The following is a 57,671-nucleotide window of genomic DNA, read 5'->3' on the forward strand; positions in this document are numbered from 1 at the left end:
CCAGGTCGGCCGGCAGCACCTCCACCCGCACCTGCGCGCCCAGTTCGGCGGCCAGCGCCTGCAGTCGATCTACCCGGCGCGCGGTCAGGATCAACGGCACCCCCCGCCTGGCGTACGCCCGCGCAATCTCGCGGCCGATGCCGCTGGAGGCGCCGGTGACCAGCGCGAAGACAGGCGAAACGGACATGGCAGGTTCCTGTTGGGGGAGGGGTGGGACATGTGGCGGACAGAAGTGTGCCGGTTGCCGACAGGCCATGGGCTATTCTGTCGCCTGTCTTCAACTCAGGAACCTGCGCCTGATGCGTCGAAAGATCGTTGCTGGAAACTGGAAGCTGCATGGTAGCCGCGCCTTCGCCACCGACCTGGTGGCCAAGCTCGCCGCGCACATGCCCCTGGAGGGTGTCGATGTCGTCATCCTGCCGCCACTGCCTTACCTCGGCGACCTGATCGAGGATTTCGAGGCGCATCACCTGTCCTTCGGAGCCCAGGACGTCAGCAGTAACGAGAAGGGTGCCTACACCGGCGAGGTCTCGGCCACGATGCTGGTGGATGTCGGCGCCGAATACGGGCTGGTCGGCCATTCCGAGCGTCGTCAGTACCACCAGGAGACCAGCGAGCTGGTGGCGCGCAAATTTGCCGCCGCCATCCACGCCGGGCTGATTCCGGTGCTGTGTGTGGGCGAATCGCTGGAGCAGCGTGAAGCCGGTCAGACCGAGGCAATCCTACGTGCCCAGCTCGAGCCGGTGCTGGCATTGGTCGGCAGCGGGGGCTTTGCCCGTGCGGTGCTGGCCTATGAGCCGATCTGGGCGATCGGGACCGGACGCACCGCCAGTCCGGCCCAGGCGCAAGCCGTGCACGCCTTCCTGCGTGGCGAAGTCGCGAAGGCGGATGCTAGAATCGCCGACTCTCTGCCCATCCTGTACGGGGGCAGTGTCAAGCCCGACAACGCCAGCGAGCTGTTCGCACAGCCCGATGTCGACGGCGGGCTTGTCGGAGGCGCCTCCTTGGTGGCCGAAGATTTCCTGGCCATTGCGCGTGCGGCGGCCGCTTGTTAACCCATTAAGTTTTGTCCGGGGACGGATTTCGAAATGCTGATGTTGATCCTCAATGTGGTCTACGTGCTGGTCGCGCTGGCGATGATTGCGCTGATCCTGATGCAGCGTGGCGCGGGTGCGGCGGCCGGTTCCGGCTTCGGTGCGGGCGCTTCGGGCACGGTGTTCGGTTCGCAGGGTGCGTCGAACTTCCTGTCCAAGTCGACCAAGTGGCTGGCCGTGGTGTTCTTTAGCATCAGCCTGTTCATGGCCTGGTACGCCACCCACGGCGCCCGTCCGACCGACCAGAACCTGGGTGTGATGTCGCAGTCCACCACTCCGGCCCCGGCTGCGGCCGGCGAGCTGACCCAGCCGTTGCCGCAGGCGCCTGCCGCCGGTGCGGTACCGGCCGCTCCGTCGCAGCCTGCTCCTGCAGTTGCGCCGGCTGCTGCACCGGTGCAGTCCGCGCCTGCGCCGTCGGCGCCCGCAGCCAGCGAAGAAAACGCTTCAGAACCAGCACAAAAACGCTGAAGCCGGTTACAATACGCTGCGCACTGGGATGCCCAGCGGCGCAACGTATGCCCAGGTGGCGGAATTGGTAGACGCACTACCTTGAGGTGGTAGCGACTTAGGTCGTAGGGGTTCGAGTCCCCTCTTGGGCACCATTGTTTGGCTGCAGTTCCTGCGCATCGCGACGTGTCGCGCGCAGGGTCTGCCTATACCCCATGCCGGCACGCGGCGCGTGCGGGCAGAGGCAAGAGAGAATCGCTGTGCTGGCCGAATATTTGCCGAGTCTGCTGTTTCTGATCGTCGCCACCGGCATCGGCATCGTGCTGATGTTGATTGGGCGGTTCCTCGCTCCGCGCAGCCCAGACGCGCGCAAGCTTTCTCCGTACGAGTGTGGCTTCGAGGCATTCGAAGACGCGCGCATGAAGTTCGATGTGCGCTACTACCTCATCGCGATCCAGTTCATCGTGTTCGACCTGGAAATCATCTTCATCGTGCCGTGGACGCAGGTGTTCATGGAGATCGGCGCACGTTCGCTGGTCACCATGGGCCTGTTCGTCGGCATGTTGTTCCTCGGCTTTATCTACGTGTGGAAGAAGGGAGCGCTGGAATGGGAGTGATTCAGACCCTGGATCGTCTGATGACCAACCCGATGCCGGAAGGCCGGGTGGAAGACATCCTGCGCCCGGACGGCGAAAACCCGCTGCTCGAAAAGGGCTACGTGACGACCAGCGTCGATGCGCTGCTGAACTGGGCACGTACCGGCTCGATGTGGCCGATGACCTTCGGTCTGGCCTGCTGCGCGGTCGAAATGATGCATGCCGGCGCGTCGCGCCTGGATCTGGACCGTTACGGCGTGGTGTTTCGCCCGTCGCCGCGCCAGTCCGACGTGATGATCGTGGCCGGCACCCTGGTCAACAAGATGGCACCGGCGCTGCGCAAGGTCTACGACCAGATGCCGGATCCGAAGTGGGTCATCTCGATGGGCAGCTGCGCCAACGGCGGCGGCTACTATCACTATTCGTATTCGGTGGTGCGCGGTTGCGATCGCATCGTGCCGGTGGACATCTATGTCCCGGGCTGCCCGCCGACCGCCGAGGCCCTGGTCTACGGCATCTTGCAGCTGCAGAAGAAGATCTGGCGTACCCAGACGATCGCGCGCTGACACCCGTCTTCTCCTAACGAGAGCAGCCAAGCCCCCATGGCAGAGCAAGCATCTTCCTTCACTGACCGACTTGCGGCACGTTTCGCCGGTGCGCAGATCGCCGTGGCCTTGCCGCGCGGCGAAGTGACGCTGGAAGTCGCTGCGTCAGAGTGGCACGCCACCTGTCTGGCGCTGCGCGATGAGCTCGGTTTCGAGCAGCTCAGCGATCTGTGCGGCGTCGATTACCTGGGCTATGGCAGCGACGAGTGGGATACCGCCGACGTGTCCTCGCAGGGCTTCAGCCGCGGCGTCGAAGGCAAGGCCGTCGGTCGCTTCGGCTGGGGAGAGTTTCCCAGCCAGGAAAGCTCCACCGGCGCCCATCCGCAGCACATGCCCAAGCAGCGCTTTGCGGTGGTCGCCCAGCTGATTTCCTACCAGCACAACCAGCGTCTGCGGGTGCGTTGCTACGCACCGGACGAGCAGGTGCCGGTGGTGGCGTCGGTGACCGATATCTGGCCGGGCGTGAACTGGTTCGAGCGCGAAGCATTCGACCTGTTCGGCATCGTGTTCGACGGCCATCCGGACCTGCGCCGCATCCTGACCGACTACGGATTCGTCGGCCACCCGTTCCGCAAGGATTTCCCGCTGATCGGCAACGTCGAAGTGCGTTACGACGAAGAGCGCAAGCGCGTTGTGTACGAGCCGGTGACGTCGGTCGAGCCGCGCGTCGGTGTGCCGCGCGTGATTCGCGACGATGCCCGTTATGAGACTGCCGCTGGTGAAGTGGGCAAGTCGGAGACTGCCAAGTGAGTGAGTTCCGCCAGGCAACCGATGCCTTCGCGAGCAATCCTGTCGAAAGCAAGCAGGAAATCCGCAATTACACGATGAACTTCGGCCCGCAGCATCCTGCGGCGCACGGCGTGCTGCGCCTGATCCTGGAAATGGATGGCGAGACCGTGGTACGTGCCGATCCGCATATCGGCCTGCTGCACCGTGGCACCGAGAAGCTGGCCGAGTCCAAGCCGTTCAATCAGTCGGTCCCGTACATGGATCGCCTGGATTACGTGTCGATGATGTGCAACGAGCACGCTTACGTGCGCGCGATCGAGTCCCTGATGGGCATCGAGGCGCCCGAGCGTGCGCAGTACATCCGCACCATGTTCGACGAGATCACCCGCATCAAGAACCACCTGATGTGGGTGGGTTCCAACGCGCTCGATCTGGGTGCGATGGCGGTGATGCTGTACGCGTTCCGCGAGCGCGAAGAATTGATGGACGTCTACGAGGCGGTCAGCGGCGCGCGTATGCACGCGGCCTACTACCGTCCCGGTGGCGTCTACCGCGATCTGCCCGATCGCATGCCGCAGTACAAGGAATCCCGCTGGCACAAGGGTGGGGCGCTGAAGAAGCGCAACGCCGGTCGCGAGGGCACGCTGCTGGACTTCCTGGAGGAGTTCACCAACACCTTCCCGGCGCGCGTGGACGAGTACGAAACGCTGCTGACCGATAACCGCATCTGGAAGCAGCGCACCGTCGACGTCGGCATCATCAGCCCGGATCTGGCGCGTGCCTGGGGCATGACCGGCCCGATGCTGCGTGGCTCGGGCATCGAATGGGATCTGCGCAAGAAGCAGCCGTATGCCAAGTACGACGCGGTGGAGTTCGACATCCCGGTCGGCACCAACGGCGACTGCTACGACCGCTACCTGGTCCGCGTTGCCGAGATGCGCGAATCCAACCGCATCATCAAGCAGTGCGTGAAGTGGCTGAAGGCCAATCCTGGCCCGGTCATGGTCACCAATTTCAAGGTCGCCCCGCCAAGCCGCGAAGGCATGAAGGACGACATGGAAGCGCTGATCCATCACTTCAAGCTGTTCAGCGAAGGCTATTGCGTGCCGGCCGGCGAAACCTACAGCGCGGTCGAAGCGCCCAAGGGCGAGTTCGGCTGCTACCTGATGTCCGATGGGGCCAACAAGCCGTTCCGCGTGCATCTGCGCGCGCCGGGCTTCGCGCATCTGTCGTCGATGGACGCGGTGGTGCGTGGCTATTTGCTGGCCGACGTCGTGGCGATGATCGGTACTTACGATTTGGTTTTCGGTGAGGTTGACCGATGAAGGCGACGGGTAATTTCGAAGCGGCGCGCGACGTCGATCCGCAGGTGGTGCTGAGCGACAAGACGCGCGCGCACATCGATCATTGGCTGGCCAAGTTTCCGCCCGATCGCAAGCGTTCGGCGGTGCTGCAGGGCCTGCATGCTGCGCAGGAGCAGAACCAGGGCTGGCTGACCGATGAGCTGATCGTCGGCGTGGCCAAGTATCTGGAACTGCCGCCGGTGTGGGCCTATGAGGTCGCCAGTTTCTACTCGATGTTCGAGACCGAGAAGGTCGGCCGCCACAACGTGGCGTTCTGTACCAACATCAGCTGCTGGCTCAACGGCGCCGAAGATCTGCTCGCGCACGCGGAAAAGAAACTGGGTTGCAAGCTGGGGCAGTCGACGGCCGATGGCCGCGTCTACCTCAAGCGCGAAGAAGAGTGCCTGGCGGCCTGCTCGGCAGCGCCGATGATGGTCATCAACGGCCACTACCACGAACACCTGACGAAAGAGAAGGTCGACGCGCTGCTGGACGGGCTGGAATAAGACATGGCACATCAACACGCACCTACAGGTCCGGTCGGTCCGGCGCCGTTGCCGCATCAGGTGGTCTACACGACCCTGCATTACGACACGCCCTGGTCCTACGAGAGCTACCTCAAGACCGGTGGCTACGCCGCGTTGCGGAAGATCCTCGAAGAGAAGATCGCGCCGGCCGACGTCATCGAGATGGTCAAGGCATCGAATCTGCGCGGCCGCGGTGGCGCAGGCTTCCCGACCGGTCTGAAGTGGTCGTTCATGCCCAAGGGCAACATGCAGAAGTACATCCTGTGCAATTCGGATGAATCCGAGCCGGGAACCTGCAAGGACCGCGACATCCTGCGTTACAACCCGCATTCGGTGGTGGAGGGCATGGCGATCGCCTGCTACGCCACCGGTTCGACCGTGGGCTACAACTACCTGCGCGGCGAGTTCCACCACGAGCCGTTCGAGAACTTCGAACTGGCGCTGGCCGATGCCTATGCCAACGGCTGGCTGGGCAAGAACATCCTCGGCAGCGGCGTGGATATCGATATCTACGGTGCGCTGGGTGCCGGCGCCTACATCTGCGGCGAAGAAACCGCGCTGATGGAATCGCTGGAAGGCAAGAAGGGCCAGCCGCGCTACAAGCCGCCGTTCCCGGCCAACTTCGGCCTGTACGGCAAGCCGACCACCATCAACAACACCGAGACCTATGCGTCGGTGCCGGCGATCATTCGCAACGGCCCGGAGTGGTTCTTGGGACTGAGCAAGACCAAGAACGGCGGCCCGAAAATCTTCTCGGTGTCCGGTTGCGTGCAGAAGGGCGGCAACTTCGAAGTGCCACTCGGCACCACCTTCGACGAGCTGCTGGAAATGGCCGGTGGCCTGCGTCCGGGCCGCAAGCTCAAGGGTGTTGTACCTGGCGGCGTGTCGATGCCGGTGCTCAAGGCCGACCAGGTAGCCGGTCTGCAGATGGATTACGACACCTTGCGTGCGCTGGGCACCGGTCTGGGATCGGGCGCCATCGTGGTGCTGGACGACAGCGTGTGTTGCGTGCGTTTTGCCTGCCGCATCTCACAGTTCTTCCACAAGGAATCCTGCGGCCAGTGCACCCCGTGCCGTGAAGGTACCGGCTGGATGCACCGCGTGCTGGAGCGCATCGTCGCCGGCAAGGCGACCATGGAAGACCTGCACCAGTTGCGTACCGTGGCCGGCCAGATCGAAGGGCACACCATCTGCGCGTTCGGTGAAGCGGCGGCGTGGCCGATTCAAGGCTTCCTGCGCCAGTTCTGGGACGAATTCGAGTACTACATCGTCAACGGTCGTTCGATCGTCGACACGCAAGTCGGAGTGGCCGCATGAGCGCCCAACCAGTGAACCCGAACGTGCCGCCGGATCATGTCACCGTCGAAATCGACGGGCAGAGCCTGGTCGTGCCGAAGGGCTCGATGATCATCCAGGCCGCCGACAAGGCCGGCATCCCGATCCCGCGTTTCTGCTATCACGAGAAGTTGCCGATCGCGGCCAACTGCCGCATGTGCCTGGTGGACGTCGAAAAGTCGCCCAAGCCGTCGCCGGCCTGCGCCACGCCGGTGATGGATGGCATGAAGGTCACCACGCGTAGCGAAAAGGCGCTGAAGTACCAGCGCAGCGTGATGGAATTTTTGCTGATCAATCACCCGCTGGACTGCCCGATCTGCGACCAGGGCGGCGAATGCGAGCTGCAGGATGTCTCGCTCGGCTACGGCCGTTCGGTCAGCCGGTTCAACGAACGCAAGCGCGTGGTGCCGGACGAGGATATCGGTCCGTTGGTCGCCACCGAAATGACCCGCTGCATCCAGTGCACCCGTTGCGTGCGCTTCACTGCAGACATCGCCGGTACCTACGAGTTGGGTGGCATGTATCGCGGTGAGAACCTGCAGATCGGCACCTACGACGGCAAGCCGCTGACCACCGAGATTTCCGGCAACGTCATCGACGTGTGCCCGGTGGGCGCGTTGACCAACAAGGTGTTCCAGTTCCGCGCGCGTCCGTGGGAGTTGATGGCGCGCGAGTCGTTGGGCTACCACGATGCGATGGGCTCGAACCTGTTCCTGCACGTGCGTCGCGGCGAAGTGCTGCGCACCGTGCCGCGCGAGAACGAGGCGGTCAACGAGTGCTGGCTGTCCGATCGCGACCGTTACTCGCATCAGGGTCTTTACTCCGAAGACCGTGCGGTCAAGCCGCTGAAGAAGATCAACGGCGAATGGACCGAAGTGAGCTGGACCGAAGGTCTGGCCGCTGCGACCCAGATCCTGCGCGACAACGCTGGCGATCAGCTTGGCGTCCTGGTGCATCCGTCCACTTCCAATGAGGAAGGTGCGCTGCTGGCACGTCTGGCCGAAGGTTTGGGTAGCGGCAATCTGGATCACCGTCTGCTCAATCGCGATTTCTCCGACGCTGCGGTGGCCGAGACGTTTGCAACGCCGCTGGCCGAGATCGAACAGGCCGATGTGGTGGTGCTGTTCGGCACCAACGTGCGTCACGAGCTGCCGTTGCTGCATGCGCGTCTGCGCAAGGCGCACATCCAGAACCGCACGCAAATCCATTCGGTCAACCCGGTCGATTTCGATTTCGCATTCACCCAGGCCAGCCGCATCGTCGTTGCGCCGTCGAAACTGGCGGCTGCGCTCGACGATGCCGCGCTGCGCGATGCGGTCAAGGGCGCGACGCGCGCGGTGATCGTGGTGGGTGCATTGGTTGAAAACCATCCGCAGGCGGCGGCACTGCGTGCTGCTGCACGTGACTTCGCTGCCGCAACGGGCGCCTCGCTGTGCCGTATCCCGCAGGGTGCGAACGCGGTGGGCCTGGTGTCGCAAGGCGTGCTGCCGACCGCACGCGATGTGGCCGGCATGCTGGCGCAGCCACGTCAGGCCTATGTGTTGTACGGCATCGAGCCGGGTCTGGATTTTGCCGATGCCGCCGCTGCACGCAGCGCGCTTGCCGGTGCCAAGGTTGTTGCATTCAGCCAGTTCGCCTGCGCGTCGACGCGCGATGTGGCCGATGTGATCCTGCCGATCGGCGCACTGCCGGAAATCGACGCCTCGCTGACCAATCTTGATGGTCGCGTGCAGACGGCGCGTGCCGCAGGCCGCCTGCCGGTCGAAGCGCGCGAAGGTTGGCGTGTGCTGCGTGCGCTGGGTGGCGAGCTGGGTCTGGCCGGTTTCGAGTTCATCGATCTGGTCGGCCTGCGTGCAGGCATGCAGAACCGCAACGTGCGCCCGGTGGCTTCGGCCCAGCCGCAGGCGAACAACGACGGGTTGGAGGTTGCCGCAACTGCCGCGATCTACCGCACCGATGCGGTGGTGCGTCGCGCCGCTGCGTTGCAGTCGCATCCGCTCAACGTCGCGCCATGCGTGGCGATGCATCCGGAGCAGGCTGCACAGCTGCAGGTTGGCGCAGGCCAGGTTGTCAAGGTCGGCACCGACGCCGGTAAGGCGACGTTGCCGGTGGTGCTGGACAAGCGCGTTGCACCGGGCACGGTGTGGATCGAATCCGGCCATGGCGCTACCGCGCCGCTTGGCGCCGGTCGCGTAACGGTGGTGGCTGCATGAACGAATTGCTGTTGAACGTGGTCGATCCCCTGCACCAGTGGTTCCTCGGACTGGGCGATGGCGGCATCGTGCTGTGGACCGTGTTGAAGATCCTGTTGATCGCCGTGCCGGTGATTATCTCGGTGGCCTTCTATGTGGTCTGGGAGCGCAAGCTGATCGGCTGGATGCACGTGCGTCACGGGCCCATGTACGTGGGCATGGGCATCTTTCAGGCCTTCGCCGACGTGTTCAAGCTCCTGTTCAAGGAGATCCTGCAGCCGAGCAGTTCGCACAAGGCGATGTTCATCATCGCGCCGCTGTTGACGCTGGCGCCGGCATTCGCGGCGTGGTCGGTGGTGCCGTTCGATGCGCAGCTGGTGCTGTCCAACGCCAACGTCGGTCTGCTGTATCTGCTGGCGATGACCTCGCTGGGCGTATACGGCATCATCCTCGCCGGCTGGGCATCCAACTCCAAGTATGCGTTCCTGGGTGCGATGCGCTCGGCCGCACAGGTGGTCAGCTACGAGATTGCGATGGGCTTTGCGCTGGTCGGCGTGATGATCGCTTCCGGCAGCGTCAACCTCAGCCAGATCGTGTTTGCGCAGGTGGGCAATTGGGGAGCAGGCGACTGGTTCCTGATCCCGCTGTTCCCGCTGTTCATCGTGTACTGGGTGTCCGGCGTTGCCGAAACCAACCGCGCGCCGTTCGACGTGGTGGAAGGCGAATCGGAAATCGTCGCCGGCCACATGGTGGAATACTCGGGCGGTGCATTCGCACTGTTCTTCCTGGCCGAATACGCCAACATGATCCTGGTCAGCTTCCTGATCTCGATCTTCTTCCTCGGCGGCTGGTTGAGCCCGTGGCCCCAGGTGTGGGGCAGCCCAGACATCTCGCCGTGGATTGACTGGGTGTGGACCGGCGGTTGGCCGTGGCTGCTGATGAAGGTGTTCTTCTTCGCCAGCGCCTACATCTGGTTCCGTGCCAGCTTCCCGCGCTACCGCTACGACCAGATCATGCGTCTGGGCTGGAAGGTGTTCATTCCGCTCACGATCGTGTGGATCGCAGTGACGGCATTGATGGTGTTTTACGGCGTGATCCAGAAGGGCGTGTAATTGATGAACAAGATCACCCATTACTTCAAGAGCTTGCTCCTGCTCGAACTGCTCGGAGGCTTGTGGCTGACGTTGAAATACACGTTCAAGCCAAAGTACACCGTGCTGTATCCGATGGAGAAGTTTCCGCAGTCGCCGCGTTTCCGTGGCCTGCATGCGCTGCGTCGTTATCCCAATGGCGAGGAGCGCTGCATCGCCTGCAAGCTGTGTGAAGCGGTCTGCCCGGCATTGGCGATCACCATCGACTCGGCCAAGCGCGAGGATGGTTCGCGCCGCACCACGCGCTACGACATCGACCTGTTCAAGTGCATCTTCTGCGGCTTTTGCGAAGAAAGCTGCCCGGTGGACTCGATCGTCGAAACGCACATCCTCGAGTACCACTTCGAGAAGCGTGGCGAGAACATTGTCAACAAGCCGCAGCTGCTGGCGATCGGAGACCGGCTAGAGGCCGAGATCGCCGAGCGTCGCGCTGCCGATGCCGCCTTCCGTTGAGGTCATGATGGACTGGGTCTCTATTGCGTTTTACGCCTTCTCCGCAATCGCGGTGGTGTCCGCCGGTGCGGTGATCAGCGTGCGTAACCCGGTGTATGCCGTGTTGTGCCTGATCCTCACCTTCTTCTCGATGGCCTGCATCTGGCTGCTGGTCGGTGCCGAGTTCCTCGGCGTCACCCTGGTGCTGGTCTACGTCGGCGCGGTGATGGTGCTGTTCCTGTTCGTGGTGATGATGCTGGACATCGACACCAGCCGGCTGCGCGAGGGCTGGGTCAAGTACATGCCGCTGGGCGTGATCGTTGCGGTGGCGATGCTGGCGCAGATGGTCACCTTGATCGGGGTCAAGTCGCGCACTGCCACGCCGTTCCCGGTCGACAATGCGGCAGCGCAGGCTGCCGACAGCTCGAACCTGACCTGGCTGGCCAAGAGCCTGTACACCGAGTTCCTGCTGCCGTTCGAATTTGCCGCGGTGATTCTGACCGTGGCCGTGGTGGCCGCAGTGATGCTGACCCTGCGCAAGCGCACCGGCATCAAGCTGCAGAACGCGGGCGAGCAGTCGCGGGTCAAGGCGGGTGATCGTCTGCGGATGGTCAAAATGGCGGTTGAAAAGCCGGTACAGGTTGCGCCGCGGGTCGACGCGGCTGGCGGACAGGAGGCGAAGTCTTGATTACCTTGGGCCACCTGCTTGGACTGGGCGCGGTGCTGTTCTGCATCTCCCTGGCTGGCATCTTTCTCAACCGCAAGAACGTCATCGTATTGCTGATGTCGATCGAGTTGATGCTGCTGTCGGTCAACGTCAACTTCATCGCGTTCTCGCGCGAGCTCGGCGATACCGCCGGTCAGTTGTTCGTGTTCTTCATCCTGACCGTTGCCGCCGCGGAGGCCGCCATCGGTCTTGCGATTCTGGTGACTCTGTTCCGTACGCGCCGCACGATCAATGTGGCCGAAGTCGACACATTGAAGGGCTGACCCGTAGATGGAAATCACTCTCTCCAAGAGTCTGCTGATCGCAGTGGTGCTTGCACCGCTGGTCGGCAGCATCATCGCCGGCCTGTTCGGTCGCCAGGTAGGGCGCAAGGGCGCGCAGTACGTCACCATCCTCGGCGTGGCGGTCAGCTGTGTGTTGTCGTGCCTGACCCTGTATCAATTGGTGGAGCAGGGCGCCAGCCCGTTCAACCAGAACCTGTACACCTTCTTCGACGTCGGCAATTACTCCGCGCATGTCGGCTTCATGGTCGATCGCCTGACCGCGATGATGATGGTGGTGGTGACCTTCGTGTCGCTGCTGGTGCACATCTACACCATCGGCTACATGGAGGAAGACCCGGGTTACCAGCGCTTCTTCAGCTACATCTCGTTGTTCACCTTCTCCATGCTGACGCTGGTGATGAGCAACAACTTCCTGCAGCTGTTCTTCGGCTGGGAAGCGGTGGGTCTGGTGTCGTACCTGCTGATCGGGTTCTGGTTCAAGCGCCCGACCGCCGTGTTCGCCAACATGAAGGCCTTCCTGGTCAACCGCGTCGGCGACTTCGGCTTCATCCTCGGCATTGCCGGCGTGTTGCTGTGGTTCGGTTCGCTGGATTATTCCACCGTGTTTGCCAACGCGACCACCATGGCCGGTGCCAAGGTGCAGCTGTTCGCGGGCCACGAGTGGAGCGTGATGACGCTGATCTGCATCTGCCTGTTCATCGGTGCGATGGGCAAGTCGGCGCAGGTGCCGCTGCATGTGTGGTTGCCGGACTCGATGGAAGGCCCGACCCCGATCTCGGCGCTGATCCACGCTGCCACGATGGTCACCGCCGGCATCTTCATGGTGGCGCGCATGTCGCCGCTGTTCGAGCTGTCGGAAACCGCGCTGAACTTCATCCTGTTCATCGGTGCGACCACGGCCTTCTTCACCGGCCTGATCGGCATCGTGCAGAACGACATCAAGCGCGTGGTCGCGTACTCGACGCTGTCCCAGCTCGGCTACATGACCGTGGCGCTGGGCGTGTCGGCCTATTCGGCCGCTGTGTTCCACCTGATGACGCATGCCTTCTTCAAGGCGCTGCTGTTCCTGGCGGCCGGCTCGGTCATCATCGGCATGCACCACGAGCAGGACATGCGCAAGATGGGCGGCCTGCGCAAGTACATGAAGGTGACTTACTGGACCAGCGTGATCGGTACCCTGGCACTGGTCGGTACGCCGTTCTTCTCGGGCTTCTACTCGAAGGACACCATCATCGAAGCGGCTGCACATCACGCACATGAGTCGCATAGCTGGGTCGCGACCTATGGCTACTGGGCCGTGCTCGGTGGTGTGCTGGTCACCAGCTTCTACAGCTTCCGCCTGCTGTTCCTGACTTTCCACGGCAAGGAGCGCTTCCGCGATGCCCATGCGCACGATGCGCATGCCCATCACGACAGCGCCCACACCGATGCCGAGGCGCAGGTCCACGCGCACGACAGTCATGCGCACGACGCACATGCACACGATACGCACGGCCACGACGATCACGGTCATGGGCATCACGGTGCGCATGAGCCGCACGAATCCAAGTGGGTGGTGACGTTGCCGTTGATCCTGCTGGCGATTCCGTCGGTGGCGATCGGCTTCTTCACCATCGGCCCGATGTTGTTCGGCACCGACTGGCAGGGCCATCACGCGGCGCACGCGCTCAAGGGTCAGGCCGTGTCGTTCTTCACCGGCATCGTGGATTTCTACGATCCTGCACGCGATACCGTCGGTGCGTTGGCCGAAGAATTCCACGGTCCGGTCGCGTTCGCGTTGCACGGCATGATGGCGGCGCCGTTCTTCCTGACGGTCGCCGGTCTGTTGCTCGCTGCGCTGTTCTATCTGTGGAAGCCCGACCTGGCCACCAAGTCGCGCAAGGCATTCGCGCCGATCGTGTGGCTGCTGGAAAACAAATACGGCTTCGACAAGCTGTGGATCAATGGCTTCGCCGGTGGCGGTGTTGTCCTTGGCAAGGCGTCACGCGCAATCGATACCCATGTGGTCGACGGCGTGGTCGTCAATGGTTCTGCCCGACTGATCGACCTGGCTGCAAATCTGCTGCGTCGCACGCAATCCGGTTTCCTCTATCACTACGCCTTCGCAATGATCATCGGTTTGATCGCCTTGTTGGCGGTACTGATGCATTTCTGGCGTTGACCTGTACGGAATAAGAAAACGTGTCGAACTGGCCTTTACTGTCTATCTTGATCTGGCTGCCGATTATCGGTGGCGCCCTGATCCTTGCGTTGCGCAACGCCGAGACTGCCCGCTGGGCATCCCTGGCGGTGGCGGTGGCGACCTTTGTGCTGAGTCTGCCGCTGCTGGGCTACGACACGGCCAATGACGCGATGCAGTTCATCGAACTGCATGCCTGGATCCCGGCCTACAACATCGGCTACAACCTGGGCGTGGATGGCATCGCGGTCGCGTTGATCGTGCTGACCACATTGGTGACCGTACTGGCCCTGATCGGTGCCTGGCGCTCGATCGACAAGCGCGTCAATCAGTACGTCGCCGCGTTCCTGATTCTGGAAGGCGTCACGGTCGGTATCTTCGCTGCCACCGACGCGATGCTGTTCTATGTCTTCTTCGAAGCCATGCTGATCCCGATGTTCCTGATCATCGGTGTCTGGGGCGGTCCGCGGCGCATCTACGCGGCGATGAAGTTCTTCCTCTATACCTTCCTCGGCTCGGTGCTGATGCTGGTGGGTCTGGTCTACCTGTACCTGAAGGGCGGCAGCTTCCAGCTCGCCGACCTGTATGCGCTGCAGTTGACCGCCAAGGAGCAGACCTGGATCTTCTTCGCGTTCCTGATCGCGTTCGCGGTCAAGGTGCCGATGTTCCCGGTGCATACCTGGTTGCCGGACGCACACGTCGAGGCGCCGACCGCCGGTTCGGTGATCCTGGCGGCGATCGCACTGAAGATCGGCGGCTACGGCTTCCTGCGCTTCAACCTGCCGATCGTTCCCGATGCCAGCCATGAGTTTGCGTGGCTGGTGATCACGCTGTCGCTGATCGCGGTGATCTATGTCGGCCTGGTGGCGTTGGTGCAGGACGACATGAAGAAGCTGGTGGCGTATTCGTCCATCGCGCACATGGGTTTCGTCACTCTCGGCACCTTCATCGCCTTCACCCTGGTGCGCGAGTACGGCAGCACCGACGCAGCACGCCTCGGCTTGCAGGGCGCGATGGTGCAGATGATTTCGCACGGCTTCGTGTCCGGTGCAATGTTCTCCTGCATCGGTGTGTTGTATGACCGCATGCATACGCGGCGCATCGCCGATTACGGCGGCGTGGTCAATGTGATGCCGTGGTTCGCGACCTTTGCCATGCTGTTCTTCATGGCCAATGCCGGTCTGCCGGGTACCAGCGGTTTCGTCGGTGAATTCATGGTGATCCTGGCCAGTTTCCAGAAGCACCCGCTGGTTGCATTCGCCGCCGCCACGACCCTGGTGATCACGGCGGCCTACACACTGTGGCTCTACAAGCGGGTGTTCTTCGGCGAAGTGGCCAATGCCCATGTGGCCGAGCTGAAGGACATCAATGGCCGCGAGGCTTTCGTGCTGGGGGTGTTCGCTGCTGGCGTGCTGGCCCTGGGCCTGTATCCGAAGCCGTTGACCGATCTGATGGAACCATCGATCGCCAAGCTGGCTACCCAGATCGCCGCGAGCAAGCTTTGACCGCTTGCCGTACGTTTTGATTTTCAGGATTTGATGATGACCACGCCAACGCTCGCGCCGTTGACCACCGCTGACCTGGCTCCGCTCGTTCCGGAGCTGGTGCTGATCGGCGGCGCCTTCGCATTGCTGATGCTCGACCTGTTCATGAGCCAGCGGAACAAGGTCTGGACCCACTTGTTCTCCATCGCTGTTCTCGCCGTGGTGTTTGCGTTGCTGGCCACCGGCACAGGCGGGCAGGGCGATATCTTCAATGGCATGTTCGTGCGCGATACCGCCGCCGACGTGATGAAGACGGTGATCGTGCTGGTCAGCGGGTTGAGCCTGGTCTATGGCTGGACCTACCTGCGCGAGCGCAATCTCTATCAAGGCGAAATCCCGGTACTGGTCTTGTTCGCGACCGCCGGCATGATGTTGCTGGCGTCGGCCGGCAGCCTGCTGATGGTCTATCTGGGTCTGGAACTGCTGGCGCTGTGCTCGTACGCGCTGGTCGCCTCCAACCGCGACAACGGCCTGGCCACCGAAGCGGCGATGAAGTATTTCGTGCTGGGTTCGTTGGCGTCGGGCCTGCTGCTGTACGGCATGTCGCTGGTCTATGGCGCTACCGGCACCTTGAGCCTGACTGGCATCCACGAAGCCATCGAAGGCTCGAGCGAGCGGACGCTGCTGTTGACCGGCACCATCTTCATGATCGCTGGCGTGGCATTCAAGCTGGGCGCTGCACCGTTCCATATGTGGCTGCCTGACGTCTATCAGGGCGCACCGGCACCGATTGCGTTGTTTATCAGCTCCGCACCGAAGCTGGCTGCGTTCGGCATGACCTACCGCCTGCTGGAAGTGGGCATGGGCCCGTTGTCGCCGCAGTGGCATCTGTTGATTGGCGGCCTGTCGGCACTGTCGCTGGTCGTCGGCAACCTGATGGCCATCGCGCAGAGCAATCTCAAGCGCATGCTTGCGTATTCGACGGTCTCGCACATCGGCTTCCTGCTGATGGGCGTCGCCGGCGGCGGCGAAGAAGGGTATGCGGCCGCGATGTTCTATGCAGTGAGCTACACCATCATGTCGACCGCTTCGTTCGGCGCCATCATCGCGTTGTCGCGCAATGGGTTCGAAGCCGAGAACATCGACGACTTCAAGGGTCTCAACGCACGCAATCCGTGGATGGCCGGCCTGGTGCTGTGCATCATGGCGTCGCTGGCGGGTATTCCGCCGTTCCTCGGCTTCTGGACCAAGCTGGCCGTGCTGGGCGCGGCAGTGAACGGCGACATGCTGTGGTTGGCGCTGGTCGGTGTGCTCTGCGCAGTGATCGGTGCGTACTACTACCTGCGTGTCATCAAGGTCATGTACTTCGACGAGCCGGTCGGTGAGCCGTTGCCAGCCAACAACGACCGCGTGCTGGGAACGGTGCTGGGCGTCAACGCACTTGCGTTGCTCGCGCTTGGCCTGGCCTGGAACCCGATCATGGTGTGGTGCCAGCGCGCGTTTTCCGGTCTCGCATAAGCGAGCATGGTCGGGTGTCGCGGTGCCCGGCGCCCGCTCATGGCATGGTTATGAAATAAAGTTGTGATTGGTGTTTCGTTTTTGTTGCATTGCGGTTATCATTCGCCGCGACGTTGGACGCTCGCCAAAGTGTCCAACAGATGAAAAACTTAGGGCTTGCAATTGCCGCTCAAGTTCTTCATAATTCCGCTTCTGCTGCGGGGTGGAGCAGTCTGGCAGCTCGTCGGGCTCATAACCCGAAGGTCGCAGGTTCAAATCCTGCCCCCGCTACCAAGTTTCGAATTGCCGCTTCATCGCAGTGATTCAACTTCTTGGATCGTAAGGACGCATGTTCCCGTCCTTGCGCCGACCCTGAGAGGTCGGGCTTTTTTCACGCAAGGGGCCCATCGGGCCCCTTGTTTTTTCCGGAACCGGAAAGTTTGCTGCCGGTTGCCGGGGTTCTACTGGCAATCATTTGATCAGGGCAGTCTGTGAGCGAAAAAGCGACCGAAATCGCGAATCTGCTGAGTCCAACGGTTGAGTCCCTGGGCTTGGAACTGCTGGGCGTGGAGTATCTTCCCGCGCCAGGTGGCGCCACGTTGCGCCTTTACATCGATGTATCGCTGGCCGAACAGCCCGAGCGTGTCATCAACGTCGACGATTGCGAGCGCGTGAGCCGTGAAGTCTCCGCCCAGCTCGACGTCGAAGACCCGATCAGTGGCAACTACACCCTGGAAGTGTCTTCGCCGGGTGTAGACCGTCCCTTGTTCACCCTGGAACAATTCGCGCGCCATGTCGGCGAGTCCGCAAAGATCGTGTTGAAGCTTGCGCAGGATGGTCGGCGCCGCTTTCAGGGTCAGATCCTGCGTACCGAGCCGGAAGCAGATGCCGTGGTGTTTTCGGTCGACGGCAAGGATGCGCAGATCGGCTTCGACAACATCGACAAGGCGCGCATCCTGCCGGATTGGGTCGCCTTGGGCCTTGCGCCGCAAAAACCGAATAAGCCCGGCCCGAAAAAACCCGGGCACGACAAGAAGAAACCATCCAACGAGTCGGCGGCTGGCAAGCCGCGCGCGGAGTGACTAAATGAGCAAGGAACTTTTGCTGGTAGTGGATGCGGTGGCCAACGAAAAGGGCGTGCCGCGCGAAGTGATCTTCGATGCGATCGAGGCCGCGCTGGCTTCCGCAGCGAAGAAGCGCTATCCCGACCAGGACGTGCTGACGCGCGTGACCATCGACCACAAGGACGGTAACTACGAAACCTTCCGCCGTTGGGAAGTGGTGGCCGACGACGTGGTGATGGAGTCGCCGGATCGCCAGGTGCGTCTGATGGATGCCATCGACGAAGCCGACGGCGTGGATGTGGGCGACTACATCGAAGAACAGATCGAAAACCCGGATTTCGGCCGTATCGCCGCCCAGGCCGCCAAGCAGGTGATCGTGCAGCGCGTGCGCGAAGCCGAGCGCCAGCAAGTGGTCGATGCCTGGAAGGATCGCGTGGGCGAGCTGATCACCGGTGTGGTCAAGCGTGCCGAGCGCGGCAACATCTTTGTCGATCTGGGTGGCAATGCCGAGGCCTTCATTCCGAAGGACAAGGGCATTCCGCGCGACGTGCTGCGCCCGGGCGACCGCGTGCGCGGGTATCTGGCCGAAGTGCGCTCCGAGCCGCGTGGCCCGCAGCTGTTCATCAGCCGCGCCGCCCCGGAATTCATGATCGAGCTGTTCAAGCTCGAAGTGCCGGAAGTGGGTCAGGGTCTGGTTGAGATCAAGGCCTGCGCACGCGACCCTGGCGATCGCGCCAAGATCGCCGTGATCGCGCACGACACCCGCACCGATCCAATCGGCGCCTGCATCGGTATGCGTGGTTCGCGCGTACAGGCGGTGTCCAACGAGCTCAATGGCGAGCGTGTGGACATCGTGTTGTGGAACGAGAACCCGGCCAACTTCGTCATCAACGCAATGGCGCCTGCCGAAGTGCAGTCGATCATCGTCGATGAAGACAAGCACTCGATGGACCTGGCCGTGGCGGAAGACCGCCTGGCGCAGGCGATCGGCAAGGGTGGCCAGAACGTGCGTCTGGCCAGCCGCCTGACCGGCTGGCAGCTCAACGTGATGACCGCCGACCAGGTCGCCGCCAAGTCCGAGGCTGAACAGGCATCGGCGCGCCAGCTGTTCATGGACCGCCTGGAAGTGGACGAGGAAATCTCCGCGATCCTGGTGTCCGAAGGCTTCAACACGGTCGAAGAAATCGCCTACGTCCCGGTCGGTGAGCTGCTGGCGGTGGAAGGCTTCGACGAAGACATCGTCGAAGAACTGCGTGCCCGTGCCCGCGATGCGTTGCTCAACGCCGCGCTGGCCGAGGAAGAAGGCCTGGAAGGAACTCAGCCCACCGAGGACCTGCTGGCGCTGGAGGGGATGGACGAGGAAACGGCCTTTGCTCTGGCCGAGCACGGCGTGCGTACCAGCGAGGACTTGTCCGACCTGGCAGCGGACGAGATCGTCGACTTCGGCATCGAGGGCATGACCCAGGAGCGCGCCGCGGCGCTGATCCTGGCGGCCCGCGCCGAGGAGATCGCCCGTTTGGAGCGCGGCGAATGAGCCGGCAATGAACCGCGCCCTGACCCCATCAGGGCTTAGAATCAGCGTTTCCCTTGCTCTGGGCGAGGGGGCGCCAACCAGATCATAGGATCCGAATGTCGCAGCAAACCACCATCCGCAAGCTTGCCGAACTGGTCAATACGCCGGTCGATAAACTGCTGGTTCAACTGGCCGAGGCCGGAATGAAGTTCAGCGGTCCCGACCAGGTCGTGACCAGCACCGAGAAGATGAAACTGCTTGGCTTCCTGCGTCGCACGCATGGCAAGGCCGACACGCCCGCCGAAGCGGCGAGCGAGGCAGCCAAGAAGATCACGCTCAATCGGCGCAAGCTGCAGGAAGTCACGGTCAACGCCGGCCGCACCAAGACCACGGTCAACGTGGAAGTGCGGCAGAAGCGCACCTACGTGAAGTCCGAGAACGAAGGCGGCGGCCGTGCCGCGCCGATGACGCCGGACGAGGAGCGCGCCGACATCCTGCGCAAGCTCGAGGAGTCGCGTAAGCGCAATCTCGATGAGCAGCAGCGCCTGGCCGAAAGCGATCGTGTGCGCGATGAAGCAATCCAGCGCAAGCGCGACGAAGAGCAGGCCGCAAAAGACCGCGCAGAAGCCGAGCGCAAGGCTGCCGAGGAAGCCGCTGCGGCTGCCAGTGCGCCGGCCCCGGTTGCTGCTGCGCCGTCGTCTGCGCCTGCCGCGCGCGCCCCGTCCTCGCCGTCTTCGGCACCGCGTCCGGCCCGTCCGGCTGGTGCGTCGCCCGCCTCGCGTCCGGCGACGCCGGCACGTCCGGACGACCGCAACAACGCCGCCAAGCACAAGACGCGCGGTTCGCACGTCATGGTGGCTGGCGTCGAAGACGACGATGCGACCAAGCGCTTTGCCGGTCAGCTGCATCTGTCGGCGGCCGATCGTGCGCGTCGTTCCAACGTGCGTGGCAAGCCGACCGGCCGTCCGGGTTCGTCGTCGTCGCGTCGCGGCAACGATGGCGGTCGCGGCAGCAACCAGAGCAATAGCGGCCCGCACGGGTTCGAGCGTCCCACCGCACCGGTGGTGCGTGAAGTGGCGATCGGCGAGACCATCACCGTGGCAGACCTGGCGCAGAAGCTCGCGCTCAAGGGCGGCGACGTGGTCAAGGCGCTGTTCAAGATGGGCGTCATGGCGACCATCACCCAGAGCATCGATCACGACACCGCTGCGCTGGTGACCGAAGAACTCGGCCACAAGGCCGTGCGTGCGGACAATGCCGACTTCGAGGATGCGCTGCTGGCGCATGCCGAAGACGCGCAGGGCGAGACCACCTCGCGTCCGCCGGTGGTCACCATCATGGGTCACGTCGATCACGGCAAGACCTCGCTGCTGGATTACATCCGTCGGACCAAGATCGCCTCTGGCGAAGCCGGCGGCATCACCCAGCACATCGGTGCGTACCACGTCGAAACCGGCCGTGGCGTCATCAGCTTCCTGGATACGCCCGGCCATGCGGCGTTTACCTCGATGCGTGCGCGCGGCGCCAAGATCACCGACATCGTGGTGCTGGTCGTTGCAGCCGACGATGGCGTGATGCCGCAGACCAAGGAAGCGGTGGCGCATGCCAAGGCGGCGGGCGTCCCGTTGATCGTGGCGGTCAACAAGATCGACAAGGCCGGCGCCGATCCGCTGCGGGTCAAGAACGAATTGCTGGCCGAAAACGTGGTGGCCGAAGAGTTCGGTGGCGATACCCAGTTCATCGAAGTGTCGGCCAAGGTCGGTACCGGCGTGGACACGCTGCTGGACGCGATTTCGCTGCAGGCCGAAGTGCTGGAACTCAAGGCAGTGGCCGACGGCCGCGCCAGCGGTACCGTGATCGAATCGTCGCTGGACAAGGGCCGCGGCCCGGTCGCGACGGTGCTGGTGCAGCAGGGCGCGCTGAAGCGTGGCGACTACCTGGTGTGTGGCATTCAGTACGGCCGCGTGCGTGCGCTGTTCGACGAAACCGGCCATCAGCCGGCCTCGGCGGGCCCGTCGATCCCGGTGCAGGTGCTCGGTCTGTCCGGCGTGCCGGAAGCCGGCGACGACTTCGTGGTCGTCGACGACGAGCGTCTGGCCAAGGACGTGGCGCAGCAGCGCGAAACCAAGCGCCGCGAATCGCGTCTGGTCGCTTCGGCCACCAACCGCATGGAAGACATCCTGGCCCAGATGGGCAAGGGCGAAGGTCAGCAGGTGTTGAACCTGGTGATCAAGGCCGACGTGCAGGGTTCGGTGGAAGCGCTCAAGCAGTCGCTGGTGGCCTTGTCCAACGACGATATCCGCATCAACGTGATCCACTCCGGCGTGGGCGGCATCACCGAGTCGGATGCGAATTCGGCAGCCGCTTCCAAGGCCACGATCATCGGTTTCAACGTGCGTGCGGATGCATCGGCGCGCAAGATCGTCGAGTCCAACGGTATCGATCTGCGTTACTTCTCGATCATCTATGACGTGATCGACCAGGTGAAGCAGGTGGCCTCCGGTCTGCTCGGCGTGGAAATCCGCGAAGAGATCATCGGTATCGCGCAGGTTCGCGACGTGTTCCGCAGCTCCAAGTTCGGCGCGGTCGCGGGCTGCATGATCATCGAAGGCGTGGTCAAGCGCAGCAAGCCGATCCGCGTGCTCCGCGACAGCGTCGTGGTGTTCGAGGGCGAACTGGAATCGCTGCGTCGCTTCAAGGAAAACGTCGATGAAGTGCGCAACGGTACCGAATGCGGTATCGGCGTGAAGGCGTACAACGACGTCAAGGCCGGCGACCAGATCGAGTGCTTCGAGCGTATCGAGGTTGCCCGCACGCTGTAAGGGTTGCCGGGGCCTGCGTTGCCGGTCCCGGTGTTCCGCACGGCAGACGCTGCAACGCAAGTTCTGCAAGGCGAGGGCGGCATGGCCGCCCACGTTCGTTTTTGGCTTCGGTGCCAACTGGCCCTCCGAATCAACCAGGTCCACGACCATGCCAACCAAATCATTCCATCGCACCGACCGCGTCTCTGCGCAGGTGCGTCGCGACCTCGGCACCATCGTGCACGCGGCCGCGCGCGACCACGGCCTGCCGTCGGTCAGCGTTTCCGATGTCGAAATCAGCCGCGATCTGGCGCACGCCAAGGTGTTCGTCACCGCGCTGCAGCAGGAGCGCTCGGCCGAAGCGGTCAAGGGACTCAAGGAAATCGCCGGGCAGCTGCGCACGCAATTGGCGCGCGCGATGAAGTTGCGTCATGTGCCCGAGCTGCACTTTCATTACGACGACTCGGTCGACCGTGGCGAACGCATCGACAACCTGCTGCGTGACCTGGACGACGTCGGTCCACAGGCAACGTCCAGCGATGAGGACGCCGAGCAGCGCTGAGCGCTGTGTCGGCTGGGCGAGATTGCCGCGCCCCTGGATTCCCGCGGACGCGCACAGCGCCCGATTCGAGCACCGATCTTTGAAACCCCGCATCGTCTATCGCCCGCTGCACGGCATCCTGTTGCTGGATAAACCGGCCGGGCTCAGTTCCAACGCTGCATTGCAGGCCGCACGCCGTCTGTTGCGTGCCGAAAAGGGCGGCCACACCGGCAGTCTGGACCCGCTGGCCACCGGCTTGCTGCCGTTATGCCTGGGCGAGGCGACCAAGATCGCCGGCTTGCTGCTTGGTTCGGCCAAGGCGTACGACGCCGAGGTGGTACTGGGCGTCACCACCGATACCGACGATGCCGACGGCGAGCCGCTGCGCGAGCGCGCCGTGCCGGCGCTGAGCGAGGATGCATTGCGCGCGGCCCTGGCCCCGTTCATCGGGCGCATCCAGCAGCAGGCCCCGATCTATTCCGCGCTCAAGCAGGGCGGTGAGCCGCTGTATGCCAAGGCACGTCGGGGCGAAGCGATCGAGGCGCCGGTGCGCGAGGTCGACGTGCATGCGATCGAGTTGATCGGCTACCACGCGCCGCGCCTGCAGTTGCGCGTGACCTGTGGCTCCGGCACCTACATCCGCAGCCTGGCCCGCGACCTGGGCGAGATGCTCGGCTGCGGTGCGCATATCGCCTCGTTGCGCCGGCTCTGGGTAGAGCCGTTCCGGTCGCCACAGATGATGACCCTGGACGCGTTGAGCGCAGCAGTGGAATCGGGCACGCGGGCAGAGGATCTGCTGCTGCCGATCCAGGCCGGGCTGGCCGATTTTGCGCAGATCACTCTCGACCAGGCCCATGCGACCCGTTTCCGGATGGGGCAACGGCTGCGCGATCCGGCATTTCCAGCCGGCCAGGTCGCCGTTTTCGGCCCGGACGGAAGCCCGTCAGGCCTTGGCCTTGTTGACGCTGACCGCCGGCTCTCGCCGCAGCGCTTGTTCAATGGACTGAACGAAACTGCAGGTTGTTAAGGTTTAGTCAACTTGTTCCCGGCGTCCTGCGACGGTACAATTTCGCGGCCCCGATCGGGGCACCTCAGCGCCAAGCGCGCTCATCCCTAGCAAACGGCGAGTCCGACGGTGCGTCATGCACGTTCCTGTCGACCACGCATCTATCGAGTAAACATCATGTCTGTCGACACCCAGAAAGTTATTGAAGACAACAAGCGCAGCGCCCAGGACACCGGTTCGCCGGAAGTGCAGGTCGCGCTGCTGACCGCACGTATCGAGCTGCTGACCGGCCACTTCAAGACCCACAAGAAGGATCACCACAGCCGTCGCGGTCTGCTGCAGATGGTCAACCGTCGCCGCAGCCTGCTCGACTACCTGAAGAAGAAGGACAACGAGCGTTACAAGTCGTTGATCGAGAAGCTCGGCCTGCGCCGCTAATCGAGTCCTACCGCCGCGGCGCAGCGATGCGCCGCGGTTTTGTTTTGGTCGTTCGCAAACGCGTCATCGCATCATCAAGTTCATGGGCCGGAGCCTCCCGGCCGCCCGTTCTCGGCATGGGTCGACGACGGTCCAACGAAGACAGTTACACCTAAGGAAAAAACCTCCGTGGCAAAAATCACCAAAACCTTCCAGTACGGCAAGCACACCGTCACCCTGGAGACGGGCGAAGTCGCTCGCCAGGCGAGCGGTGCCGTCATCGTCAAGATGGACGACACCGTACTGCTGGTCACCGCCGTCGCCGCAAAAACCGCGCGCGAAGGGCAGGACTTCTTCCCCCTGACGGTCGATTATCAGGAGAAGTTCTACGCCGGCGGCCGCATCCCGGGCGGCTTCTTCAAGCGCGAAGGACGTGCGACCGAGAAGGAAACGTTGATCTCGCGCCTGATCGACCGTCCGATCCGTCCGCTGTTCCCGGAGGACTACAAGAACGAAGTACAGATCATCGCGACCGTGATGTCGATGAACCCGGACATCGACGGCGACATCGCCGCGTTGATCGGTGCATCGGCTGCACTGTCGTTGGCCGGCACCCCCTTCAATGGCCCGATCGGCGCCGCCAAGGTGGGCTACAAGAACGGTGAGTACATCCTCAACCCGACCATCGCCGAGCTGAAGGATTCGCAGCTGGAGCTGGTGGTTGCCGGTACCGCCAATGCGGTGCTGATGGTGGAGTCGGAAGCGGCGCTGCTGTCCGAAGAAGTGATGCTGGGCGCAGTGACCTTCGGTCATCGCGAACTGCAGAAGGTCATCAATGCGATCAACGAGCTGACCGTCGAAGCCGGCACCAAGCCCAGCACCTGGGTTGCGCCTGCCAAGAACACCGCGCTGATCAACGCGCTGAAGGAAGCCGTCGGTACACAGCTGGCGAGCGCCTTCCAGGTGCGCGACAAGCTGCAGCGTCGCGACGCCATCTCGGCAATCAAGAAGGACGTGATGGAATCGCTGGCCGGCCGCGTCGCCTCCGAGGGCTGGAGCAGCGCCGAGCTGTCGAAGGAATTCGGTGAGCTGGAATACCACACCATGCGCGACTCGGTGCTCGACACCAAGGTGCGTATCGATGGTCGTGCGCTGGATACCGTGCGTCCTATCGCAGTGCAGGCCGGCGTGCTGCCGCGTACCCACGGCTCGGCGCTGTTCACCCGCGGCGAGACGCAGGCGATCGTGGTCACCACGCTGGGCACTGCCCGCGATGGCCAGGTGATCGATGCGGTCAGCGGCGAGTACAAGGAAAACTTCCTGTTCCATTACAACTTCCCTCCGTATTCGGTGGGCGAGTGCGGTCGTTTCGGTGCGCCGAAGCGTCGCGAAATCGGTCACGGCCGTCTGGCCAAGCGCGGCGTGCTCGCCGTGATGCCGAGCCTGGAAGAATTCCCGTACACCATCCGCGTGGTCTCGGAAATCACCGAGTCCAACGGTTCCTCGTCGATGGCATCGGTCTGCGGCAGCTCGCTGGCGCTGATGGATGCCGGCGTGCCGATCAAGGCGCCGGTCGCAGGTATCGCGATGGGCCTGGTCAAGGAAAACGACCGCTTCGTGGTGCTGTCGGACATCCTGGGTGACGAAGATCACCTCGGCGACATGGACTTCAAGGTGGCCGGTACTGCCGAAGGCGTGTCCGCGCTGCAGATGGACATCAAGATCGAAGGCATCACCGAAGAGATCATGAAGCAGGCGTTGCAGCAGGCCAAGGCCGGTCGTCTGCACATTCTCGGCGAGATGGCGCATGCACTGACCGCCCCGCGTCAGGAGCTGAGCGACTATGCGCCGCGCTTGCTGACCATCAAGATCCACCCGGACAAGATCCGCGAAGTGATCGGCAAGGGCGGCTCGACCATCCAGGCGATCACCAAGGAAACCGGGACGCAGATCGACATCCAGGACGACGGCACGATCATCATCGCTTCGGTCAATGCGATCGCTGCGCAAGCTGCCAAGTCGCGCATCGAGCAGATCACCTCGGACGTGGAGCCGGGCCGCATCTACGAAGGCAAGGTCGCCAAGATCATGGACTTCGGCGCGTTCGTCACCATCCTGCCGGGCAAGGACGGCCTGGTGCACGTCTCGCAGATTTCCAGCGAGCGCGTGGAAAAGGTCGGCGACAAGCTGAAGGAAGGCGATCTGGTCCGCGTCAAGGTGCTGGAAGTGGACAAGCAGGGCCGTATCCGTCTGTCGATCAAGGCAGTGGAAGAAGGCGAGGGCGTTCCGCCGTCGGCCGAGTAATCGCCGCCGGTTGATACGTCACGAAAAAGCGGGCTTCGGCCCGCTTTTTTGTGGTCGGTTCGGAATAGCCCATGCCTTGTTCCTTCTCCCACCGGGAGTCGGTTCGGAATATCTCGTGCCTTGTTCCTTCCTCCCTCGGGAGAAGGTGCCCCGAAGGGGTGGATGAGGTGCGGGCGAAGCCTCATGCAGTTGAAACGGCGCCAGGGCTTCGCCCCGTACCCTCTCCCCCAACCCCTCTCCCGCCGGGAGAGGGGCTAGTGCGTCGCGCCATGCATCTGTTCTTCCTTCTCCCACCGGGAGAAGGTGCTCCAAAGGAGCGGATGAGGGTACGGGCGCAGCCTCGTGCAGTTGAAATGGCCAAGGCTATGCCTCCGGACCCTCACCCCAACCCTCGCTCTGCGCCCCAGGCCGCGTTTGCGACGCGGTCGCTCCAAGGCGGCACGCGCACCAGTGGCGCGCAAACCGTGCTTTCTCGCCCCGGCGGGAGAGGGGCGAGAGCGTGGCGCCACGCATCTGTTCCTTCTCCCCTCGGGAGAAGGTGCCCCGAAGGGGCGGATGAGGGTGCGGGCGAAGCCTCGTGCAGTTGAAACGGCACCAGGACTACGCCTCCGGACCCTCACCCCACCCCCCGCTCCTCGCCCCAGGCCGCGTTTGCGACGCGGTCGCTCCAAGGCGCGCGCAAGTGGCGCGCAAACGGTGCCTTCTCGCCCCGGCGGGAGAGGGGCGAGAGCGTGGCGCCACGCATCTGTTCCTTCTCCCCTCGGGAGAAGGTGCCCCGAAGGGGCGGACGAGGGTGCGGGCGCAGCTTCGTGCAGTTGAGGCGCGCCAGGCCTTCGCCCCGTACCCTCACCTCAACCCCCTCGCCGCAGGGAGAGAGGGGGCGACTTTTTCCTCACCCAGGCTGCTGCGTCGGCGCCGGCTGTGTTTCCGGGCGCGGCGGCACTACGCGCGGAAAACCTGGTGGCATCGTCTGCTCGGCAGGCGGTGCGGTTGGCGCAGGCAGTGGTTCGGTCGGCGGTGGCGCCAGCATCGCCGCATTGGGACGCAGCTTCAGCAACGCAGCCCAGTCGCGACGATTGAAGTCGCACAGTTCTTCGTGTGCCGGCGTGCATTCGCTGGCGACGCCAAGGCTGTCTTCGTTCTGGTCCTGCGCGTTGTCGGATTGCGGCGTCGGCAATACCACCCGGCCGGAGCGGTCCAGCGGCATCTTGCGCATCATGACGGTGTTGAACACATTGCCACCGATCAGATACAGCGTGCGATCGCCGCCGACATTGGCAGCCACCACCACATCGCAATGCGATTGCCATGGCATCGGTGCGCTACCGCCCAATGCGGCCTTCAATCCTGCGTAGCCAAGCGTCACGCTGCGCCCGCGCAGCAGGCAGAGCAGATCGCCGGGTGCGGGCTTTTCGACGGCAGGGTCGGCAAACTGGTACGGGCCGGTGGCACCGTCGTTGTATGCGCTGCGGATGTAGTCCAGATGGCGCGCGGAACGGTGGAATCCGCTCAGTCTGGCTTGTGTCATCACCCATGAAATGAAGGCGGCCGACCATGGGTTGTCGATCAGAAATGCGCGGCAGTCGCTGGCGGTGTAGCGGGTCCCATCCAATGCTGCGCAACTCGACGCGCCGGGACGTCCGCCCATCGAAGCAAGCGTGCCGCTATCGCGCCAATAGCCTGCCACGCGTTGCCAGGCAACGACACCATGGTCGGCGAGATAGCCGGATTCGGCTTCGGTCACGCCCAGGCTGGCAAGGCGGCCTTTGGCATCGATGAACGGATGTTGCCACAGACGATGCTCATTGCAGGCCGAGCGCACGATGGCGATCGCTGCGGGGCTGGTGCCGAACCGCGGTGGCACATCGCACACTTCTGCAGCTGCAGCGCCGCCTCCCAATCCTGCAAGCAACAGGCACATCCACGGCCAGGGTCTTACGGTCATCGAACATCCTGCACGAAAGCAATCGCAGCAGGCTGCCAGAGCAGCCCGCGCGCAGACGTGAAATCAGTGCGGCGGCGGGCCGAGTTTGAGCGACAGGTCCACCGCCTGCACATGCTTGGTCAACCCGCCGATGGAAATGCAGTCCACGCCGTCCTGTGCAATTGCGCGGATGCCGGCCAGGTCGACGCTGCCGGAGACTTCCAGCGGGATGCGCTGATCCACCGGCAGCGCGGCAACGATGCGCACCGCCTCGCGACGCATCGCCGGGTCGAAGTCGTCGATGAGGATGCGCGTGCAGCCCACCTGCAAGGCCTCGCGCAGCTGCGCCAGCGTTTCCACCTCCACCACCAGCGGCAGCTGCGGTTGCTGCGCACGTGCCGCATGCACGGCTGCGCTGAGCGAGCCGGCGGCGCGGATGTGGTTTTCCTTGAGCATCACCGTATCGAACAGGCCGATGCGGTGATTGTCGCCGCCACCGCAGCGCACCGCGTATTTCTGCGCGATGCGCAGGCCCGGCAGCGTCTTGCGCGTGTCCAGGATGCGGGCGCCGGTGCCTGCCACTGCGGCCACATAGGCCGCGGTGGCGGTGGCGGTGGCACAGAGCGTCTGCAGGAAGTTCAGCGATGTGCGTTCGGCACTGACCAGGCTGCGGCTGCGGCCTTGCAGGATGGCCAGCACCGTGCCGGCGCCGACGTGCTGGCCTTCGTGTACGTGCCAGTCGATGCGTACCTGTGGGTCGAGCGCACGATGGGTGGCATCGAACCAGGGGCGGCCGGCGATCACCGCGTCCTGCTTGCACAACAGATAGGCGCTGTCGGCTTGATCGGGCAGCAGCGCAGCAGTCACATCGCCAGTGCCGATGTCTTCGGTCAGCGCGCGCGCCACATCGGCATCGACCAACGCCGCTGGCGGCGCTCCAGGCACGGTACGCACGAACGAACTCACTTTTCGGGGAAGTCAGTGATCTGCGCGGTGGCGATGGCTTCTTCGGCCAGCAGCACCGGAATGCCGTCGTCGACGCGGAAGATCTGCTTGCGGTCCCGGGTGATCAAGGCCTCGCGCAGCGGCTGGCTTTGCGCGGTGCCGTCGGCGCGCTGCAGGGCTCCGGCGGCGATGGCGGTGTTGAGCGCTTCCAGGCCCTTGCCGTCCAGCAGCGAAAGCGGCTGACGGGTGTCGGGCGAGCACAGCAGGTCGAGCAGTTTGCGATCCATCGAAGTCTTGTCTTGCGTGGAGATTGGCTAGAATACGTCTTTACCGCAGGGCAGGGCCATGACCTCCAACCACTCCGCGCCGCTGGTCGGCATCGTGATGGGCTCCCGTTCGGATTGGGAGACCATGCAACACGCAGCTCAGAAGCTCGATGCGCTGGGCGTGCCGTACGAAGTCAAGGTGGTCTCGGCGCACCGTACCCCGGACGTGTTGTTCACCTACGCAGAACAAGCTGGCGCGCGCGGCTTGCGCGCCATCATTGCCGGTGCCGGCGGTGCAGCGCACCTGCCGGGCATGCTGGCGGCCAAGACGGCGGTGCCGGTGCTGGGCGTGCCGGTGCAGTCCAAGGCGCTCAACGGCATGGACTCATTGCTGTCGATCGTGCAGATGCCGGCCGGCATCCCGGTGGCCACGTTCGCGATCGGCAACGCCGGCGCCGCCAACGCGGCGTTGTTTGCGGCCGCGATGCTGGCGCCGGAGCAGGTCCAGATCGGTCAGGCGCTGGCGCAGTTCCGTGCCAAACAGACCGACGATGTGATGGCCAGCGACGACCCGCGCCAATGACCACGCTCGGTATTCTGGGAGGCGGCCAGTTGGCGCGCATGCTGGTGCTGGCCGGCGCACCGCTTGGGCTGCGGTTTGCGGTATTCGACCCTGCGGCCGATGCCTGCGCAGGGCAGCTGTCATCGCTGCAGGTGGGCGCGTTCGACGATGCTGCCGCGCTCGCTGCATTCGCCGCGCAGGTGGATGCAATCACTTTCGATTTCGAGAACGTGCCGGCCGCCAGCGCGCAGCAACTTGCCGCGCAGTTGCCGGTGTTGCCGCGCCCGGATGCCTTGGCGGTGGCGCAGGATCGGCTGAGCGAGAAAACCCTGTTCCGCGCGCTCGGTATCCCGGTGCCGGAGTTTGCCGCCATCGACGACCGCGCCGGGCTCGACGCGGCCTTGGCGCGTATCGGTACGCCCTGCGTGCTCAAGACGCGCCGCTTCGGTTACGACGGCAAGGGCCAGTTCCGCATCAAGACGCTGGCCGATGCCGATGCCGCGTGGGACGCACTGGGCGCGCAGGCAGCGAAGGTCGGCCTGATCGTGGAAGCCTTCGTGCCGTTCGAGCGCGAGGTCAGCGTGGTGGCCGTGCGTGGGCGCGATGGCGAATTCCGCGCGTGGCCGCTGACCGAGAACTGGCATGTGGACGGCGTGCTCTCGGCCAGTCTTGCGCCGGCGCGTGTGGATGCCGGCTTGCAGGCCGCGGCACAGGCGCATGCGCGTGCGATCGCCGAGCGCGTGGACTACGTAGGTGTCTTCGCGCTGGAACTGTTCGTGCGCGATGGCCAGTTGCTCGCCAACGAAATGGCGCCGCGCGTGCACAACTCCGGGCATTGGACCATCGAAGGTGCCGAGACCTCGCAGTTCGAAAATCATGTGCGCGCCGTGCTCGGCCTGCCACTTGGCAGCACCGCGATGCGCGGTCATGCCTGCATGCTCAACTGGTTGGGCGCGATGCCGGACGCTGCCGCATTTCTGGCGGTGCCCGGTGGGCATTGGCACGACTACGGCAAGCAGTCGCGCGAGGGTCGCAAGGTGGGCCATGCAACGCTGCGTGCCGACACCTCGCAGGCGCTGGAAAAGGCGCTCGTCGAAGCCGGGATGGCGCTGCAGCGCACTGCGCAAGTTGAACCGGTGATTGCGCGCCTGCGCGAAGGCTGAGTGTCAGCCGATCCCGAGACATCGCGACGCAGCAGCGAGGCGGCGCGATGGTCGTAGTGCTGGTGGCTTGCACTTTGGCGGAGGGCGTGCGGTCGGGTGCATCGGTCGGCGGTCCATCGGCGACCAGACTCGCCTGTCAGCTCAGCCGGCTGGCCACAAAATCCCAGTTGATCAGCTTCCAGAATGCCTCCAGATACTGCGCACGGTCCTGCTGGTAATCCAGGTAGTACCCGTGTTCCCAGAGGTCGCATGCCAGTAGCGGCGTATCCGGCCCGGTCAGCGGCGTGGAGGCGTTGGGCGTGGCGACAACGGCCAACCCGCCGTCCGGGCGCTGTACCAGCCAGACCCAGCCCGAGCCGAAGCTGCTCAAGGCGACGCGATTGAATTCCTGTTTGAAGTGCACGAAATCGCCGAACGATCTGCCGATGCTGTCGGCCAGCTTGCCGAGCGGCTCGCCGCCACCGCGTGGCCGCAGGCATTGCCAATAGAAATTGTGGTTCCACACCTGCGCGGCCAGATGGAACAACGTGCCCTGCGCCTGCGCGATGATCTCTTCCAGCGTCAGCTCGGCAAATTCGCTGCCTTCGATGCGCGTATTGAGCCGTTCGACCTCGCCGCGATGACAGACGCCGTGGTGCGCCTCCAGGGCTGCGGAAGATAGGTGTGGCTCCAGAGCGGTGCGGGAGTAGGGCAGTGCAAGGTGTTCGATCGGCATGATGGCAAGGGCAGCGAAGGGAGTGCGGCGACAGGTCGCGCTGAAGGCTTACAATGCGCGCCTTTGCGGAAGTCTATCCGACCCGGCGGTCGGGCCTGCCGCTCCCAGTCAGGAGAGTCCAATGCCGGTGATGGAACGGATCCAGGCCGAAGTCGAACAACACCCGATCGTGCTGTTCATGAAAGGCACCCCGCAGTTTCCGATGTGCGGGTTTTCCAGTCGCGCGGTGCAGGCGTTGATCGCCGCCGGCGCCGATCAGCTGCGCACCGTCAACGTGCTGGAAGAACCCGAGATCCGCGCCAATCTGCCGCGCTATTCCAATTGGCCGACCTTTCCGCAGTTGTTCATCCATGGCGAGTTGATTGGCGGTTGCGACATCACGCTGGAACTGTTCGAAGCCGGCGAACTCAAGCGCATCGTCACCGAAGCGTATCAGCCGTGAGTGCGTTGCAGGACCATGGTCCATCGCAGTCACTGAGCGGCCGGGTCGTGCTGATCACCGGCGCGGCCGGTGGGCTGGGCGCTGCCGCTGCACAGGCATGCGCGTCCGCAGGGGCGACCGTGGTACTGCTGGGACGCAAGCTGCGTCCGCTGGAGCGCGTCTACGATGCGGTGGCCACGCTGGGTCCGGAGCCGTTGCTGTATCCCCTCGATCTGGCCGGCGCGACACCCGATGATTACGCTGCCTTGGCGCAGCGGCTGCAGTCCGAATTGGGTGGTGTCCATGGGCTGTTGCATTGCGCGGCCGACTTCGCCGGGCTGACGCCCGCCGAGCTTGCGGCGCCTGCGGACTTCGCACGCAGCATCCACGTCAACCTCACCGCACGCGCCTGGTTGACCCAGGCCTGCCTGCCGCTCATGCGGCAGCAGGGCGACGCGGCCGTGGTCTTCGTCGTCGACGATGCGGTGCGCGTCGGTCAGGCGTACTGGGGCGCCTACGGCGCCGCCCAGCACGCGCAGCTCGGCGTGATCGCCAGTCTGCACCACGAAACCGCAGCCGGCCCGGTGCGCGTCCATGGTCTGCAACCAGGGCCGATGCGCACCGCACTGCGCGCGCGCGCCTTTACCCATCAGGAAGACAGCGAGGCGGCCGACCCCGTTTGTTACGCGTCTGCCTGTGTCACCTTGTTGTCCATGGCAGGTGCTCCGCACCGCGGTGCGATCTGGAGCCCTTGCGCATGACCATTCTGTCGGCGGCCTTGCTGCTGTTCCTGATCCTGGACCCGCTGGGCAACATTCCGGTGTTCCTTAGCGTGCTCAAGCCGTTGCCGCCGAAGCGGCAGCGCTTCGTGCTCGCGCGCGAGTTGCTGATCGCCCTGATCGTGCTGATGGCGTTCCTGTGGGGCGGCAAATACGCGTTGGAACTGATGCATCTGCGGCAGGAATCGGTGGCGATCGCCGGCGGCATCGTGCTGTTCCTGATCGGCATCCGCATGATCTTCCCGCGCCCGGAAGGCCTGATGGGCGAGATCCCAGACGGCGAACCCTTCATCGTGCCGCTGGCCATTCCGCTGGTGGCCGGACCGTCCGGCATGGCCGCGGTCATGCTGATGGGCAGCAACGAACCCACGCGTCTGTGGGACTGGAGCCTGGCGCTGATGATCGCCTGGATCGGCGCCTCCACGATCCTGGCCTCGGCCCCGTTGCTGTACAAACTGCTCGGCCACCGCGCACTGACCGCGATCGAGCGGCTGATGGGCATGCTGCTGGTCGCCATTTCCGTCCAGATGTTTTTGGACGGGTTGGGGACGTACTTCAAGCTGCCGGTGTCGATTTAAGGGCGCTGTCATATCAGGGGCCGGCACAGGCCTCGGCGCGACGCGCGCTCCTTTGCGCAAACCGGGCCAACTGGCAGTCCTGCCGGCCTTCGACGCCCGAATTCGTCCCAGTCGAGACGCAGGTCTCGCTCCCGCTGCGATCTTGCGCAATCAGGCTGTTGCGCCTTCACATGCGAAGTTCATGTTGCAGTGCGCGAACTTTGTCACGCCGCCGTCACAATCAGGCCTTAGCGTGTTAATCTGTTGTTAACCGTTGCGGCAGCAACCAGCCGCTCGGCGAGGGACCCCAGATCATCGGCAGCCCACCCCCGGGAACGGTTGGGCTGACTGCGCTTTTGTCACTGCCCAACCTGTATCGAGGCCACCGAAATGACCCACCCCCGTTGTCTCCGCATGTCCAAGCTCACGCTTGGTCTCGTTGCCGCACTCGCCGCCGCTCCCGTATTTGCGCAGAGCACCTCCGCCGGCGTCGCTGGCCTGGTCACCAGCAGCGGCGGTCAGCCGGTGCCGAATGCCGAAGTCACGATCACCCACGTCGAATCGGGTACCGTCAGCCGCGCCACCACCGATGCCAGCGGACGCTATAACGCGCGCGGCCTGCGTGTGGGTGGGCCGTACACGATCACCATCACCAAATCGGGTGAAGGTACCAAGACCGAAGAGGGCGTTTACCTCAACCTGAATCAGGTCAACACGGTCAATGCGGATTTGGCAGGCGACATCGCCGCCACCAATCTCGAAGCCGTGCAGGTCATGGCTGTCGCGGGTGGCTCGGAGCTGTTTAGCGCTTATAAGATGGGTACCGGTACGAACGTGTCTCGCGAGACCATCGAATCGCTGCCGTCGGTCAATCGCAATATCCAAGATTACATCCGTCTCGATCCGCGTATTTCGCAGGTCAGCAAAGCCGATGGCGCAATTTCGGTGGGCGGTCAAAATACGCGCTACAACGCGATTCGTATCGACGGTATTGGTGCAGGCGATCCGTTTGGTTTGGAGTCCAATAATCTGCCGACCGAGCGTCAGCCGGTGTCGATGGATGCCATCCAGGAAATCAATATCGATGTCGCCAATTATGACACCACCATTTCTGGCGGTACCGGCGCAGTAATCAACGCGGTAACCAAGTCGGGCACCAATAACTTTGGCGGCACCGTGTACTACGCGTATCGCGACAAGGATATGGTCCGCAAGGAGTTGGAAGGCGTTCGCTTCAATGGCTTCGATGATGAAAAAACCTATGGCATGACCTTGGGTGGGCCGATCGTCAAGGACAAGCTGTTCTTCTTTGCCAACTACGAAAAGATGGAGCGTTCGGCGCCGGGTATCAGCTTGACTGATTCTCCGTATGGCAGAGGCAGCATCACCGATGCCGATATCGCTCGTGCGCAGCAGATCGCAACCGGCTACGGCTTCGACGCGGGTTCGCTGAGCCAGCCTGCCAACAAGACCGAAGTCGAAGAATATGCGCTGAAAATCGACTGGAACATCAGCGACAATCATCGCGCCGCTGTGCGTTACAACAAGCTTGAGCAAAACGTGGTCCGCTTCCCGCAGATCACCAATAGCGCTGTCTCGTTGAGCACCTTCTGGTATCAGCAGCCGAAGACGTATGAATCCTGGATGGGCGAGCTGTTCAGCGACTGGTCCGAGAACTTCTCCACCGAATTCAAACTTTCGCACAAGGAATACTCTTCGATCCGCGAGCCGAACTCGACTTTGCCGCAAATTCAGGTCCGCGGTTTCGGCGGGATTGCCAACAATTCGTTATATTTTGGCACCGAACAGAACTCCCACGTCAACGCGGTCGAGAGCAAGGAGTTGAGTGCTTTCGGTGCTGCGACATGGTATGTGGGTGACCACGCCGTCAAGTTCGGTTTCGACTATTCGAACAATGACCTGCTGAACTATTACGGTCGCAACCTCAATGGCGCGTATTTGTTCAATAATCTCGATGACTTCGCAGCCGGCCGTGTTAATCAGTACATCGTGCGTGCGCCGCGTCCCGGTGGCAGTTATGACGACATCCCGGCCGAGTACACGCTGAAGAATACTGGCTTGTTCATTCAGGATAGCTGGGCGGTCAACAACAATTTGACCGTGCAGGGCGGCGTACGCATCGACATGCCCGACTTCAGTGATCAACGCCTGTACAACCCGCGCATCATGGCGCTATATGGCTACGACAATACCCAGCTGCCTGACGACAAGTTGGTGCAGCCGCGCTTCGGCTTCAACTACACGTTCGACAGCGATCGTCCTACACAGCTGCGCGGCGGCCTGGGTCTGTTTGGCGGTGCCGCACCGAATGTATGGCTGGCAGGTGTGTACCAGAACACCGGCCTGAACTACACCGAGTACACGGTCAACAATCCGGTCGGTATCTTTACCCCGAACACCAATCCGCCGTATATACCGACCGCTGGGGCCGGTGCTCGCCAGAACGTGGATATCGCTGCGCCCGATCTCAAGCTGCCATCGGTGTGGAAGACCAATCTCGCCTTCGACCATGAGCTGCCCTGGTATGGCATCGTCGCTTCGGCTGAGGTGCTGTACACCAAGGTCAATAACGCGATCTACTTCGAGCGTCTGGACCTGTACAACCAGGCTGGTGTTGCGGCGACCCGTATTGGTCAGGATGGTCGTGAGTTGTACTGGAACGCTGCGGGTTACCGCCCTTCGACTGGTACCAATACTTCCGTACAAAACGGTCAAAACCTGGGTGGTGGTCAGGTCGTAAGCGGCAAGGCCAATCGTCCAAGCGACATGGGCGATGTGATGCTCATGCGCAATACTGACAAGGGCGAAGGCACCCAGTTCACGATTGGCTTGAACAAGCCGCTTACGGAAACCTGGGGCTGGTCGCTTGCCTACACCTACACAGAGTCCACTGAAGTCAGTCCTCTGACCAGTTCGCAGAACACTTCAAACTGGGGCAGCACGCTGATCGGCACTGCCAATGAAAACGTGGCTTACGATTCGCGTTATGCGATCAAGGACCGTATCACTGGCTCGATCAACTGGAAGAAGGCGTTCTTCGGCAAGTACAACACCAGCGTGGGGTTGTTCTACGAAGGTCGTTCGGGTCGTCCGTTTAGCTACATCTACTACAACGACTTGAACGGCGACGCCGCCTCTACCTCCGGGGCAGGCTACTTCAACGACCTGTTCTACGTGCCGAAGGGGCCTGGCGACGTCCAGTGGGTGGGCGGAGCCGCAATGGAGCAGCGCTTCTTCGATTGGCTGGCAAAAAATCCCGAGTTGGCTGCGTACAAGGGACAGATTGCCCCCGCAAACGAATTCCGTACCAAGTGGGTGAACAGCTTCGATCTGCACGTCAGTCAGGAGCTGCCGGGCCTGTTCGAAGGCCACAAGACTGAGTTGGCGCTGGACATCATGAATGTCGGTAACCTCCTCAACAAGAAGTGGGGCCGCATCGAAGACTACGGCTTCAATTCCACCGCACGAGTGGCGAGCTATGCCGGTATCGATCCTGCAACCGGCAAGTACATCTACAACTTCACCGGCATCACCGACGAGCCGACGGTGCAGGAAAACAACAACGACAAGGGCAACACTGGCGTGTCGCGTTGGTCGATGCAGGTGACGTTGAAGTACAAGTTCTAATGCAGCTGGTGACATAAGCAGCAAAAACGGCCGGATTCTCCCGGCCGTTTTCTTTTGTGCGGGTGAGTACGCTAAAGTCTCCGACAGACGACAGGAGCAAGCTATGGAACTCAGCAGTACGGCAGCACGGGCGCTGCCGGTGGTGGATGCGCGGATCTATCCGCGTGGTGGCCTGGACGTGTTGTCCAAGGCGGAAGTGGCCCGGTTGCGCGATGCCTCCAGCGGCGGCATGCACGAATTGTTGCGCCGTTGCGCGCTGGCGGTACTGACCAGCGGCAGCGCCTCGGACGACCCGCGCGCCGCGCGCGACCTGTATCCGGATTTCGACATCCAGGTGAACCAGCAGGATCGCGGCATCCGCATCGACTTGAGCAACGCGCCGGCGATGGCGTTCGTCGACGGCGAGATCATCCGCGGCGTCGCCGAGCTGCTGTTCGCTGTTGTCCGTGATCTGGCCTACATGGCGATCGAACTGGAAGCGCAGCGCGCCGATCTGGACACCAGCGAAGGCATCACCAACGCCGTATTCGGCCAGTTGCGCAACGCGCGCATCCTGCAGCCGTCGGACCCGAATCTGGTCGTGTGCTGGGGTGGGCATTCCATCTCGCGCGACGAATATCTCTACACCAAGCAGGTGGGCTATGAGCTCGGCTTGCGTGGGCTGGATATCTGCACGGGCTGTGGCCCGGGTGCGATGAAGGGCCCGATGAAGGGCGCCACCATCGCTCACGCCAAACAGCGCAAGCACCACACCCGCTACATCGGCGTGACCGAGCCGGGCATCATCGCGGCGGAGTCGCCGAATCCGATCGTCAACCACCTGGTGATCATGCCGGACATCGAGAAGCGCCTTGAGGCCTTCGTCCGGATCGGTCACGGCATCCTGGTGTTTCCGGGGGGCGTCGGTACCGCCGAAGAAATTCTCTATCTGCTCGGCATCCTGTTACGCGAAGAAAACGCCGACCTGCCGTTCCCGCTGATCCTGACCGGGCCGACCATCGCTGCGCCGTACTTCGAACAGATCGATCGCTTCATCCGCCTCACTCTCGGCGAGGCGGCAGCGTCGCGCTACGAGGTCATCGTCGGCGACCCGGTCGCCGTCGCGCGCCGTATGGCCGAAGGCATCCACGAGGTGCGCGCGCACCGCAAGGACCAGAAGGACTCGTATTACTTCAACTGGTCGGTGCATATCCCGCTCGAGTACCAGCAGCCGTTCGTGCCCAGCCACGAAGCCATGGCCGCCCTGGACCTGCACCACGGCCGCCCGGCCCCCGCACTGGCCGCCGATCTGCGCCGCGCCTTCTCCGGCATCGTCGCCGGCAACGTCAAGGAGGACGGCATGCGCCGCATCGAGGAGTTCGGCCCGTTCGAGATCCATGGCGACCCGGACATCATGCAGGCCCTGGACGAACTGCTGCGCGGCTTCGTCGAACAGCGCCGGATGAAAATCTCGGGGGATTACCGGCCTTGTTATCGGGTGGTGACTTAAGGGCGCGAGGACATGGGGTGGTCGGCATCGTTCGTCGGCCATACCAACCGCTTATCTGCCGCAGGTTGCATCCAACATAAGGCTTGACGATGCTGTCAACGCCAACGCTGGGGAGCGTCTTAATGTTATTTGTCCGTTCGCGCGGGTTCACTCTGATTGAACTCATGGTAACCGTTGCCGTGCTCGCGATCGTGGCGGCCATTGGCTACCCTAGCTTTCAGGGAGTGTTGCGATCCAATCGGGTGGCTGCTGCCAACAACGAGCTGTTGGCTTTATTGAATCTCTCAAGAACCGAGGCCATCCGGAATGGTCAGGGTGGAGGCGTGTGCGGCAGCTCCACCGGGGCCAGCTGCGACGGCAGCTGGAGTGTAGGAGTCATGGCTTGGAGTGACTCTAACGGCAACGGTAGTTTTGACACCGGAGAAACGGTGCTGCGCTACTCGACCGGCAATCCTCGGCTTGTCGTCCAGGGGCCAACCACTGGAACGGTGGTCGCTTTCGATACGCGTGGTCGGCGCCGCGCGCCTGCAGACCAGCAGGTTACGCTCCAGCCGGACCAATGCGGGGGGCAGCCATTGAGGAGATCACTGACCGTGAATGCGTCCGGGCAAGTCCGTAGCAAAAAAGAGGCTTGTGTATGAAGAAAACTCCTAGCTTCAGTGCGCGATTGTCGCAAGGTTTTACGTTGATTGAGGTGTTGATAGCAATTCTCGTGCTGGCCTTCGGTTTGCTTGGGTTCGCCTTGCTGCAGACCATGAATGTCCGGTTCGTGCAAAGTGCCAATTACCGTACGCAGGCGACCAATCTTGCTTATGACCTTATCGATCAAATGCGATCAAACCGGTATTTGGTGACGCAATACACCGCTGCTAGTTTCGCTGCTGGCTCTGTGACTCAATCGGGTGCTTGCGCCTATCCCACCGGAACCGCAGTTGCGGTCGCGCAGAATATTGCGCGTTGGCAATGTCAGGTTGCGAAGGCGTTGGGAGATAAGGCAGCGGCTACTGTTACGTATGCCAATGGAGTTGCAACAGTATCGATCAGCTGGGGCGATCAGCGCTGGGACAAGGACAATCCCGACACCGTTACAAGTTTTGCCTTGCGGACGGAGATTTGACAGCAATGAGTGTGTATAGGCGCAATGCAGGTCTGTCCCTGATTGAACTCATGATTGCTATGGTGATCGGGCTGGTGCTGCTGTTAGGCGTCATCCAGATCTTCTCTGCATCGCGTACTGCTGCTCAGCTATCCGAAGGCGCATCGCGAGCCCAGGAGAATGGGCGATTCGCTCTGGACTATCTGGCACGCGATATTCGTATGGCGGGGCACTTTGGATGCGTCAACGACCAGGCACAGTTCGTTAAGGGGCAAGGTGATCCACGGGTCAATCTGTCCGCCACAACGGGGAGCGGCAGTCCGCTGGACTTTTCGGTGTCAATTCAGGGGTACGAGGCACCAGGGACTTCCCCTGGGCAAGCGCAGACAGTGGGGGCTAGCGCAGGCTCGATCACTGGATTGCCCACGGCAATCCAAAACCTCAGTCCGGCGCCGCGGGCGGGTAGCGACATCATCGTCTTGCGCTTTCTTTCCGCCGAAGGGGTTCCTGCCACGGGCATCGCGGCGGCGGGTTCCAATACGACGTTGACGATGGATGCCGCCCGCTGGGCGAGGCTTACGGATGATGGCGTTGCCGCACCGACGCTGTTCGGAATTGCAGATTGCGCCCACGCTGATGTTTTTGCCGGCACGACTACGGCTGGAACCGTAGTGGCCTCAGGGATCAACCTTGCCGGTCGATATGTCGTACAGCCTACTGGTCAGACCATGGTGTACCGCGCCGAATCGCTTGTGTATTACGTTGCGAACAATCCAGATACAGGAGAGCCCGCGTTGCGGAGGGCTAGAGCTGGAGGAAACGGCCAATACACCAGCGAGGAGCTCGTAGAGGGCATTGAGAGCTTGCAATTCCTTTATGGACTAGACAGTACCGAAACAATTGCGACACAGACCCCTCCTGCCGGAAACATCACCGCGCAGAGGGTTGCGAGCGATGTTGCAACAGCGACCGACGCAGCAGCTGCAAATCAATGGCGGCGGGTCGGTCAAGTGCAGGTTGGTGTCCTCGCGCGTAGCCCCACGCTGGCTGCCGCATCAGCTCCAATTGCGGTCAATCGCCTTGGTGTACTTGGAGTAACGGTAATCCCGCCTACGACTAACGATGGGCGATATCGTGCCAGTTATGAGCTTTCAGTTGCTCTCCGTAATCGACTGTTCGGGAACTGATCATGACGATGCTGCCTGTCCTCAAAAAGCGCATAAATTGTGAAATCGGAGCCGGCCGACAAAAGGGTGCTGTTCTTTATGTCGCACTGATGATTCTGGTGCTGTTGGCATTAATTGGTATTGCAGGCATCCAGGTTTCTGGTATGCAGGAGAAGATGGCGTCGAACTATCGTGCAGTAAACCGTGCTTTCGAGGAGGCGGAAGGGACCGTTAGAAACGCCGAAAATTCAGTGGAAAAAATTTCAAATCGCACCATGTCGTCGAGCGATACCACAAGCCTGGTAGGTTCGGGCGATATAAAGCGGGTATGTGATGATGGCTTCGATCCAATGCAATGGGCTCAGGTGCAAACATCGAATCGTGCTGTCAATGTTCGTCAAATCGATCAATGTATCCAGGGCGAGGCAAACATCGGAATGGGTCAACCAGTTGATCCAGCATCTCCGGTCTTCCAGATCACTGGTGTTGCTGCCGACGACAACGCCAATCCCAGTTCCGAAGCGGCAATAGACACCGTCTTCAAACTTTGAAGAAACGCACATGACAGCTAACAGAAAGAAAGTAATCCTTGCTTCGGCAGTGACTGGCGCGATCGGGTTGGGGTTCTTCGTCTATGCATTGATTGCTGCGCAGGGCCAGGGAGTACTGGCTCAGGCGCCGATGAATGACCAAGTGCAGACGCCTCCTGCTTTTATCATGGCGGTGGATGATTCTGGTTCGATGACGTTTCAGACTCAGTTTCCGGGGCAGGATGGTCAGGGATGCTGGAGCACTACAAGGCAGAGTTTTTTCTCCGCTCAGGGGGCATTGAACACGGAGGATTCGCCTAGTGTAGGTTGTGGCTACAACCATGTCCTTCCCGGCGTCCGTATCGATGAAAATCGCCGCGGCGTCCCTCCATTGGATGGTCTAGGGTTTGCGCGCTCTGCCGCCTACAATCCCACCTATTACGATCCGACGGTCAAGTACGATCCGTGGATAAATAGCGATGGAAATCCCTTTCCGCAGGCGGACTTGGTCAATACGCGGATCAATCCGCTCCAGCCAGGCGCAACTGTGGCGCTTGCTTCCAACTATATGGGGGATGATTTCAGTAGCAGTTTTAGAATTCAAAATGGGATGGTGCTTCCGCGTGGGACGGGATACAAGCAACGTTTCCAGGATAACAATGGCAATCTTTTTTTCGGGAATGAACAGGTAACGACCTCTGATGTAACGTGGAATGGCGGTTCGCAGACGTTGCTGATCAGATTCTGGCCGGCGACCTTCTTTGTGCCTTACACAAGCGACACCGATGCGAGGCCTCTTCTTGCTGGTGCTTCCGCTTATGATGCGGTTCAGCGTGATCGCGTGCGTAACGTATGTGGTGCTGGTTGCGACATGTGGAAGTATACGATAGGCGCGGCCAATACCGTTGCCCTTCAGAATTTCGCCAATTGGTTTTCATTCTATGGGAATAGAAATCGAGCGATCATTGCCGGTATGACCAGGTCTCTGGCCGATGTCAATAACATGCGAGTTGGTTTCTTCCGGATCAATCAGCACGCAAGCTACGATGCTGTCAGCGAAAGATTGCCGATGCGCAACATGGGTACGCAGAGCGAGAAGACTGCTCTGTATAATTCGATTCTTGCCTTGCCTGCTAGTGGTGGTACACCGAATCGGCAGGCAGTCAACTCGGCTGGTATTCAGTTTCAGCGAACTGATAGTGCAGCTCCTGTCCAATTGGCGTGTCAAAAAAATGCAGTCATGCTGTTTACGGATGGATACAGTAACCAAGATGGCCCGTCCGTAAGTAACGCGAGCGGCGATGGTGATATGGGAGTTCCCTTCACTGACGCGTACGACAACACAATGGGCGACATTGCTGCTAAATACTACAATAATGTCAATGGCGGTTCTCCCATTCGAGCAGACCTGCCTTCTGGTTTGGTGCCGGTTCCAAGCTCATGCAATACCGCAAATGCAAGTGTCAGGCTAGATTGTCAAAAAAATCTGCACGTCAACTTCTATGGCATCACGCTAGGTGCTCGCGGTAATCTGTTCAATCCAAGTGTTGTGCAGGATGCGTACACAACGCCGGCGGTTTATCAAAATTGGCCGCCTCGCGAAAACGATGAACGAAGCACTGTTGACGACATCTGGCATGCGGCTACGAATACGCGGGGACAGTACATCAATGCGAGGACTCCAGCCGAAATCACTCAGGCAATGCGACGTGTCCTTTCGTCTGTGACGGCTGGCTCTTCGCCTTCTGGTACCCTCGCCCAGAGTGGTGCGCGTATCGGTGTCGGATCCTTCTCGGTCGCCCCAAATTATGAAATCGCGAACGAGGGAACAGACTGGTTTGGTCGCCTCACTGGGTACACCGTCGCTGTAAACCCGCAGACCCGCGTAGCAGTTAGTACTGCGGCTTGGGAGGCTAGCGCGCGAATGCCGTCCGCTGCGGCTCGTAATGTGCTGGTAAGTAAGGCGGGGGTGGTTTCAGCATTCAACGACACCAATATTTCTTTGGCAGATTTATGCACCAAGTCGACTGCGCTGTACCCTGGCATGTCCTTGTGTACCAGTTCGGACCTTACCAATCTTGGGGCGACCGCAGCGACGGCAACCGCTTATCTGCGGGGTGAAGCTTCCGGAGAAGTGCGAAGTGGAGGGCGCTTGCGCGACAGAACGACTGTTCTGGGAGATATCGTCAATTCCGCTCCCGTGATCAGTTCTCCGCTGGATGATTATGGTTACCGTAGCCTTCCGGGTAATCCTGGTGCTACCTATCAGGCCTATTTGAATGCGAAAAAGACTGGCCGTAACTACATGGTCTATGTGGGGGCCAACGATGGAATGCTGCACGGTTTCGACGGTGGTATGAATGGCGACGGTGTCATGTCCTCCAACGGAGGAGTTGAGCGTTTCGCGTATATTCCGTCGACGGCCCTGGGGCACATGGGTAATCTGCTTTTGCCGTATGATCCGGCCAATCAAAGTGACCAGAAGTTCGGTCACCGCTACTACGTCGACGGGCCTTTAGCTGTATCTGACACTTACTACGGTGGCGCATGGAAGACCAGCTTGGTCGGCACCGCTGGCGCTGGTGGCCGGAGCGTATTTGCAATGGATGTCACGACGCCTACCAGTGTTACCTCCGCAAGCCGTCTTTGGGAGATTAGTGATCTTGATACCTCCTTGTCTGCTGCGATACGCAACAACATCGGTTTTGTACTTGGTAAGCCGGTTATCGTTCCGATTTTGAGCTCGGCGGGCACTGTGAGCTGGAAGGCTATCTTCGGCAATGGCTATAACAGTGCAAGTGGAAAAGCTGTTCTATTTCTTGTCGACATCAAAACTGGTACGCCAACAGTAACCATGATCGAAGCCACCGAGAGTGGTAACAGCATCTCTGGCAGCAATGGGCTGGGCAATATTGTGGCCGTTGATCGCTGGGGAGGGACAGGTCAGTTGGACAGGGTGCGCGACGGCTATGCCGATACGGTTTATGCGGCAGACCAGAAGGGCGCGATTTGGAAATTCGATCTGCGCAACACTGCGACGGCGCTTACGGTGCCGCTGTTTACCAGCCGTACGTCTGTGGAAAATGGCGCAACCTATCGTCAGCCGATTACCGGAGGACTGGTAGCGACTGAAGGCGAGAACGGTGGCGTGACGTTGTTCTTCGGTACCGGCAGCTTCTCTTTCCAGAACGACCCGTTCGATACGGCGATTCAATCTTTGTATGGCGTGAACGACACGAGTTCCGGTGTTGTTACCAGTTCCATCACACGTTCGAACTTGCAGGCCAACTCGATTGCGACTTCTGGTACTTCCCGTAGCTTGGTAATGGGTTCTAGCGTCACGGGAGGACAGGGATGGTACGTAGATCTGCCTGCCGGCGAGCGCATGGTAGGTAATCCGAATGTCGCTTCAGGTATCGTTTTCATGCCCACCTACGTGCCCAATCCAAACAGTGTGGGCTGTGCCGCTCAAGGCAGTAACTGGCTTTTTGGACTGAATACTCGCACGGGTGGAGCGGCGCTCGATGTTGCTCGCAATGGCTCACCCACCGGTGCAGCGTTTGCCTCTGGCACTGCCGCAACTTCCTTGACGACACAGGGTACAACGCCGGTAAAAGACGTGGGTGTGTCGGCAATCCCGCGCTTGACTCCTGGTTCTCTGCCACCTGGCGGTAGTTCGTGCTGGATGGTGATCAATGTTGCCGGTGCGCAGCCGATGTATGTCCCATATCCATGCGGAAGGCAGTCTTGGAGGCAAATTCAATGATTAGGTTGACGAAGCATCCTCAATTAAAGCACTTGAACAGCTGTTCGATGCGAGCACAAGGGTTCACGCTCATCGAGCTCATGATCGTGGTTGCTGTGGTTGCGATTCTGTCCGCGATCGCATATCCCAACTACGCGGAGCACGTGCGCAAATCGAAGCGGGCCCAGGCGAAGGTCGATCTCGTTGAGTACTCTCATCTGGCGGAGAGGTATCACACGGTACAGAACACATACGTTGGTTTCAGTCTGCCAACGTCAGTATCGCCGCGCGAGGGAGGAACCGCAGCGTACACTCTTGCCCTGTCTCAGCAGACCCAGTCTGGATATGTGATTACGGCGACACCGGGAGCTGCTCAGACTGCCGACAAGTGCGGCACCCTGAGCATTGACCAAGCTTCTCGCAAGACCAACTCTAAAGGCAGCAGGTCAGAGTGTTGGTAGCAGGTAGTAAAGTCCAACGCATAGGGGTGTTGCATTGCGGTGGGATCTTGCTACAATGCCCACCCCGCCCGAATAGCTCAGCCGGTTAGAGCACTTGACTGTTAATCAGGGGGTCGTTGGTTCGAGTCCAACTTCGGGCGCCAAGATGTTGAAGAGGCCGCGACTAGTCGCGGCCTCTTCGTTTTCTGGCGGAGGCTTAGTGCATCGGGCAGTTGGTTGGCTGCTTGTAGCGGACGGATCGCGTTCGTCCTGAATTGTTGACGATTACGTCCGCAAGGCGATGCGCGCCGGCACACAGGCTGATCGTGATGTTGGTGCCGCTGTTGCGGCCGTTAGGAAGGAAGCGCACCACAGGTCTGCCAATCGTTCCGGTGATGCTGATGTTGTCGCTTGCTGCATAGCGCTCGACTCGCAAGATGGAGTCTGCGCCTGCGGGGTGCCCATTGCGTAGGGGATCCTGGAAGAGGATCCATCCTTGGCTCCAGTTCGTGTCCGATCGGCAACTTGCCCCATCGACCGATGGGCAGATGCTGACAGGCAGGCGCTGGGCGACCGCCAGACTCCTGGCGGTCGCCAGATGCGCGGTGAGCAGGTGGAGCCGCGCCTGTGCGCGCTGCCATTCGATCAACGCCCTGAAGCTGGGCAGGCCGATGGTCGTCAGGATGCCGATGATCGCCATCACGATCAGTGACTGAAGCGCGGTGTACCCTTTTTGGTACGAACGAGTCGCTGCTTGCATTCGTCCTGCTCCTGCATTGGAGCAAGCAGTCTCTAAGGTGATCACATCTCAGGTAACGTCTGTCCCTACGTGGCGGGATGTCAGATTTTTACCAAAGGTGACCTCCGTTTTTTCGTGCAGCCTTCCCCCGAGATCCGCTCCATGACCGATCGTTTTGAGCTCGTATCCCCGTATTCCCCAGCCGGCGACCAGCCGGCGGCCATCGACAAGCTGGTGGCCAACTTCGAGGCCGGCCTGGCCAAGCAGACCCTGCTGGGGGTGACCGGCTCGGGCAAGACCTACACCATCGCCAATGTGGTGCAGCAGGTGCAAAAACCCACCTTGGTGATGGCGCCGAACAAAACGCTGGCGGCGCAGCTGTATGGCGAGTTCAAGTCGTTCTTTCCGAACAATGCGGTCGAGTACTTCGTCAGCTATTACGACTACTACCAGCCCGAAGCGTACGTGCCGTCGTCGGACACCTTCATCGAGAAGGACAGTTCGATCAACGAACACATCGAGCAGATGCGCCTGTCGGCGACCAAGACCTTGCTGTCGCGTCGCGATTCGCTGGTGGTTGCGACGGTGTCTGCGATTTATGGATTGGGCGCGCCGGAAGACTATCTGTCGCTTCGGTTGATCCTGTCGGTGGGCGAGCACATCGATCAGCGCAAGTTGATCCGTCATCTCAGCGATCTGCAGTACACCCGCAACGAATTCGAGCTGACGCGCGGTGCGTTTCGCGTGCGTGGCGAAGTACTGGATGTGTTTCCTGCCGAGTCGGACACCGAGGCCTTGCGCATCGAGTTGTTCGACGGCGACATCGAGCAGCTGACCTTGTTCGACCCGTTGACCGGCGAAACCCTGCGCAAGCTGCAGCGCTACACCGTGTACCCAAAGACGCATTACGCGACCACGCGCGAGCGCACGCTCAGTGCGGTCGACACGATCAAGGACGAGCTCAAGGAACGGCTGGAGCAGCTGTATTCGCAGAACAAGTTGGTCGAAGCGCAGCGTCTGGCGCAGCGCACCCAGTTCGATCTGGAGATGATGGCCGAAGTGGGCTTCTGCAACGGCATCGAAAACTATTCGCGGCATCTCACCGGCAAGGCGCCCGGCGAGCCGCCGCCGACGCTGTTCGACTACCTGCCGCCGGATGCGCTGCTGGTCATCGATGAGTCGCACGTGACCATTCCGCAGATCGGTGCGATGTACAAGGGCGATCGCTCGCGCAAGGAAACGTTGGTGGAGTTCGGCTTCCGCCTGCCGTCAGCGCTCGACAACCGGCCGCTGCGCTTCGAGGAGTGGGAGGCGCGTTCGCCGCGCAGCATCTATGTCTCCGCAACGCCGGGGCCCTATGAATTGCGCGAGTCTGCCGGCGAGATCACCGAGCTGGTGGTGCGTCCCACGGGTTTGATCGATCCGGTCGTGGAAATTCGCCCGGTCGGTACCCAGGTCGACGACTTGATGTCCGAGGTGCACGAGCGCATCAAGCTCGGCGACCGCGTGCTGGTCACGACGCTGACCAAGCGCATGGCCGAGAACCTGACCGAGTACCTCGGTGAGCATGGCATTCGCGTGCGCTATCTGCACTCGGATATCGACACGGTCGAGCGTGTGGAAATCATCCGCGATCTGCGCCTGGGCAAGTTCGACGTGCTGGTTGGCATCAACCTGCTCCGCGAAGGCCTGGACATGCCGGAAGTGTCGTTGGTGGCGATCCTGGATGCGGACAAGGAAGGTTTCCTGCGGTCGACCGGCTCGCTGATCCAGACCATCGGCCGCGCCGCACGCAATCTGCGCGGCAAGGCGATCCTGTATGCCGACAAGATGACGCGTTCGATGCAGGCCGCGATCGACGAGACCGACCGCCGTCGCGAGAAACAGGTGGAGTACAACCTCGAGCATGGCATTACGCCCAAGTCGGTGGCACGCCCGATCTCCGACATCATGGAGGGTGCACGCGAGGATGCAGCCGAGAAGAAGGCGGGCAAGGGGCGGTCGAAGTCGCGCCAGGTCGCCGAAGAGGCGCCCGATTATCGCGCCATGAAGCCTGCGGAAATTGCCGGCAAGCTCAAGAGTCTGGAGCAGAAGATGTACCAGCATGCCAAGGATCTGGAGTTCGAGGCAGCGGCGCAGATTCGCGACCAGATCCAGAAGTTGAAGGCCGCAAGCCTGGGGTAGGGCGAAGTGGCACACAAAGCGCAGGGAGGGCTTGTGGTCGGCAAAACCCTGCGCTAGAATGCGCGCCCTGCACAGCGCGATGCTGGCGCAGGATTCGGGCGGTTAGCTCAGCGGTAGAGCACTACCTTGACATGGTAGGGGTCACAGGTTCGAACCCTGTACCGCCCACCACTCCAAGTCCAGATGGTATGGCGACTTGAGTGGTTACATGATCGGCAGCAATGTCTGCCAGTGATCTTAAAATGACTCTCTCAAAGGCTGCTGCAGCGCCGGCACGTATTTGGTCAGGTTCCCGGCAAGCAACTCAAGTCGCTCCTTCGCCTCACGCAGATGCATCTCACTAAAGTCGTGTAGCGCCGGTCTTGCCGATCGCGCAACGATCTAGCGAGCCCCACCATGTCCCATCCATGTGTACCGCATGGCATGCGCGGCTGGCGATGGCATGCGAACGATTGCTGGCGCAGAGCGCGATCGGGTAATGCAATCCAACTTTCTGAGGTCGCGGCGCAACCATTGGCTCGCGATACCGCTTGATGGCTCAGCGCATCTAATGAGGGATCCAACGCTGGCAGCAGTGGAGCTGTCGGCTAGCGCGTGTTTGCCTGCCGCCGCACCGGCGCAAGGGCCAAGCCAAGTTCGCCAACTCAGGTTCAGAGGTGGGGCGGCTCGAGCCGTGCAGTCACGCGCGCCGCCGAAACCGCTTTCTCCATCACACGTCTTGCTTTAGCATCGCTTCCGCGCTGACGGAAAGGAAGGCTGGCGATGGACGAGTATCAGCACACCGTGCTGACCAGGGGGAGGTATCGCATTGTGGCGATCACGCGCGACGAGGTGTATGCACCCGATGCGGTGGTGGCGTATGCGGTCGTGACCGATGCTGGAACGCGAATAACGCCGGATCTTTCCTTGGATCAAGCCAAGGTGTGGATCGACTCGCTCGTCGAAAGCGAGAGTGGGGGCCGCAAAGCGGACCCGATCGACCACAAGCCTGTCGTCCGTCGTTAGACCGCCGTCCAGCTGCAAGCCTAGGGAGAAGGGCGCATGTCGAAAGCCAAAATTATCGCGATTGCCACTGCGGTGGCGCTGCTCGCCGGATATTTGCTGTCCGGCTACGTGACCTTGCTGCTGCTGCGGCTGGAGACGAGCCTGTATAGCTGGGACACCTATTACCGCTACTACAGCGCACTGGGACTGCCCCAGGTTGCTCCCTATGCAACCAAGATCAAGATGGCAGGTGGCATCGGCTTCGGTTTTCCGGCGCTCATTTGGATCATCGGTATTGCTCTGGTACTCAAGCCCAAGGCGCCTGCATTGCATGGCGACGCGCGCTTCGCCGGGGCTGCCGATCTCGCCAAGCACGGCCTGTTCAAGCCAAGCGGGAACGGCATCGTCGTCGGTAAATTCAACGGCAAGCTGGTGCGTCTGAGCGGGCAGCAATTCGTGATCCTCGCTGCGCCGACGCGCTCGGGCAAGGGTGTGGGTGTTGTCATCCCCAACCTGCTTGAGTACCAGGAGTCGATCGTCGTGCTGGACATCAAGCAGGAGAACTTCGATCTGACCAGCGGCTGGCGCGCCAGCCAGGGGCACGAGGTCTTTCTCTTCAATCCGTTTGCAGAAGATCGGCGCACCCATCGCTGGAATCCACTGACCTACGTGTCGAACGATCCTGCATTCCGCGTGTCGGACCTGATGAGCATCGCGGCCATGCTGTATCCGGACGGCTCGGACGATCAAAAATTCTGGGTCAGCCAGGCGCGTAATGCATTTTTGGCTTTCGCTCTGTATCTGTTCGAGAACTGGGATGAGGAGCTGTCGCTCGGCTTCCCGGGCGGGGCAGGGGCGCCCACGCTGGGCGGCATCTATCGCCTGTCTTCGGGGGACGGTACCGACCTCAAGAAATACCTGAAATCGCTGTCCGAGCGCAGGTTCCTGAGCGGCAATGCCAAATCGGCCTTTGCCAACATGCTGTCACAGGCGGATGAGACCTTCGCGTCCATCATGGGCACCCTGAAAGAACCGCTCAACGCGTGGATCAACCCTGTGCTGGATGCAGCCACCAGCGCCGACGATTTCCTGCTCACGGATCTACGCAAGAAGAAGATGACGATCTACATCGGCATCCAGCCCAACAAGCTGGCGGAGAGCCGCCTGATCATCAACCTGCTCTTCAGTCAGATCATCAACCTCAATACGCGCGAGCTGCCGAAGTCCAACCCGGAGCTCAAGTACCAGTGCTTGCTGCTCATGGACGAATTCACCTCGATCGGCAAAGTGGACATCATCGCAACGGCAGTAGCCTACATGGCCGGCTATAACATCCGTCTGCTGCCCATCATCCAGAGCATGGCGCAACTAGACGCGACCTATGGCAAGGACCTGTCGCGCACCATCATCACCAATCACGCCCTGCAGATCCTGTACGCACCGCGCGAGCAACAGGACGCGAACGACTACTCGGAGATGTTGGGCTACACGACGATCAAGAAGAAAAACATCACTAGGGGGCGCGAAACAACGCGCAGCGTGTCGGAGGAGCGGCGTGCATTGATGTTGCCGCAGGAGTTGAAGGCGATGGGAAACGACCATGAAGTGTTCCTCTACGAAGGAATCCCGCATCCGGTCAAATGCCAGAAAATAAAGTACTACCAAGATAAGCACTTTACTTCACGTCTCTTAGACAAAGTGGAAACCCCAATCCTCGACCTGAAAATGTGATGAGTCGCACACTTTTATGATAAATTCTCATAAATTAGAGACTTGTATCACTTTCAGCTTGACTGTTGGTCGACAAGGCGGCAGATTGCACTACGTAGTGGCAGCCTGACGATAGTCTGATCTTCTGGTTGCTCAGGAATGGGGTTACATGGAGCGTAAAAATGTTTATGTGTGACGAAACATTCTTGCCCGGATCTCTTAAATACGTTCGCCCTCTTGGCGAACGATTTGTTGTGCCTGAAATATTTCGACAATTACTGGTTTTTAGGCATGGTCCTTTGGGCGCTAAATGTAAGACGTCGCAGGCGCGAAAGAAAAATGGCTTATTAGTTATGGAGATTAGGGCGTGAAGAAGGGTCATACCTTGAAAATTACATGTCTTGTGCTGACCATGCTCGCGCTGGCTTCATGTGCAACAAAGCCTGCCGCAGATTTCGGCGGGCGGTGGAAGCCGGTGAATCGTTTTGCAGAGACGCCGATGGAGTTGCCGCTGCACGCTTCCTACGTCTATCAAGCTACTCCGATGGACGGTACGCTAAAAACAATGTTGGAGCGTTGGGTCAAGGACTCCAATATGACGCTTGCTTACAACATTACCTCTGATTACACGCTATATGCCGCAGTCGCAAAAATAGAAACAACTAGCGTAAAGCAAGCGGTGGATGAGCTCAGTGCGGTTTATGCGACACAGGGAGTACACGTAGCGATTGTTGGAAATCAGATAGTCGTTCAGCCTGTTTCTAAGTCGGCTGGTTGATGCTTTAGCCCTCGTCTCTGCGCTAATAAAATACGCAGCATTTTTGTAAAATAGGTGGAAGCGGATTACTTATGTTCCGTAAGAAAGAACCCAGTCACCAAGTTGATCAAGCGGTTGCGAAAGCGGTCAACTACGAGCTGACAATTGCAGATCTTGCGCAACGTAGCCAACGGCGTGCCTGGATGGTTGCAACTACTTCTTTGGCGGTATCTGTCATGTTGGCGGGTGGTTATTACTACATGCTGCCGCTTAAAGAAAAAGTTCCGTATCTTGTAATGGCCGATGCTTCCACCGGGACTGCTACTGTTGCCAGGCTTCAGGGTGACTTCTATAACCAGCAGATTACATCTAGTGAGGCGATCAATCGGAGTAATGTTGCGCAATATGTAACGGCACGCGAGTCCTATGACTCAGAGATCATGACATTGCGTGATTGGAATCTCGTTTTTATCATGTCTACTACGCAGGTCGGCGCCGGGCATAAGCAACTGTACATGGAGACTAACCCGGATAATCCTTTTCTAAAGTACGGAAAAGCAAAGTCGATCCGCGTTAAAATTCTCAGCATCACTCCTCTGGGGCAGCGAGCCTCCGGCGGATTCAGGGGGGCTGCTGTCAGAATACAGCGTAACCTGTATGAAAAAACGACTGGCATCTCGACTTTTATCGACAACAAGTTGATCACACTGGCTTTTGATTACAATAATAATCTAAAGTTGGATGAGCAAGATCGGTTGCAAAATCCTTTAGGATTCCAAGTGACCGAATATCGCGTCGACAACGACTATGATAAGGCCCCGCCAGACGTCGGGTCTTCTGCCACTGGCCCCAGCGCGTCGACTAGTAGCGCCCAGCCTCAGGTTATTGCAAATCCGAATCCAGACTTGGCTGCTCCGGCGATTGGCGTTGCAGTACCCGCAACGACAGGGCCTGATGCGGCAGGATCGGCCGAAGGGATCTCGATTGGAACTGACGGAGCAAGAGGTCAATGAAGTATAGGAATAAATTGATAGTGTGGCTCTTGGCCGGGATGTCAGCAGTCGGGTCGTCGGTCAGCGTTCATGCGCAAGCGGTCGACTATTACGATTATAAGTCTGATCAGATCTATCCGATCCGCACTGGTTTGGGGATTACAACTCAGATCGAGTTGAATCCTAACGAAAAGATTCTCGATTACAGTACTGGTTTCAGTAGCGGTTGGGAGCTGACTCGGCGAGATAATGTTTTTTATCTAAAGCCTAAGAACGTCGATGTTGATACCAACATGATGGTCAGAACCGAAACGCACTCATATATTTTTGAGCTCAAGGTTGTTGCTACTGACTGGCGCGAACTTGAGCAGGCGCGTCGCGCGGGTGTTCAGTACAAGGTGGTTTTCAATTATCCTAGCGACTCGCAGTTTTCGGTCGCAAAAGACACAGTTGAAGAAGATGCGAAGCCTTTGCTCAGTACTGAGCTATCCAAAGACAGGCAGTACTATTTTGACTATTCCTACGCCACGCGTAGCCGTCTAGGGTGGCTTGTACCAGTTAGTGCATATGATGACGGTCGATTTACGTACCTAAAGCTTACTGATTCAAGTAAGTTCCAGACAGGAAATTTTCCGGCAGTGTTCGGTCGTGAGAAAGAGCATGGCGAAGATTTTGTAGTCAACACTACAGTTGAAGGGAATGTGCTCATTGTCCATGGTACATACCCCTATTTGGTTATCAGACATGGAAGTAATGTCGTCGGTCTTCGGAGGAATGTAAAGAAATGAGCCAAAATAATCCTCCCGAGAACAATGAGGGTCGCCAGGACAATGGCGATAACGATCGCACGCAGGCTCCAAATAGCGGTCAGGATCCTAATAACCCCTATTTTGCTCGTACTCAAGCGCAGCCGCTGCCAAACCTGGATGCCTCAGCGCCTGAGCTTCGTTCGGTAGAAGATCAGCGGCTTAATAGAAAAGCGCTGTTTTTCCTTGGTGCGATTGTGCTGGTTTTGCTTGTGCTCGCTTTTTTTCTTTATAAGAGCGCTACTAACCGAAATGAAGCGGAAGCAAAGAAGGAACCTACGGCTACCGTGACCGCGCCCAGCCTTCCTAAAATGGCAAATGCTCCGGCGCAGGTCGAAGTTCAGCAAGACGTTCCGCCTATTTCGCTCGCGCCACCACCCCTTCCGCCCCCGCAAACTCCGGATTATCCGCAGCCAGTTTATCCAGCAAGCAATCGTCCAGCTGGTCCGACACTTGCTGAGCGGCGGATGGCCTCTGCTGGAGGTAGCGGCGCTGCGGGTTCTGGCGGCAGCGGTCCAATGAGTGCCGAGGAGTATTCCAATTCGATCTTGGCTGGTCTCAATCCTGCAGGCGAAGCAGGAGCAGCTGGCTCGGAAGACGGTAGCGAGGCTGACAAGCAGAAAGTAACAAGCGCACAATTCATTCGACATCCGGATGCGTTGCTCGTACGCGGCACTTATTTGCGCTGCATTTTGGAAACGAGGGTGATTACTGACATCCCCGGTTTCACGTCGTGCCTTATCACTGAGCCGGTTTATTCAATAAATGGTCGAACGTTGCTGCTGCCCAAGGGCTCAAAAATTTATGGTAGCTATAGTGGAGGTCCGACTGGACAGCGTGTTTCCGTTATCTGGGATCGCATCACTACACCAACAGGCATCGATGTATCTATGTCGAGCCCTGGGATAGACGGCTTGGGTGGTGCTGGACATCCGGGGCAGTACGATGCGCACTGGGGGCAGCGCTTGTCTTCTGCTTTGATGATTAGCCTGTTGGCGGATGCCTTCAAATACGCTGCTGCTGAGTACGGTCCCGAACAGACCACGGTATCTCAGACTGGTGTTGAAGTTCAGTCCCCTTATGAAAGCGCTACCGCTAGAACAATGGAGCGTATTGCAAACGATGCGGCAACAGAAAGCATGAGGCGGCCAGCCACTGTCACTATCAACCAGGGTTCGCTGGTTAATGTGTATGTTGCCAAAGATGTCGATTTTACAAACGTATTGCCAAGAAGGTAACGAGAGCGCACGTGGACGTAGAAGTTTCGCCCGTCTCAAAGGCATCCAGCGAATTTCTTGAGTACCAGTACAGTGTGCTTGGTATTCAGGGATATATGCTGTCTTCAGAAGTGACCGAGATCTGCATAAATCGTCCGGGGGAAGTGTATCTGGAGACCCGCGGTGGTTGGGAGCGGGTAGAGGTGCCCAGCTTGACGTTCGAGCGTGCGCGTCAATTCTGCACAGCGGTGGTGAATGAAAGTAACACGGGTCAGCGCATTACCGACGCTGATCCGGTTGTTTCACTAACCTTCCCCACGGGTCAGCGCGCCCAATTTGTGGTTCCTCCCGCATGTGATGCCGGTAAAGTCTCGATCACAATTCGCCTGCCCTCGAAACACACAAAAACGCTTTCTCAATATCAAGAGGATGGATTCTTCGATCAGATATTGGAGCACAGCGGAGAGATCAGTGAGCATGACAAAGAGCTTCTGATGCTTCGCCAATGCCGGCAGTATGCCGAGTTTTTCAGGCAAGCTGTTCTCTACAAGAAAAACATCGTTGTGTCTGGAGCGACCGGTAGCGGTAAAACGACCTTCATGAAGTCGCTGGTCAACCACATTCCCGGAAGCGAGCGTCTTGTGACGATCGAGGACGCGCGCGAATTGTTTATTTCGCAGCCGAATGTAGTTCATCTCCTCTACTCAAAGGGTGGGCAGAGCGCTAGCAACGTGACAGCCAAGAGCTGCATGGAGGCCTGTTTGCGCATGAAGCCTGATCGAATCATCTTGGCTGAGTTGCGCGGCGATGAAGCGTTTTATTTCATAAGAAATTGTGCATCTGGACATCCTGGATCTATTACCAGTTGTCATGCCGGTAGTCCAGAGCAGACTTGGGACCAATTGGCATTGATGGTAAAGGCTTCAGCCGAGGGTTCTGGTTTGGAGTTCAATGTGATCAAACGGTTGTTGATGATGACAATCGATGTCGTTGTCCACATTAAAGCGCACGAAGGTCGTAGATACATCACCGGTATTGATTTCAATCCAGAGAGGAGTTTTCAGTCATGATGAGAAAAAGGAGTTCGCCTTTTCCGGTCTCGACTGAATTCGCTTCAAATATTTCTTTGCGCGAATCGAAAGTCTGCTTAAATTTTGATGAAGAGAGAGGGGTGTAGCGTGCTCCCTGGAATTGAAATGATGGCATGTGGAGAAATGGCTGCTCCGCTTTCGGTGATGCAGCATGTCGTCCACGTCGAGTCCTCTCATAATCCCTATGCGATTGGGGTTGTGGGTGGCAGACTTATGCGACAGCCGAAGAATCTGGGTGAAGCGCTTTCCACTGTTCAGATGCTCCAGGAGAAGGGCTACAACTTTTCACTGGGGCTTGCTCAAGTAAATCGCTACAATCTGTCGAAATATGGTTTGCAGTCTTATGAGCAAGCATTTCAGCAGTGCCCAAACTTGAAAGCTGGCTCCGCTATTCTTTCAGAATGCTATCAGCGATCTGGGAAAGATTGGGGGAAAGCGCTTAGCTGCTATTACTCAGGAAATTTTGTCACTGGTTTTCGGCATGGCTACGTGCAAAAAGTGTTCAACTCGATGGCACAAGCCAATGGGCAGTCGAGCGCTGCTCCTATCCCTTTGGTAGGCGAAGCGCAGAGCCAGGTCCGTCACCCGGTGAAGTCAGTCAAAGCATCACTCCAGTCGTTGCCGGATCGTCTTTTGTCACGTGTGATAGACGACCGTCTGCAGGGCGCTAACCCACTGTCTCAACAAGATGCGGCTCAGGTTTTTCCTCAAGGCGCCGCGGGCATGGAAGCCGGGTCAATGCGTTCAGATCAAGGCGGGGAACTGGGCTCGATGCCTCAAGTTCCCCGAAGCGCGGGGAGAGATGCGCAATTGGCTGACTCAAGGCATGCAAACTCTTCACGATCGCCCAATGGCTCCCAAGCATCTCCAAATATCTCGAGTGACGGAGAGGTTGCCGTATTGATGAGTTCACGGGTACCGGTGATACTAGGTGCTCCTCAAAAGCAGGCCGCCCCAAACAAGCCAGCTCCTGCAGCCGCCCCTTCACAGCAGCAAAGCGTGAAAGTAGGGGATGCGGCGTTTGTTTTCTAGCCTCCGGCATGGCCGATCCGGTAGGTGCACCACCATGTTGGGCCTTAATAAGGAGATTTACAATGAAGCATGCCAAACTCACTTCCCCCGAGATCCAGCGCACAGCAAAAACCGTTTTCAAGTCTGCAATATTTGTAGCGGCCTTGTCTGCATCCTCAGCTTTCGCGCAAAATTTTGGTGGCACCGATACAAAGACCTGTGAATTTTTTACAAGTATCACTGGGCTTCTTAACATCGCCTCCATTGCAGTGGTTACCATTGCAGTGATTTTTGCAGGTTATCAAATCGCATTTGCACACAAGCGGATTGGTGATGTGGCGCCGATCTTGATCGGTGGTGTTCTGATCGGAGCAGCTGGGCAGATTGCCCGCATGCTGTTGGGTACGGGGGCTGGTGGCTCCTGCGGAGCGGTGAACGCTTTTGTCACCCACAGCCTGCCTTTCTT

At 60.5% G+C, this 57,671-nt stretch carries 52 protein-coding genes and 4 tRNA genes (2 of these 56 only partly in view); 50 read left to right on the plus strand and 6 right to left on the minus strand.

Annotated features, from left to right (window positions below; genetic code table 11):
- A protein-coding gene (locus tag Y887_RS08585; protein WP_046963939.1) for an SDR family NAD(P)-dependent oxidoreductase crosses the window boundary here: on the minus strand, positions 1-187 show its beginning. Its footprint begins 614 nt before the window's first position; the window shows 187 of its 801 coding nt (coding positions 1-187); it begins with the start codon at positions 185-187; its stop codon lies beyond the left edge, outside the window.
- A 112-nt stretch (positions 188-299) separates the two neighbouring features.
- On the opposite strand from Y887_RS08585, the gene tpiA reads away from it, so the two are divergent.
- The 25 genes from tpiA to pnp all read left to right on the plus strand — a co-directional run bounded on the left by tpiA (position 300) and on the right by pnp (position 26,268).
- Positions 300-1,055: a triose-phosphate isomerase gene (gene tpiA, locus Y887_RS08590; RefSeq protein WP_046963940.1), complete on the plus strand. Its 756-nt coding sequence runs from the start codon at positions 300-302 to the stop codon at positions 1,053-1,055.
- Positions 1,056-1,088: 33 nt separating this feature from the next.
- Entirely contained in the window at positions 1,089-1,562 is a 474-nt protein-coding gene (gene secG / locus Y887_RS08595) for a preprotein translocase subunit SecG (protein WP_046963941.1), read from the plus strand.
- A 49-nt stretch (positions 1,563-1,611) separates the two neighbouring features.
- A tRNA-Leu gene (locus Y887_RS08600) sits at positions 1,612-1,696 on the plus strand.
- A 105-nt stretch (positions 1,697-1,801) separates the two neighbouring features.
- A complete protein-coding gene (locus Y887_RS08605) occupies positions 1,802-2,158 on the plus strand; it encodes an NADH-quinone oxidoreductase subunit A (protein ID WP_005991364.1) in 357 nt (118 codons plus the stop codon).
- On the plus strand, positions 2,149-2,703 hold the full coding sequence (locus tag Y887_RS08610; RefSeq protein WP_039420570.1) for a NuoB/complex I 20 kDa subunit family protein: 555 nt from the start codon (positions 2,149-2,151) through the stop codon (positions 2,701-2,703). The genes Y887_RS08605 and Y887_RS08610 overlap by 10 nt, the downstream gene beginning before the upstream one ends.
- 36 nt (positions 2,704-2,739) lie before the next feature.
- Positions 2,740-3,492: an NADH-quinone oxidoreductase subunit C gene (locus Y887_RS08615; RefSeq protein WP_046963942.1), complete on the plus strand. Its 753-nt coding sequence runs from the start codon at positions 2,740-2,742 to the stop codon at positions 3,490-3,492.
- On the plus strand, positions 3,489-4,796 hold the full coding sequence (locus Y887_RS08620) for an NADH-quinone oxidoreductase subunit D (RefSeq protein ID WP_039420572.1): 1,308 nt from the start codon (positions 3,489-3,491) through the stop codon (positions 4,794-4,796). Before Y887_RS08615 ends, Y887_RS08620 begins: the two co-directional genes overlap by 4 nt.
- Positions 4,793-5,320, plus strand: a complete 528-nt coding sequence (nuoE, locus tag Y887_RS08625) for an NADH-quinone oxidoreductase subunit NuoE (protein WP_005991372.1) — start codon at positions 4,793-4,795, stop codon at positions 5,318-5,320. The genes Y887_RS08620 and nuoE overlap by 4 nt, the downstream gene beginning before the upstream one ends.
- A 3-nt stretch (positions 5,321-5,323) precedes the next feature.
- On the plus strand, positions 5,324-6,658 hold the full coding sequence (nuoF, locus tag Y887_RS08630; RefSeq protein WP_046963943.1) for an NADH-quinone oxidoreductase subunit NuoF: 1,335 nt from the start codon (positions 5,324-5,326) through the stop codon (positions 6,656-6,658).
- Positions 6,655-8,889 (plus strand): NADH-quinone oxidoreductase subunit NuoG, encoded by a 2,235-nt coding sequence (gene nuoG / locus Y887_RS08635; RefSeq protein ID WP_046963944.1) that lies wholly within the window; start codon positions 6,655-6,657, stop codon positions 8,887-8,889. The genes nuoF and nuoG overlap by 4 nt, the downstream gene beginning before the upstream one ends.
- A complete protein-coding gene (gene nuoH / locus Y887_RS08640) occupies positions 8,886-9,980 on the plus strand; it encodes an NADH-quinone oxidoreductase subunit NuoH (RefSeq protein ID WP_046963945.1) in 1,095 nt (364 codons plus the stop codon). Before nuoG ends, nuoH begins: the two co-directional genes overlap by 4 nt.
- A 3-nt stretch (positions 9,981-9,983) precedes the next feature.
- Positions 9,984-10,472: an NADH-quinone oxidoreductase subunit NuoI gene (nuoI, locus tag Y887_RS08645; protein ID WP_039407442.1), complete on the plus strand. Its 489-nt coding sequence runs from the start codon at positions 9,984-9,986 to the stop codon at positions 10,470-10,472.
- Between the two features lie 4 nt (positions 10,473-10,476).
- Positions 10,477-11,139 carry an NADH-quinone oxidoreductase subunit J gene (locus tag Y887_RS08650; RefSeq protein WP_181112948.1) on the plus strand — a complete coding sequence of 221 codons (663 nt, stop codon included), beginning with the start codon at positions 10,477-10,479 and terminating at the stop codon, positions 11,137-11,139.
- On the plus strand, positions 11,136-11,441 hold the full coding sequence (gene nuoK, locus Y887_RS08655) for an NADH-quinone oxidoreductase subunit NuoK (RefSeq protein ID WP_005914274.1): 306 nt from the start codon (positions 11,136-11,138) through the stop codon (positions 11,439-11,441). Before Y887_RS08650 ends, nuoK begins: the two co-directional genes overlap by 4 nt.
- 7 nt (positions 11,442-11,448) lie before the next feature.
- Entirely contained in the window at positions 11,449-13,623 is a 2,175-nt protein-coding gene (gene nuoL, locus Y887_RS08660) for an NADH-quinone oxidoreductase subunit L (RefSeq protein WP_046963946.1), read from the plus strand.
- A gap of 20 nt (positions 13,624-13,643) precedes the next feature.
- Positions 13,644-15,146, plus strand: a complete 1,503-nt coding sequence (locus tag Y887_RS08665) for an NADH-quinone oxidoreductase subunit M (protein WP_046963947.1) — start codon at positions 13,644-13,646, stop codon at positions 15,144-15,146.
- A 36-nt stretch (positions 15,147-15,182) separates the two neighbouring features.
- The gene (gene nuoN, locus Y887_RS08670; RefSeq protein ID WP_046963986.1) at positions 15,183-16,643 is read left to right on the plus strand and encodes an NADH-quinone oxidoreductase subunit NuoN; all 1,461 of its coding nucleotides are present in this window, start codon (positions 15,183-15,185) and stop codon (positions 16,641-16,643) included.
- 196 nt (positions 16,644-16,839) lie between these two features.
- Positions 16,840-16,916, plus strand: a tRNA-Met gene (locus Y887_RS08675).
- 197 nt (positions 16,917-17,113) lie between these two features.
- Positions 17,114-17,704, plus strand: coding sequence for a ribosome maturation factor RimP (gene rimP, locus Y887_RS08680; RefSeq protein WP_046963948.1), 591 nt, complete (start codon positions 17,114-17,116; stop codon positions 17,702-17,704).
- A gap of 4 nt (positions 17,705-17,708) precedes the next feature.
- Entirely contained in the window at positions 17,709-19,220 is a 1,512-nt protein-coding gene (gene nusA / locus Y887_RS08685) for a transcription termination factor NusA (RefSeq protein WP_046963949.1), read from the plus strand.
- A 95-nt stretch (positions 19,221-19,315) separates the two neighbouring features.
- Positions 19,316-22,021 (plus strand): translation initiation factor IF-2, encoded by a 2,706-nt coding sequence (gene infB, locus Y887_RS08690; RefSeq protein WP_046963950.1) that lies wholly within the window; start codon positions 19,316-19,318, stop codon positions 22,019-22,021.
- Positions 22,022-22,169: 148 nt separating this feature from the next.
- Positions 22,170-22,562: a 30S ribosome-binding factor RbfA gene (gene rbfA, locus Y887_RS08695; RefSeq protein ID WP_046963951.1), complete on the plus strand. Its 393-nt coding sequence runs from the start codon at positions 22,170-22,172 to the stop codon at positions 22,560-22,562.
- A 79-nt stretch (positions 22,563-22,641) separates the two neighbouring features.
- Positions 22,642-23,568, plus strand: a complete 927-nt coding sequence (gene truB, locus Y887_RS08700) for a tRNA pseudouridine(55) synthase TruB (protein ID WP_046963952.1) — start codon at positions 22,642-22,644, stop codon at positions 23,566-23,568.
- Between the two features lie 156 nt (positions 23,569-23,724).
- Positions 23,725-23,985, plus strand: a complete 261-nt coding sequence (gene rpsO, locus Y887_RS08705) for a 30S ribosomal protein S15 (RefSeq protein ID WP_003485583.1) — start codon at positions 23,725-23,727, stop codon at positions 23,983-23,985.
- A gap of 168 nt (positions 23,986-24,153) precedes the next feature.
- Complete coding sequence (gene pnp, locus Y887_RS08710; RefSeq protein WP_046963953.1) at positions 24,154-26,268, plus strand: polyribonucleotide nucleotidyltransferase; 2,115 nt, start codon at positions 24,154-24,156, stop codon at positions 26,266-26,268.
- An 892-nt stretch (positions 26,269-27,160) separates the two neighbouring features.
- On the opposite strand, the gene Y887_RS08715 is transcribed toward pnp, so the two are convergent.
- From Y887_RS08715 to Y887_RS08725, 3 genes are all read right to left on the minus strand, one after another.
- Complete coding sequence (locus Y887_RS08715; protein ID WP_046963954.1) at positions 27,161-28,213, minus strand: DUF2272 domain-containing protein; 1,053 nt, start codon at positions 28,211-28,213, stop codon at positions 27,161-27,163.
- 63 nt (positions 28,214-28,276) lie between these two features.
- Positions 28,277-29,158 carry a carboxylating nicotinate-nucleotide diphosphorylase gene (gene nadC / locus Y887_RS08720; RefSeq protein ID WP_046963955.1) on the minus strand — a complete coding sequence of 294 codons (882 nt, stop codon included), beginning with the start codon at positions 29,156-29,158 and terminating at the stop codon, positions 28,277-28,279.
- Positions 29,155-29,424, minus strand: a complete 270-nt coding sequence (locus Y887_RS08725; protein ID WP_046963956.1) for a Trm112 family protein — start codon at positions 29,422-29,424, stop codon at positions 29,155-29,157. Before Y887_RS08725 ends, nadC begins: the two co-directional genes overlap by 4 nt.
- Positions 29,425-29,482: 58 nt before the next feature.
- Between Y887_RS08725 and purE the strand changes: the two genes are divergently transcribed.
- Together purE and Y887_RS08735 are read left to right on the plus strand one after the other, a co-directional pair.
- A complete protein-coding gene (purE, locus tag Y887_RS08730) occupies positions 29,483-29,986 on the plus strand; it encodes a 5-(carboxyamino)imidazole ribonucleotide mutase (RefSeq protein ID WP_046963957.1) in 504 nt (167 codons plus the stop codon).
- Positions 29,983-31,128 (plus strand): 5-(carboxyamino)imidazole ribonucleotide synthase, encoded by a 1,146-nt coding sequence (locus Y887_RS08735; RefSeq protein ID WP_046963958.1) that lies wholly within the window; start codon positions 29,983-29,985, stop codon positions 31,126-31,128. The genes purE and Y887_RS08735 overlap by 4 nt, the downstream gene beginning before the upstream one ends.
- Before the next feature lie 136 nt (positions 31,129-31,264).
- Here Y887_RS08735 and Y887_RS08740 read toward each other — a convergent pair whose 3' ends face one another.
- Positions 31,265-31,843 carry a superoxide dismutase gene (locus tag Y887_RS08740; RefSeq protein WP_046963959.1) on the minus strand — a complete coding sequence of 193 codons (579 nt, stop codon included), beginning with the start codon at positions 31,841-31,843 and terminating at the stop codon, positions 31,265-31,267.
- A 121-nt stretch (positions 31,844-31,964) separates the two neighbouring features.
- Between Y887_RS08740 and grxD the strand changes: the two genes are divergently transcribed.
- From grxD to Y887_RS08800, 12 genes are all read left to right on the plus strand, one after another.
- The gene (grxD, locus tag Y887_RS08745; RefSeq protein ID WP_039420602.1) at positions 31,965-32,285 is read left to right on the plus strand and encodes a Grx4 family monothiol glutaredoxin; all 321 of its coding nucleotides are present in this window, start codon (positions 31,965-31,967) and stop codon (positions 32,283-32,285) included.
- Positions 32,282-33,025 carry an SDR family NAD(P)-dependent oxidoreductase gene (locus Y887_RS08750; protein WP_046963960.1) on the plus strand — a complete coding sequence of 248 codons (744 nt, stop codon included), beginning with the start codon at positions 32,282-32,284 and terminating at the stop codon, positions 33,023-33,025. The genes grxD and Y887_RS08750 overlap by 4 nt, the downstream gene beginning before the upstream one ends.
- A complete protein-coding gene (locus Y887_RS08755) occupies positions 33,022-33,621 on the plus strand; it encodes a YhgN family NAAT transporter (protein WP_046963961.1) in 600 nt (199 codons plus the stop codon). The genes Y887_RS08750 and Y887_RS08755 overlap by 4 nt, the downstream gene beginning before the upstream one ends.
- Before the next feature lie 369 nt (positions 33,622-33,990).
- Positions 33,991-37,248: a TonB-dependent receptor gene (locus Y887_RS08760; RefSeq protein ID WP_084725974.1), complete on the plus strand. Its 3,258-nt coding sequence runs from the start codon at positions 33,991-33,993 to the stop codon at positions 37,246-37,248.
- A gap of 103 nt (positions 37,249-37,351) precedes the next feature.
- Complete coding sequence (gene ppnN, locus Y887_RS08765; protein ID WP_046963963.1) at positions 37,352-38,737, plus strand: nucleotide 5'-monophosphate nucleosidase PpnN; 1,386 nt, start codon at positions 37,352-37,354, stop codon at positions 38,735-38,737.
- A 122-nt stretch (positions 38,738-38,859) separates the two neighbouring features.
- The gene (locus tag Y887_RS18865; RefSeq protein ID WP_046963987.1) at positions 38,860-39,378 is read left to right on the plus strand and encodes a GspH/FimT family pseudopilin; all 519 of its coding nucleotides are present in this window, start codon (positions 38,860-38,862) and stop codon (positions 39,376-39,378) included.
- Positions 39,375-39,854, plus strand: a complete 480-nt coding sequence (pilV, locus tag Y887_RS08775; RefSeq protein WP_046963964.1) for a type IV pilus modification protein PilV — start codon at positions 39,375-39,377, stop codon at positions 39,852-39,854. The genes Y887_RS18865 and pilV overlap by 4 nt, the downstream gene beginning before the upstream one ends.
- Before the next feature lie 5 nt (positions 39,855-39,859).
- The gene (locus Y887_RS08780; protein ID WP_046963965.1) at positions 39,860-41,020 is read left to right on the plus strand and encodes a PilW family protein; all 1,161 of its coding nucleotides are present in this window, start codon (positions 39,860-39,862) and stop codon (positions 41,018-41,020) included.
- A 2-nt stretch (positions 41,021-41,022) separates the two neighbouring features.
- Entirely contained in the window at positions 41,023-41,550 is a 528-nt protein-coding gene (locus Y887_RS08785; protein ID WP_046963966.1) for a pilus assembly PilX family protein, read from the plus strand.
- 10 nt (positions 41,551-41,560) lie between these two features.
- Entirely contained in the window at positions 41,561-45,295 is a 3,735-nt protein-coding gene (locus tag Y887_RS08790; protein ID WP_046963967.1) for a pilus assembly protein, read from the plus strand.
- Positions 45,296-45,342: 47 nt separating this feature from the next.
- A complete protein-coding gene (locus Y887_RS08795) occupies positions 45,343-45,735 on the plus strand; it encodes a type IV pilin protein (protein WP_046963968.1) in 393 nt (130 codons plus the stop codon).
- A 66-nt stretch (positions 45,736-45,801) separates the two neighbouring features.
- Positions 45,802-45,878: transfer RNA gene (locus Y887_RS08800), tRNA-Asn, on the plus strand.
- A gap of 53 nt (positions 45,879-45,931) precedes the next feature.
- Here Y887_RS08800 and Y887_RS08805 read toward each other — a convergent pair.
- Complete coding sequence (locus Y887_RS08805) at positions 45,932-46,474, minus strand: GspH/FimT family pseudopilin (protein ID WP_046963969.1); 543 nt, start codon at positions 46,472-46,474, stop codon at positions 45,932-45,934.
- A gap of 141 nt (positions 46,475-46,615) precedes the next feature.
- Here Y887_RS08805 and uvrB point away from each other — a divergent pair, with 141 nt between their 5' ends.
- The 11 genes from uvrB to Y887_RS18890 all read left to right on the plus strand — a co-directional run.
- Complete coding sequence (uvrB, locus tag Y887_RS08810) at positions 46,616-48,637, plus strand: excinuclease ABC subunit UvrB (RefSeq protein ID WP_046963970.1); 2,022 nt, start codon at positions 46,616-46,618, stop codon at positions 48,635-48,637.
- Between the two features lie 96 nt (positions 48,638-48,733).
- Positions 48,734-48,808 (plus strand) — tRNA-Val (locus Y887_RS08815).
- A 591-nt stretch (positions 48,809-49,399) separates the two neighbouring features.
- Positions 49,400-49,642 carry a hypothetical protein gene (locus Y887_RS08820; RefSeq protein ID WP_046963971.1) on the plus strand — a complete coding sequence of 81 codons (243 nt, stop codon included), beginning with the start codon at positions 49,400-49,402 and terminating at the stop codon, positions 49,640-49,642.
- Positions 49,643-49,678: 36 nt separating this feature from the next.
- Positions 49,679-51,352, plus strand: a complete 1,674-nt coding sequence (locus Y887_RS08825) for a type IV secretory system conjugative DNA transfer family protein (RefSeq protein ID WP_046963972.1) — start codon at positions 49,679-49,681, stop codon at positions 51,350-51,352.
- Between the two features lie 391 nt (positions 51,353-51,743).
- A complete protein-coding gene (locus Y887_RS08830; protein ID WP_046963988.1) occupies positions 51,744-52,109 on the plus strand; it encodes a hypothetical protein in 366 nt (121 codons plus the stop codon).
- 71 nt (positions 52,110-52,180) lie between these two features.
- On the plus strand, positions 52,181-53,101 hold the full coding sequence (locus Y887_RS18870) for a VirB8 family type IV secretion system protein (RefSeq protein WP_084725975.1): 921 nt from the start codon (positions 52,181-52,183) through the stop codon (positions 53,099-53,101).
- Between the two features lie 38 nt (positions 53,102-53,139).
- Positions 53,140-53,868 carry a TrbG/VirB9 family P-type conjugative transfer protein gene (locus Y887_RS18875; RefSeq protein WP_245879373.1) on the plus strand — a complete coding sequence of 243 codons (729 nt, stop codon included), beginning with the start codon at positions 53,140-53,142 and terminating at the stop codon, positions 53,866-53,868.
- A complete protein-coding gene (locus tag Y887_RS18880) occupies positions 53,865-55,124 on the plus strand; it encodes a TraB/TrbI/VirB10 family type IV secretion system protein (RefSeq protein ID WP_084725977.1) in 1,260 nt (419 codons plus the stop codon). The genes Y887_RS18875 and Y887_RS18880 overlap by 4 nt, the downstream gene beginning before the upstream one ends.
- A gap of 11 nt (positions 55,125-55,135) precedes the next feature.
- Positions 55,136-56,173 carry a P-type DNA transfer ATPase VirB11 gene (gene virB11, locus Y887_RS08840; protein WP_046963974.1) on the plus strand — a complete coding sequence of 346 codons (1,038 nt, stop codon included), beginning with the start codon at positions 55,136-55,138 and terminating at the stop codon, positions 56,171-56,173.
- Positions 56,174-56,281: 108 nt separating this feature from the next.
- Positions 56,282-57,226 (plus strand): lytic transglycosylase domain-containing protein, encoded by a 945-nt coding sequence (locus Y887_RS18885; protein ID WP_084725987.1) that lies wholly within the window; start codon positions 56,282-56,284, stop codon positions 57,224-57,226.
- Positions 57,227-57,288: 62 nt separating this feature from the next.
- Positions 57,289-57,671, plus strand: the 5' portion of a protein-coding gene (locus Y887_RS18890) for a TrbC/VirB2 family protein (RefSeq protein WP_084725978.1). 10 nt of this gene lie beyond the right edge of the window; the window shows 383 of its 393 coding nt (coding positions 1-383); its start codon is at positions 57,289-57,291; its stop codon lies beyond the right edge, outside the window.

The organism is Xanthomonas pisi DSM 18956, from assembly GCF_001010415.1.
Classification (GTDB): domain Bacteria; phylum Pseudomonadota; class Gammaproteobacteria; order Xanthomonadales; family Xanthomonadaceae; genus Xanthomonas; species Xanthomonas pisi.

Bases quoted from the DNA above. Each gene is read 5' to 3' on its own strand.
- uvrB (WP_046963970.1), top strand. From the start codon at position 46,616: ATGACCGATCGTTTTGAGCTCGTATCCCCGTATTCCCCAGCCGGCGAC.
- rpsO (WP_003485583.1), top strand. From the start codon at position 23,725: ATGTCTGTCGACACCCAGAAAGTTATTGAAGACAACAAGCGCAGCGCC.
- Y887_RS08650 (WP_181112948.1), top strand. From the start codon at position 10,477: ATGATGGACTGGGTCTCTATTGCGTTTTACGCCTTCTCCGCAATCGCG.
- nuoH (WP_046963945.1), top strand. From the start codon at position 8,886: ATGAACGAATTGCTGTTGAACGTGGTCGATCCCCTGCACCAGTGGTTC.
- nuoE (WP_005991372.1), top strand. From the start codon at position 4,793: ATGAAGGCGACGGGTAATTTCGAAGCGGCGCGCGACGTCGATCCGCAG.
- pilV (WP_046963964.1), top strand. From the start codon at position 39,375: ATGAAGAAAACTCCTAGCTTCAGTGCGCGATTGTCGCAAGGTTTTACG.
- tpiA (WP_046963940.1), top strand. From the start codon at position 300: ATGCGTCGAAAGATCGTTGCTGGAAACTGGAAGCTGCATGGTAGCCGC.
- Y887_RS08725 (WP_046963956.1), bottom strand. From the start codon at position 29,424: ATGGATCGCAAACTGCTCGACCTGCTGTGCTCGCCCGACACCCGTCAG.
- Y887_RS08820 (WP_046963971.1), top strand. From the start codon at position 49,400: ATGGACGAGTATCAGCACACCGTGCTGACCAGGGGGAGGTATCGCATT.
- nusA (WP_046963949.1), top strand. From the start codon at position 17,709: ATGAGCAAGGAACTTTTGCTGGTAGTGGATGCGGTGGCCAACGAAAAG.
- Y887_RS08760 (WP_084725974.1), top strand. From the start codon at position 33,991: ATGACCCACCCCCGTTGTCTCCGCATGTCCAAGCTCACGCTTGGTCTC.
- nuoL (WP_046963946.1), top strand. From the start codon at position 11,449: ATGGAAATCACTCTCTCCAAGAGTCTGCTGATCGCAGTGGTGCTTGCA.
- Y887_RS08830 (WP_046963988.1), top strand. From the start codon at position 51,744: ATGCTCGCGCTGGCTTCATGTGCAACAAAGCCTGCCGCAGATTTCGGC.
- ppnN (WP_046963963.1), top strand. From the start codon at position 37,352: ATGGAACTCAGCAGTACGGCAGCACGGGCGCTGCCGGTGGTGGATGCG.
- Y887_RS08615 (WP_046963942.1), top strand. From the start codon at position 2,740: ATGGCAGAGCAAGCATCTTCCTTCACTGACCGACTTGCGGCACGTTTC.
- infB (WP_046963950.1), top strand. From the start codon at position 19,316: ATGTCGCAGCAAACCACCATCCGCAAGCTTGCCGAACTGGTCAATACG.
- Y887_RS08755 (WP_046963961.1), top strand. From the start codon at position 33,022: ATGACCATTCTGTCGGCGGCCTTGCTGCTGTTCCTGATCCTGGACCCG.
- Y887_RS08610 (WP_039420570.1), top strand. From the start codon at position 2,149: ATGGGAGTGATTCAGACCCTGGATCGTCTGATGACCAACCCGATGCCG.
- Y887_RS08805 (WP_046963969.1), bottom strand. From the start codon at position 46,474: ATGCAAGCAGCGACTCGTTCGTACCAAAAAGGGTACACCGCGCTTCAG.
- Y887_RS08790 (WP_046963967.1), top strand. From the start codon at position 41,561: ATGACAGCTAACAGAAAGAAAGTAATCCTTGCTTCGGCAGTGACTGGC.
- Y887_RS18870 (WP_084725975.1), top strand. From the start codon at position 52,181: ATGTTCCGTAAGAAAGAACCCAGTCACCAAGTTGATCAAGCGGTTGCG.
- Y887_RS08715 (WP_046963954.1), bottom strand. From the start codon at position 28,213: ATGACCGTAAGACCCTGGCCGTGGATGTGCCTGTTGCTTGCAGGATTG.
- Y887_RS08825 (WP_046963972.1), top strand. From the start codon at position 49,679: ATGTCGAAAGCCAAAATTATCGCGATTGCCACTGCGGTGGCGCTGCTC.
- Y887_RS18875 (WP_245879373.1), top strand. From the start codon at position 53,140: ATGTCAGCAGTCGGGTCGTCGGTCAGCGTTCATGCGCAAGCGGTCGAC.
- Y887_RS08740 (WP_046963959.1), bottom strand. From the start codon at position 31,843: ATGCCGATCGAACACCTTGCACTGCCCTACTCCCGCACCGCTCTGGAG.
- Y887_RS18880 (WP_084725977.1), top strand. From the start codon at position 53,865: ATGAGCCAAAATAATCCTCCCGAGAACAATGAGGGTCGCCAGGACAAT.
- grxD (WP_039420602.1), top strand. From the start codon at position 31,965: ATGCCGGTGATGGAACGGATCCAGGCCGAAGTCGAACAACACCCGATC.
- purE (WP_046963957.1), top strand. From the start codon at position 29,483: ATGACCTCCAACCACTCCGCGCCGCTGGTCGGCATCGTGATGGGCTCC.
- Y887_RS08795 (WP_046963968.1), top strand. From the start codon at position 45,343: ATGCGAGCACAAGGGTTCACGCTCATCGAGCTCATGATCGTGGTTGCT.
- nuoI (WP_039407442.1), top strand. From the start codon at position 9,984: ATGAACAAGATCACCCATTACTTCAAGAGCTTGCTCCTGCTCGAACTG.
- nuoG (WP_046963944.1), top strand. From the start codon at position 6,655: ATGAGCGCCCAACCAGTGAACCCGAACGTGCCGCCGGATCATGTCACC.
- Y887_RS18865 (WP_046963987.1), top strand. From the start codon at position 38,860: ATGTTATTTGTCCGTTCGCGCGGGTTCACTCTGATTGAACTCATGGTA.
- Y887_RS08780 (WP_046963965.1), top strand. From the start codon at position 39,860: ATGAGTGTGTATAGGCGCAATGCAGGTCTGTCCCTGATTGAACTCATG.
- Y887_RS08785 (WP_046963966.1), top strand. From the start codon at position 41,023: ATGACGATGCTGCCTGTCCTCAAAAAGCGCATAAATTGTGAAATCGGA.
- nuoF (WP_046963943.1), top strand. From the start codon at position 5,324: ATGGCACATCAACACGCACCTACAGGTCCGGTCGGTCCGGCGCCGTTG.
- nuoN (WP_046963986.1), top strand. From the start codon at position 15,183: ATGACCACGCCAACGCTCGCGCCGTTGACCACCGCTGACCTGGCTCCG.
- Y887_RS08735 (WP_046963958.1), top strand. From the start codon at position 29,983: ATGACCACGCTCGGTATTCTGGGAGGCGGCCAGTTGGCGCGCATGCTG.
- secG (WP_046963941.1), top strand. From the start codon at position 1,089: ATGCTGATGTTGATCCTCAATGTGGTCTACGTGCTGGTCGCGCTGGCG.
- rbfA (WP_046963951.1), top strand. From the start codon at position 22,170: ATGCCAACCAAATCATTCCATCGCACCGACCGCGTCTCTGCGCAGGTG.